Source organism: Psychromonas sp. SR45-3 (assembly GCF_014163575.1).
Classification (GTDB): Bacteria; Pseudomonadota; Gammaproteobacteria; order Enterobacterales; family Psychromonadaceae; genus Psychromonas; species Psychromonas arctica.
This window is the reverse complement of the sequence record NZ_JACJDP010000002.1, coordinates 115343-173013: the sequence shown is the minus strand read 5'-3', so window position 1 is coordinate 173013 and position 57671 is coordinate 115343. Positions and strand designations below refer to the sequence as shown.

Genomic DNA, 57671 nt, shown 5'->3' with positions numbered 1-57671 from the left:
GATATGTTGTTGTTTGCCCGTAGTGGTGAGCAGAAGATTGTAGAGGAAGTCTCCGTTGCAACATTATTAGAAGAAGTGCAAGAAGCCAGTGATGCCATGTTATTAAGTGTTAATGGCCATTTGCAGTGTCGCTTACCCAATCCTGATTTATTTATTCTGGCCAATAAAAGTGCATTAACCAGTGCCATGACCAACCTTATTTCCAATGCCATTGAAGCTACCGGTGAAGGGGCGCAATTATATATTAGTGCTGTGCAACGAGGCCCTTCGCATTTAGAAATCTCAGTGATGGATAATGGGCCAGGTATTGAAAAACAACGTTTAGCACAAGTAATGGAAGCTTTTTATACCACTAAATCTCAAGGTACAGGTCTTGGCCTTGCGGTAGTGCAAAGTGTTGCTCAGGCACATAGTGGCACGGTGGAAGTTAAGTCGGAAGTCGGCAAGGGGAGCTGTTTTACTTTAGTGTTGCCCTTGCATCGTATTGCTGAGTTTAGAGAAGACAACAATACACTGAGTAATGTACAGAGCAATGCACTGAGCAAGGTAATAGGAGCTTAATTATGTCGCATAATCAATCACAGGGTAGGTTATTAGTCGTAGAAGATGATGCTGGATTACGTGAAGCGTTAATTGATACTTTGTTATTAGCAGGTTATGACTGTCAAGAAGTCGACAGTGGCGAAGCGGCGTTGGTTGAACTTAATAAAGCGGCACTTGGAAAATCACGTTACGACTTGGTAATCAGTGATATTCAAATGGGCGGAATGAGTGGTTTAACCTTATTGCAAAATATTAAAAGCCTTCACCCTGAAATACCAGTTTTATTGATGACAGCCTACGCAACGATTGATGATGCGGTTAAAGCTATTCGCGATGGTGCCATTGATTATTTAGCAAAACCCTTTTCACCTGAGGTGTTATTGAATCAAGTAAGTCGCTATGCGCCTGTTCATAAAGTGCCTTCGTGTACGCCTATTTTTGGCGACCCTAATACTGCGGCTTTGTTTAAAATGGCTGAAAAAGTGGCGGCTTCCGATGCGTCGGTGATGATCACTGGTCCAAGTGGTTCAGGTAAAGAAGTGTTATCGCGTTATTTACATGATAAATCATCGCGTAAAGATCAAGCTTTTGTGGCGATTAACTGTGCGGCTATTCCAGATACCATGCTTGAATCGACCTTATTTGGTTATGAGAAAGGGGCCTTTACTGGCGCTGTTCAAGCCTGTCCTGGTAAGTTTGAACAAGCACAAAATGGCACTATTTTATTAGACGAAATTAGCGAAATGCCCTTGGAGTTACAAGTTAAGCTGCTCCGTGTTTTACAAGAAAGAGAAGTGGAACGTTTAGGCTCTCGTAAAACTATTAAATTAAATATTCGTGTATTAGCCACCAGTAATCGTGATATTAAACAAGCTGTAGAAGCAGGGACTTTCCGTGAAGATCTGTATTACCGTTTGAATGTTTTTCCATTACAGTGGTTACCGTTAAAACAGCGTAAAGGCGATATCATCCCACTTGCTGAGCATTTATTAGCGCGTCATGCTAAAGATCAGTCTTCTGCGATCCCTTCATTATCGGAAGCGGCTAAGCAATGTTTATTTGCTTATTCATGGCCAGGCAATGTGCGTGAATTAGACAATGTAATGCAACGCGCCTTGATTTTAGGTAATGATGATGTGATTGACTGTGATGCGCTAATTTTAGAAGATCAACAGTTTGAGCATATGCAACAACCGCTTATTTCTAAGGCCACAGTGCAAGATCAATCACCAGCAATAGAGGCTGGCGATGTTGATTCTCGCTCTGAGGGGCAGTTGTATAGTAATAATCGTATTAATAGTGGCTTTGATAATGATCTACACAAAAATCTTGTTAGTGACTTTGGTAATGCAACTATAAGTAGCACTCCAGCAACGATAGCTGAATCCGATGGAGCATCTGTAACTGAAGAACCTGAAGCTTTGGGGCAAGGTCTCAAACAACAAGAGCAAAAAATTATATTAGAAGCGTTACAAACCTGTCGCGGTAAACGTAAAGATGTAGCAGAGTTGCTTGGTATTAGCCCTCGTACATTGCGTTATAAAATTGCCCGTATGAAAGAGCAAGGCATTGCTTTACCTGCGTAAAAAAAAACGATTTTTGACAGAATATGACACCTTTTACGCATTATTTGTGCAATTACACTTGTAAATAAGAATTGTTATCATTAGAATGCCGTTCTATTGATCATCACGCTTATTTATGGGAAACAATATGTCTATTAAAAAAAGTTTAACAGTTTTGTTAGCAGGTACATCGGCACTTGCGAGTTCAATGTCTTTTGCTGCTGAAGAAGTGAACGTATATTCGTATCGCCAACCGTTTTTAATTGAGCCGATGATGAAAGAATTCACCGCTGAAACGGGCGTTAAAGTGAATATTCTATTTGCTAAAAAAGGCTTGATTGAGCGTATTAAGCGTGAAGGTAAATTATCTACAGCAGATCTTATGTTAACGTCTGATTTTAGCCGCCTAACTATGTTTACGGAAGAAGGTCTAGCACAACCCGTTGATAGCGATATTCTAAATAAAAATATTCCGAGTCAATTTCATGGCGCTGAAAAACAGTGGTATGCATTAACTAGCCGTGCGCGTAATATTTATTCTTCAGTAGAACGTGTAGGTCCTGCTCCTACCATTACTTACCAAGATTTAGCGACACCTGCTTTTAAAGGCAAAGTATGTATGCGCTCTGGTAAACATCCTTACAATGTTTCTTTGTTAGCGTCTATTATTGCTCATGAAGGCGAAGCAAAGGCAAAAACTTGGTTAGAAGGTTTAAAAGCAAACTTAGCACGTAAACCACAGGGTAATGACCGTGCACAAGTTAAAGCAGTTAAAGAAGGTTTATGTGATTACGCTTTAACCAACAGTTACTACTTAGGTAAAATGTTAAACGATCCAAAGCAAGTTGCTTGGGCTGAATCGGTTCATATTAATTTCCCTAATCAAGCAACAACGGGTACACATGTTAACGTGAGTGGTATTGCACTTACTAAATATGCGCCTAATAAAAACAATGCAATTAAATTGATGGAATTCCTATCGGGTGATGTTGCACAACAGATGTATGCTGAAATCAATTACGAATATCCTGTAAAAGAAGATGTACAACCTTCTAAATTGGTTGCATCATGGGGCAAGTTTAAAGCAGACGATATCAAACTATCTGATATTGCTGCACAACATCAAGCCGCCATTAAGTTACTGGATGAAGTGAAATTTGATCTCTAAGTCGTTCAACCTGTACAAGTTACTGCCTTGGGTAGTAACTTGTATTTTGTTATCCCCTGTTCTTGCTATATTTTTAAGCGCTTTCTCTGTCGACGAAAGTGGTAGTTTTCAACACCTTATTGATACCGTTTTATCCACGTATATTAGTAACTCTCTCTTAGTTATTGTGTATGTTGTTTTATTAAGTATTCTGTTTGCTTTGCCCTGCGCTTGGTTTGTAGCCTGTTGCGAGTTTCCTACTCGTGAGAAGTTACAGTGGATGCTGATGTTACCCCTCGCTATGCCGCCCTATATTATCGCGATTGTTTATACCGATTTATTAGACTTTGCTGGCCCCGTACAGTTAACGATACGGGCTTTGTTTGATTGGCAACCGAGTGATTATTATTTCCCTGAAGTGCGCACCTTATTTGGTGCTTCTATTATTTTAGCCTTATCGCTTTTCCCTTATTTATATCTGTTATTACGTGGCGCTTTTTTAACTCAGTCTGCAGGGTTATTTCAGGCGGCAAGAACCTTAGGTGTACCACCTTTACGTGCTTTTTGGCGAGTCAGTATCCCTTTATCTCGTTCTGCTATGGCTGTAGGTGTTTCATTAATCGCCATGGAAACATTAGGTGATTTTGCAACGGTCAACTATTTTGCTGTGCATACGTTAACTACGGCTATCTATGATACTTGGTTAGAATTAGGTAGTTTGACGACCGCTGCCAAAATATCGTCTTTAATGTTGTTAGCGATTGTGATTTTAATATCGTTAGAAAGTTATAGTCGTCGTAAACAACAAGTTTATCAACGTAATGGCAGTGGTAATACCGAGCTGCGTTTTGTATTAACGGGGTGGCAAAAGTGGGGCGTATTAGCGTTCACTTGGTCGTTATTAGCCTTCTCTTTATTTATACCGATTGCGACGCTTTTATATTATGCAGTTAACTATTTTAATGCTTCGTTAAACAATGACTTAATGCAATACACCTTAAATAGTCTGTGGTTAGCCTTTTTAGTCGCTATATTAGCTATCTTGGTTGCGCTATTAGTTAATTTTTATCAACGTTTAAGCCCTGGATTAGGTGCTAAATCTAGCATTCGTTTATCTTCACTTGGTTATGCTGTACCGGGTACTGTGGTTGCGATTGGTGTGCTGATCCCGCTTACTAGTATCGATTTATGGTTAAATGATGTGTTGTTAGGCTTAGACCTTAAGCCTGTTGGCTTGCTGTTATCTGGCTCATTAGTTATTTTGGTATTAGGTTATTTAGTACGTTTTAGTGCTATTGCCGTGGGCAGTATCGATAGTAACTTAGTGCAGGTTTCACCTTCGTTAGATCTCGCGTCTAGAACGCTAGGTAATGGCCCTGTTAAAACACTTTGGCGAGTTAATATTCCGTTAATTAGAAAAGGTATGCTCACGGCATTTATTTTAGTTTTTATTGAATCTATGAAAGAATTACCTGCCGCGCTATTATTGCGACCTTTTAATTTTGAAACATTAGCCACTTACGTTTATCAATTTGTATCCGATGAGATGATAGAGCTAGCTGCATTGCCTGCGCTAATGATTATTGGATTAGGGTTAGTTCCTTTTATTGTGGTAAATCGTTTGTTGGAGAAAAAAACTTAATGAGTGCGTTAAATATCCAAAACTTAAGCTGTTCTTATCAAAAAACAGCGGTATTAGAAAACTTGGATCTGAACTTACATGATAATGAAATTGTGTGCTTATTAGGTGAAAGTGGCTGCGGTAAAACAACCTTATTAAGAGCGGTTGCCGGTTTGCAAACAGAATTAACCGGACAAATTAGTATTCGTCAAAAAGTATTAAATGATCCACAAACCTATATTCCACCCGAGTTGAGAAAAATTGGTCTTATTTTTCAAGATTATGCGCTTTTCCCACATTTAAATGTTTTTGATAATGTCGCTTTTTCACTAACCAAAATGACTAAGCAAGAAAAACAACAACGTGTGCAGGAAGTATTGGCACTAGTGCAATTAAGCGACCTTAGTGCGCGTTTCCCGCATCAATTATCTGGCGGACAACAACAGCGTATTGCTATTGCACGTGCTTTAGCTTATCAGCCAGATTTAATGCTGCTAGATGAACCTTTTTCTAATTTAGACCAACATGTGCGTTTTCAATTGATCCATGAGATCCGTCAATTATTTAAACAACGTCAAATGAGTGCTTTGTTTGTGACTCACTCTAAAGAAGAAGGTTTTGCTTTTGCTGACCGTATTGCATTGATGCAAGCGGGGAAAATTGTACAAATCGATACAGCTCAAAAATTGTATCGTAAACCTAACTCGCCCTATGTTGCTAATTTTATGGGGCAAGCTAACTATATTGATGTACAAGTGGTAGACAAATATAGTTACCAGAGTTGTTTTGGTTTATTAGGCAGTAATAGCGTGATTGAACAAACGATTGGTAAACAGCTACGCTTATTATTGCGCCCTGAACATATTGAGATAACCCCAGACCTAAAAGGTGAAGCGTTGGTCAAACAGGTCGATTTTCAAGGTGCATTACAACAAATTAGTGTGCAGTTTGCTGGGCAAGAGTTCACCGTGAGATACAGTAATAGTAGCAGTGAATGTTTAGCGTTTAGTGTTGGAGATAGGGTTTCTTTGACTATATCGAATCATGAATTTGTAACCTTTGAGAACTGTTAGTCTCCTCTGATGTGAAACTCTGAAACTCTGAAACTCTGAAACTCTGAAGTGCTAAGTTAGTGAATGACTAGGTTGCAGGTTTAGATTAGTGAATTAGTTTAGATTACTAAGTTAATCAATAGTTAGCATCATAAAAAAGCCAGCGCTGTAATGCATCGCTGGCTTTTTGTTTTTAAAGCGAACACTTTTTAAGTGCACTTTTTTTAGTGTGGCATAGGTTGTGAAAACTAAAGCTGCAGGAGTGCTAAGTACTTGGACTTAGTTCATACATTAAACTCGCTTTTAAGCTTTCCTCTTGCTCTTTTGTCAGTGAATCCCCATCAGCAGTGGAGACAATAAACAAATCTTCTGCGCGTTCGCCTATGGTGGAGATTTTAGCGGTATCAAGCATTAAACCATGGTCTACAAATACGGTTCCTATATTAGCCAGAATACCAGGCGCATCGAATGCTACCACTTCAATCTGAGTACGTTTCCGACGTGTTGGTAGAAACGTTATTTTAGGCTCGAATTTAAAGGGACGCTTAACTCGCTCCAGTCTAATGATGTTGGAGTTAACTACGTCTGGTTTTAATAAAGTATCTGTGATCGCTTCTCGTAGACGTTGAATTTTATCGTCATCAATATGTTCACCATCTTCCTCTAATACGGTGAAGGTACTAAGTGAATAATTATCTCGGCTAGAGAGAATTTTTGCATCGTGTACACTTAGTTTCTTATTATCTATTTCAGTCACAACGGAAGAAAATAGCAGTGGCATATCTTTATGATAAACAAATATTTCACTGCCTCCGCGTGCATTATTGGTACTGATCAAGACCAAAGGTTTAGTATGGTCTTGGTGATGCAATAAGTTTTGCGTGTGCCAGCAAATCTGTGCTGAGGTATAACGGAAAAAGTAATTGAGCCTAAAACGTTTCCATAGTGGCTTCACTTTTTCTTCACTAATCCCTAGTTCAGCTAAAATACCCAATGCTTTTAATTGACGATCTCGAATACGATCGCGAATATCCGGTGGATTCTCTAAACCACGACGTAACATGGTCAAGGTTTTGTAATAGAGGTCACGTAATAAAGTACCTTTCCAGCTATTCCATGTTTCCTCATTGGTTGCGCAAATATCAGCCACGGTTAAACAATACAATAAGTTAAGGTACTTTTCATCGCGTACGGTTTTGGCGAAGGTAATAATAACATTAGGATCGCTGATATCACGACGTTGAGCGGTGACAGACATGGTTAAATGTTGTTCTACTAACCAAGCAACTACTTTTCCTTCATGGCGAGTAAGCCCATGCAATTCACAAAACGCTAAGGCATCCACTGCGCCTAATGTAGAGTGATCACCTTGTTGGCCCTTCGCAATATCATGGAAAATAGTGGCTAAGAATAACAGCTCTGGTTTCTCTAACTTTTTATATATTTCGTGGGCAAGTGGATGCTCGGCTTTGCTTTTTGGGTAGTTATAGATGAATTTAGCAAGCTTATGCGTATGTGCGTCCACCGTGTAAGCATGAAACAGATCAAACTGCATTTGTCCGACGATACGGCTCCATTGAGGAATGTAAGCGGCTAACACACCATATTCATACATTAAGGTAAAAGGGATACCCATGCCGCGAGGATGCCTAATAATTTGCATAAATACAGCGCGACATTCTGGAATATTTTGCAACCAATGGGTCAAGCAGCGTCTTGCCTCACGCAGTTCGCGTAGCGTGCTTGAATAAATACCTTTAATACGTGAGTCATCGGCAATATGCACAAACAGTTGTAATATCGCTTCAGGGTTATCCTGAAAGTAACCAGAGGTGGTTAGCTCGATTTTATTACCACGGATTCGAAAATTGTCATCAATATCATGAAATTCGGTGGTCGTTACATTACCTAAAATCGCTTCATCAAAATATTGCAATAACATTTCATTAAGCTCTTTTACACGGCGAATGGTTTGATAGAACATCTTCATCATCTGTTCTACGGCTTCATTGCGCTGACCTGTGTAGCCTAATAGCTTTGCTACTTCACTTTGGAAATCAAATAGTAAGCGGTTATCTGGGCGATTTGTGACAGTATGTAATGCAAAGCGTATGGTCCAAAGCTGCGACTGACAATCACTAACTTCGTGGTATTCACCCTGTGTGATATAACCGTAAGTGGTTAATTCTAATAGACTATGGGCATCAAAGTGACGTTTCGAAACCCAGGCAATAGTCTGAATATCTCGTAAACCACCACAACCATTTTTAATATCTGGCTCTAGGTTATATCCATCACCTCGGCAGTTTTTATGGCGTCCAAACTGTTCTTCTTTTTTAACTGTAAAAAATTCATCCGATGGCCAAAAGTCATCTTTACTAATCAGCTCTTGTAGTTTTTCAAAGGTACTTTCATTGCCTTTAATCAAGCGAGATTCAATCATGCTGGTGGCAACAGTAATATCCGCTTTACCCTGTTCTAAACAATCTTTTAAGGTGCGAACGCTATTACCTACATCCAGCTTTAAATCCCAGAGTAGGGTGATTAATTGGCCTATTTTTTCTTCAGATTGTTTACTAAAACCATGGTCTGACAGTATTAGCAAGTCGATATCAGATTTGGGGTGTAGTTCACCACGGCCATACCCACCTACAGCTAAAAGACTTAAATCATAGCTCTCATCTAACCCGACTAAATCCCATAAACGACTTAAAAGCTCATCAATATAACGTGCACGTAACGACACAATTTTATTAATATTTTTTTTCGCTTTGAATTGTTCAAGTTGCCAGTCAGAAAATTGTTGCAGATGTTTTTTGATGAAAGGAATAGTTAGATCTTGTGGTTGAATTTGTAGCGGGGAATACTGTTCAAAGTCCATTTAATGCCTCGATTTTGTGCCTCAACATGATGCTTCGATATTAACGGCCCAATATTAGCGCCTTGATAATAGCCAGTACCTTATTGACAACGTACTGGCTATTTACGTTCATTTTTTAAATACTACTTACACAGGGTTAATGATTCGGTCGATAGTTTCTTCTGGGCGCAATGTTAAAATTTCAACACCCGTTTCAGTTACCAAGAGCGTGTGTTCCCATTGTGCCGATAGTTTTTTATCTTTAGTCACAACAGTCCATTCATCACGTAATACTTTACAATCACGTTTACCTGCATTAAGCATAGGTTCAATGGTAAAACATTGCCCTGCTTTTAATACTTCACCAGTGCCTTTTTTACCGTAATGCAGTACTTGTGGTTCTTCATGGAAACCTGCACCAATACCGTGGCCGCAATATTCACGAACGATTGAATAGTTGTGGTTTTCTGCGTGTTTTTGAATTGCAGCGCCGATATCACCTAAACGCGCACCGGGTTTAACCATATTAATTCCGATGTATAAACATTCTTGTGTTACACGTGCTAAACGCTCAGCCAAAATAGATGGTTTTCCAACCATGAACATTTTAGATGTGTCACCGTGATAACCATCTTTAATCACTGTGATATCTATATTTAATACATCACCGTCTTTTAGTGGTTTATCGTTAGGAATACCGTGGCATACAACATAGTTTAATGACGTACAGATAGACTTAGGAAAACCATGGTAGTTCAACGGAGCTGGAATGCCCCCTTGTTCATTAACGATAAAATCATGACAAAGCTGATTTAGTTCGTTGGTAGTAACCCCTTTCTTAACATGAGGTTCAATCATGGTTAATACGTCAGCAGCTTGTTGTCCTGCAATGCGCATTTTTTCTATTTCTTGAGCAGTTTTAATGAGTCCAGACATGTTATATCTCTATACTTTGAATAAATTATTATAAGACAACTATAAAGAATTTTAGGCGTTGGTGCTAGATAAAATCCATTTCAGAAAGCCTTACAATGGACAAGGGAATAGGGGTGACAAAAGGAATCAAAAAATACGTTAATTAATACGCTATTTATTGAGCTAATTAGCTAACTGTGGTATAAAGCGCACCGAGATTGATAGATTAATTTTTTAATCGCTTTCTTAAATAATCAATATAATCCATTCAAAACATATAATTTATTGAATAATAAGGATTATTACTTAAACAACACACACGCATCGACACGTCACTCGGGGTGCCTTTTTCTGTATAAGAAATTAATGGTCGAGTGTATGGGATGTGTGGAGGCCTAACCCCCTAAAAGGAAATTCAAATGGCAACAGTATCAATGCGCGATATGCTACAAGCAGGCGTTCACTTCGGTCACCAAACTCGTTACTGGAACCCAAAAATGAAACCATTCATTTTTGGTGCTCGTAATAAAGTTCATATCATCAACCTTGAAAAAACAGTTCCAATGTTTAACCAAGCGCTTAACTTCCTAGAAGCTAAAGCATCTAAAAAAGGTAAAGTCCTTTTTGTTGGTACTAAACGTGCTGCATCAGAAGCGGTTAAAGAAGCAGCGATTGCTTGTGACCAATTCTATGTTGATCACCGTTGGTTAGGTGGTATGTTGACTAACTGGAAAACAGTTCGTCAATCGATCAAACGTTTGAAAGATCTTGAAGTTCAAAGCCAAGACGGTACTTTTGACAAGTTAACTAAGAAAGAAGCGCTTATGCGTACTCGTGAATTAGAGAAGCTTGAAAAAACACTTGGTGGTATCAAAAACATGGGTGGTATCCCAGATGTAATCTTCGTAATCGATGCTGATCACGAGCACATTGCAATTAAAGAAGCGAATAACCTAGGTATTCCAGTTATCGCTGTTGTAGATACTAACTCTTGCCCAGATAACATCGATTACATCGTTCCTGGTAATGATGATGCTATCCGTGCAGTTAAGCTTTACTTAAGTGCAGCTGCTACAGCTGTTAAAGAAGGCCGTACTGCAGAAGTAGTAGTAGCTGAAGGTTTTGTTGAAGAAGAATCAGCTGAGAAATAAGTTCTTCTACTAATAGAAGCTCTTATTAACCAATCATTGGTTGGTTATCAGGGGTCTATATGACCCCTTTTTTATAGAATCAAAATAGGAATTCGAACAATGGCTATTACAGCTCAGCAAGTTAAAGAACTTCGTGACCGCACTGCTGCGGGTATGATGGATTGTAAAAAAGCATTAGTTGAAGCAGATGGCGACATCGAGCTTGCAATTGAAAACATGCGTAAATCAGGTGCAATCAAAGCCGCTAAAAAAGCAGGCCGTATTGCTGCTGAAGGCGCTATCTTTGCAAAAACTAACGGTACTACTGCATTAATCATCGAAGTTAACTGTGAAACAGACTTCGTTGCAATGGATAAAAGCTTCTTAGCATTTGCTGAGAAAGTAGCTGATATCGCGCTTGAAAATAAAGTAGACAGCGTTGAAGCATTAAACGCACTAGCATATGACGATTCTACCGTTGAAGAAGCGCGTGAATTGTTAGTTGCTAAAATCGGCGAAAACATCTCTGTACGTCGTTTACAAATCGTAGAAGGTGAAAACCTTGGCGCTTACGTACACAGCCGTAAAATCGGTGTTATCTCTGTGCTAACTGGCGGTGATGCTGACCTAGCTAAAGATATCGCGATGCACGTTGCTGCAGCCGCTCCTCAGTTTGTTAAACCTGAAGATGTACCTGCTGACGTTGTTGCTAAAGAGAAAGAAATCCAGTTACAAATTGCAATCGAAAGCGGTAAACCTGCTGAAATCGCAGAAAAAATGGTTTCTGGTCGTATGGCTAAATTTACTGGTGAAGTAAGCTTAACTGGTCAAGCATTCATTAAAGATCCATCAATGAGTGTTGCTAAACTTCTTAAAGGTGCAAGTGCAGACGTAGTCTCTTTTGTTCGTTTAGAAGTTGGTGAAGGTATTGAGAAAAAAGTAGAAGATTTCGCTGCTGAAGTTGCTGCAACTATGGCTGCTTCTAAGTAATCTACTTTAAAAACAATAGGTAATGTTTTTTAGCATTGTTCCGTTGTAAAAAAGAACCGCGGCATGCCTGCGGTTCTTTTATATTCAGAAGAAAGTGAATATGCCTGCTTAATAAACGAATTTGAGACCTATTTTTTAAAATATCTTGTATGATTTTTTAAAAAATCGGTATTATTTCAACTTAAGGAATGAAATTATGAGCACTAACCCTAAATCAGCATATCGTCGTATTTTATTAAAACTGAGCGGTGAAGCCCTCGTTGGTGAAGAAGGGTTTGGTATTGATCCTAAGGTATTGGATCGTATGGCCTTAGAGATTAAATCTTTGATTGAGTCTGGTGTACAAGTTGGTTTAGTGATTGGTGGTGGTAATATTTTCCGTGGTGCGGGCCTTGCTCAAGCGGGAATGAATCGTGTGGTAGGCGACCATATGGGAATGTTAGCGACAGTAATGAATGGCTTAGCAATGCGTGATGCATTACACCGTTCACACGTTAATTCTCGTTTAATGTCTGCTATTCCTCTAAATGGCGTATGTGATGATTACAACTGGGCCGAAGCGATTAAATATTTAAAATTAGGCACTGTAGTTATTTTTGCTGCGGGTACAGGTAATCCGTTCTTTACGACTGATTCTGCTGCTTGTTTACGTGGTATCGAAATTGAAGCCGATGCCGTACTTAAAGGTACTAAAGTCGATGGTGTTTATGATGCAGACCCAGTAAAAAATCCAGATGCAAAATTATACAGTGTATTAGATTACCAAACGGTATTAGAGAAAGAGCTACAAGTGATGGATTTAGCTGCATTTACCTTAGCACGAGACCATAGCCTGCCAATTCGTGTTTTCAATATGAATAAACCAGGTGCATTAAGCCGTGTTGTTTTAGGCGGTGATGAAGGTACAACTATCACCCACGCACAGGAAAATATTTAATTGTTTATTTAACGATTACAATGCTGAAAACAGTTGTGATCTTTAAAAAAAGTGACTATTTCTAAAGCGATATTAGTAAAAAATTACATCAGTTAAAAAATAGTTGCCAATATAGATAACAAAATTTGATAATGAACTAATAAGTTAGGAACTAAATATGATTAACGAAATCAAAGATGATGCTCAAACTCGAATGAATAAAAGCATTGAATCGTTTAAAAGCCAATTAGCTAAAGTACGTACAGGTCGTGCACACCCTAGTTTACTTGATGGCATTATGGTGCCTTATTACGGCTCTAACACACCGTTACGTCAAGTGGGTAACGTATCAACTGAAGATTCACGTACATTAACAGTAACTGTATTTGATGCGACTTTAATTGCAGCAGTAGAAAAAGCGATTATGGGCTCTAACTTAGGGTTAAATCCTATGTCTGCAGGTACCGTTATTCGCATTCCTTTACCACCATTAACAGAAGAGCGTCGTAAAGACTTAATTAAAGTGGTTCGTGGTGAAGCTGAAAATACACGTGTTGCTATTCGTAATATTCGCCGTGATGCAAATGGTGACTTTAAAGATCTAGAAAAAGAAAAAGAAATTAGCGAAGATCAACAACGTCAAGGTGAAGAGCTAGTACAAAAAGTAACTAATGAAAGCATCAAAAAAGTAGATGAAGTATTGGCGGTTAAAGAAGCTGAATTGTTAGAAGTATAAAACTAACAAGTGTTCAAAAAAATGCACCCTCTAGTGACTAGTCGGTGCATTTAATTGTTAATAAAGGATTATTGTGAGATCAGAAACACTTAAAAGTAATTTCCCTAAACATGTTGCCATCATAATGGATGGAAATGGCCGCTGGTCAGAACAAAAAGGAAAACACCGAGTTTTTGGTCATAAACACGGCGTAAAAGCGCTGCGTAAGAGCATTGCTTTTGCCGCTGAAAAAAATATTGAAGCATTAACCATTTTTGCTTTTAGTAGTGAGAATTGGAAACGTCCTGAACAGGAAGTGAATATGCTAATGGAGCTGTTTTTTACTGTGCTTGGTAGCGAAGTAAAAAAACTCCATAAAAATAATATTAAACTAACTATTGTTGGTGATATCTCTGGTTTTAGTGATCGCCTGCAAAAAAAAGTACATGCAGCACAGTTATTAACTGCAAATAATACCGGTTTAGCATTAAATGTAGCTGCGAACTATGGCGGTCGTTGGGATATTGTTAGTGCAACCCAAAAAATAGCGCAACAAGTAAAAGAAGGTGTCTTAGAAGTTGATAATATCAATGAGCAATTATTGACTAACACACTGTCTTTAGGTGAATTACCTGATGTTGATTTGATGATCCGAACGGGAGGAGATTACAGAATTAGTAACTTCTTGCTGTGGCAACTTGCTTATGCGGAGTTATATTTTACCGATATATTATGGCCTGATTTTGATGCCAAAGCCTTTCAATTAGCTCTAGATGTGTTCTCAGGTAAAGAGCGACGTTTTGGACAAACCAGTGCACAAGTAAATAACTAATTTTTACCCAACAGATATAACGGGATTTCTCTGTGAAGCAACGAATTATTACCGCGCTTATATTAGCGCCACTAGCCATTGCGGCTATTTTCTTTTTACCTCTTCAATTTTTTATGCTATTTGCTGCTGGTATTTTTTTACTCGCTAGTAAAGAGTGGGCCGGTTTTGTCAGTAAACAACCGTCTTCAGCGACTCTTTATATATTTGGCTTGATACTCGGTATTACGTTGATGTTGATGCCGATCGGCTTGATTTGGGGCCCTGAACTACCTCATCATTATATAATTACTGGATTGACTGTCGCTGCGACTTGGTGGTGTGTAGCTTTAGTCATGGTTATTCGATATCCGACTTCGGCGACACTTTGGCGAAACAGCAAATTCCTAAAAAGTATTTTTGGATTGCTTACTTTGATTCCTTTTTTCTGGGGATTAGTGGTACTACGTTCAGTGAATATGCATCACGACTTCTATTTTGGTGCTGAATTATTAATGTATGTGTTTTTATTGGTGTGGGCTGCAGATTCTGGTGCTTATTTCGCGGGCAGACAATTTGGTAAACATAAATTAGCTCCCAACGTAAGTCCGGGTAAAACCATCGAAGGGTTACTAGGCGGCTTAATGAGTGCTGTTATCGTTGCTTATTTCGCGAGTCATTTCTTTGCTATTCCGGCTGAAAAATTAGGATTGTTTTTTGCTGCTTCAGTGATCACTACCTTAGTTTCTGCTTTAGGTGATTTAACGGAAAGTATTTTTAAACGAGAAGCAGGCTTAAAAGACAGTAGTAATTTATTACCTGGGCATGGTGGCATCTTAGATCGTATTGATAGTTTGACCGCTGCTGTTCCGGTGTTTGCCCTTATTTATATTTATTGGCTCGTTTAATGATGACCAACAATGCAACCAAAAACACTACACTAAAGCAATCAGTGGCTAAAAACTTAGCTGTATTAGGTGCAACGGGGTCTATCGGAGACAGCACTTTGAGTGTCTGTCGTCATAACCCTGAATTGTATAATGTGCAGTTTTTGTATGCGGCAAGTAATGTTGAAAAAATGCTGGCACTTTGTATTGAATTTAAACCTGCTTATGTTGCATTAGCAAACCCACAGGCTGGATTGCAACTAAAAGAATTATTGCAACAAAATAATCTCAACTGTCATATGTTACCTGAATCTGAAGTACTGGCATTATTAGGTAGTGCTGAAATTGACTCTGTGATGGCTGCCATTGTTGGTGCGGCTGGTTTAAAAACAACGCTAGCGGCTGTACATGCGGGGAAAGAAATTTTCTTAGCAAACAAAGAATCGTTAGTCATGTCCGGTGCTTTGTTTATTGATGCAGTAAAAAAATCAGGTGCGACGTTGTGGCCTGTTGATAGTGAACATAACGCTATATTTCAATCAATGTCGCCGAATTTACAACAAACCATCGGCCATTGTGATTTAGCTGCCGCTGGTGTTTCTAAGATTTTATTAACGGGCTCTGGCGGACCTTTTTTAACCAAACAGTTGCACGAATTTTCAAGCATTACGCCTGATGTGGCAATTAAACATCCAAATTGGAGCATGGGCCCTAAAATCTCTATAGATTCGGCAACCATGATGAACAAAGGCCTTGAGTACATTGAAGCAAGGTGGTTATTCAATACTAATAAAGATCAGTTACAGGTGATTATTCACCCGCAATCAGTGATCCATTCTATGGTGCAGTATCAAGATGGTAGTGTCATTTCGCAAATGGGTAATCCAGATATGCGTATACCTATTGCACATGTGATGGGAGGGGATAAACGCATTAAAAGTGGTGCTGAGGAGTTTGATTTTTTTAACTCGGCTAACTTTACCTTCGTAGAACCTGATTATGACCGTTACCCTTGTTTGAAATTAGCGATACAGGCTTGTTATGAAGGACAGCATGCGACGACGTCACTAAATGCGGCGAATGAAATCGCGGTGCAAGCCTTTTTAGATCAACGTATCAAGTTTACGGATATTCCACGTATTGTGGATAGTGTTTTAAATACATTACAGCATCAACATGTCTCGTCAATTGAACAGCTATTAGAAATAGATAAGCAGGCTAGAGACAATGCGAGCAAATTGATTAATCGAGGTGGGGTTTGTTAGATTTTATATGGAATACAGCCGCATTCATTATTGCGTTAAGTATTCTAGTTGCCATTCATGAGTATGGCCATTTTTGGGTTGCTCGTCGCTGCCAAGTAAAGGTACATCGTTTTTCTATTGGTTTTGGTAAAGTTCTTTTTAAAAAACTGGATAAGCACGGTACTGAGTTTGTGATCGCTGCAATTCCATTGGGCGGCTATGTAAAAATGCTTGATGGTCGGGTTGAAGAAGTGCCTGAAGCATTATCTGAATTCTCTTTTGATAAAAAGTCAGTATGGCAACGTATTGCCATTGTTGCAGCTGGGCCTATAGCCAATTTTCTATTGGCTATTATTGCCTTCTTTTTAATGTACATGATTGGAGTAGGAAGTGCTAAACCGGTTGTTAATGGTGTACTTGAGAATTCGCCGGTTAGTGTGATCACAACTCAAGTCCCTTTTCAGGTGAGTGCGGTTAATGGCCGAGTAGTTAATGATTGGGAAGCACTCAATCTTGCTCTAGTTGCACAGATTGGTGAGCCTAGTGTAGAGCTCAGCGTCACGCCTGTTAATTTGTTTGACCTGAGTTCAAACTCTCAATCAACACTGACCGAGAGCAGGGAACCAAGTCAAACTTATACAGTCTCATTAGCTAATTGGAAGTTTGACCCTAAAAAAGAGTCGATTATTAGTAGCTTAGGGCTTATTCCTTATTCTCCAAAAGTACATTTAAGTGCTGCAAGGGTTGCCGAAAATAGTGCTGCACAACGCAGTGGAATAGAAGTTGATGACAAATTAATAGCTATTAATGGCGTCCAGTTAGATAATTGGCAACAATTTGTGAAGTTGATCCAAACAAATGCTAATCAACCGTTACGGCTAGCGATTGAAAGGGGGGCTATCAAGCACTCGCTCACACTCATCCCCGACGCTCGTGAAAGTGCAGATGGTACATTACAAGGTTATATTGGTGTTGCACCAAAGGTTGACCCTTACCCTGAACAGTTTAGAGTAAGCTTGAAATATGGTCCGATTGACTCTTTCTTAAAAGGAGTTGATAAAACTTGGCAGCTCAGTGAGTTAACTTTTTCAACATTAGTTAAATTAGTGACTGGTGACTTATCGGTAAAAAATCTTAGTGGACCTGTTGGTATTGCTAAAGGTGCTGGGATGAGTGCTGATTATGGATTTGCGTATTTTTTAGGATTTATTGCTTTAATTAGCGTTAATTTAGGTATTATGAATTTAATACCTCTACCTGTCTTAGATGGTGGTCATTTGATGTATTACTTTGTCGAAGTGATTACAGGTAAACCGGTCCCTGAAAGAGTCCAAGAATTTGGCTTTAAAATAGGGGCGGCAGTTTTATTCACATTTATGTCAATTGCTGTGCTTAACGACTTTAATTTATTGTAAAAGAAACACTAAAATTTATTATAGAATATAAACAATGAGATAGTGCTACTTTCTAACACGATTTGAAAGTAAGATTCACTTCCCATTGACCTGGATATTTAAATTGTTTTGCACTGAGGTGCAGTAAAGGATTTTGTAGATAATGTTTAAGAAATATTTGTTAGCATTGACATTTACTGTCACCAGCTGTTTTTCTAACCTTGCTTTAGCTGAAAAATTTACCGTCTCTGACCTACAGTTCGAAGGACTTCAACGAGTAACACTGGGTGCGGCACTATTGAGTCTACCAATTCGTGAAGGTGATGTGGTTGATGAATATGATCTATCGCAGGCAATTAAAAAAATGTATAGCAGTAGCTACTTCGAATCGATTCAGTTATTCAAAAATGAGTCTGTGCTTATTTTTAAAGTGAAAGAGCGCCCAACGATCAGTGCTATTGAATTAACAGGTAATGATAAACTCACTGAAGAGCAAATCTTTGATTCATTAAAATCTTCTTCTATCCAAGTTGGTGATGCGCTAGATAGAACCGTTCTGACCAGTATTGAAAAGAGCTTAGAAGATTTCTATCACAGCGTGGGCAAGTACAGCGCACAAGTAGAAACGATTGTGACACCTTTACCTAGAAACCGTGTTTCTATTCAATTTGTATTTCGTGAAGGGTTGACTGCAAAAATTGAACAGATCAACATCGTTGGTAATAATGTTTATTCTGATGAAGACTTGTTAAAGCGATTAACGCTAAGTGACTCTGCAGGTTGGTGGGATCTTTTTGCCGACGATAACTACCAAAAACAAAAATTAGCCGGTGATTTAGAAGTTATCAAAAGTTATTACTTAGATCGTGGTTATATTCGTTTTAAAATTGATGAAACGCAAGTCGCGCTTAGACCTAATAAAAAAGGGGTTTATGTTACGGTTAATGTTAATGAAGGTAATATTTATAAAGTTTCAGATGTAACCTTTATTGGTGACCTATTAGGACATGACGAAGAAGTAAAAAGCTTAGTCGCGTTTGCCAATGGAGATATCTATGCGGCATCGGATGTCGCTGCCTCGGAACAAAGTATTCGCAAATACTTTGGCCGTTTAGGCTACGCATTCCCTGAAATTAATACTTATCCTGAAATTGATGATGCAACTAATACTGTTGTTGTTAATTTCTCTGTTGCCCCAGGACAACGTGGTTATGTGAGACATATTAATATTTCAGGTAATACAACTACCAAAGATGTTGTATTACGTCGAGAAATGCGTCAAATGGAAGGTGGATGGCTATCTAGTGAAGCGATCGAAACATCTCGCGCGCGTTTAAACCGTTTAGGGTTTTTCTCAACCGTTGATATTAATACTGAACGTGTTAGCGATGATTTAGTTGACGTGAGTGTTAACGTGGCGGAACAAGCGTCAGGTAGCTTCAATGCCGGCATTGGTTTTGGTACGGAATCTGGGATCAGCCTAAGTGGTGGTATTCAGCAGAATAACTTCCTAGGTAGTGGTGATAAGATTGGTTTCCAAACTAAGTTTAATGACTACAGTGTGAGTGCTGACATCAGCTACGATACCCCTTACTTAACCAAAGATGGTGTGAGTGGTGGAGCTCGAATTTATTACGATAAATTTGAAGCGGGCGATGCGAATATTGTCGATTACACCAATACGACTTATGGTTTACGTTTCAGTACTGGTTTTCCTGTTAATGAAATAAACCGTTTAGGGTTCAGTGTTGGCTGGGAAAATAACGGTATTTCTCAGCTCAAGAGTTACGAGCAATTAAGTACGTTTTGGGATATCTATGGTTCATTGCAAGATGATGATGGTGGTGCTGACTTTAGAAACTTTGATATTACGACTACTTGGTCACGTAATAGCTTAGACCGAGGTCAACTCGCTACACAAGGGATGTCGCATACTTTACGTGGTAAAATAACCATCCCTGGCTCAGATCTACAATACTTTAAACTTAACTTTGATATTCGTAATTACCAACGTATTACTGAAGATGGTGATTGGACTACCCTGTTACGCGGTAGTTTAGGTTACGGTAATGGTTACGGAAAATTTGAAGGGAACGACCAAATCTTACCGTTCTTTGAAAACTATTACGTGGGTGGTTACCGCACTATTCGTGGATTCTCTAGTAATACGGTAGGGCCACGCGCACTTTATACTGGCGAGCAGAACGGTAATGGCAATGCTACTTATACCAATAGTGCAGTGGGCGGTAATGCAAAATATACGTTAAGTGCGGAACTTATTTTCCCTGTGCCGTTCTTAGATGAAGCCTATGCACGTCAAGTGCGTAGCAGTTTGTTCGTTGATGCGGGTGAAGCGTGGGATACTGAGTTTGATTATGATGCGTACAAAGACAAATGTGCGTTCAATTGTGATTACGCTGGCGACTACTCGAAACCTGGACGTATACGTGCATCGATCGGTACTCAGTTAACTTGGGTTTCACCAATGGGACCGTTAATCTTTACACTGGCTGTTCCATTAAAAGATTATGCGGGCGATAAAACCGAAGTGTTCTCATTTAACATCGGTGATGTTTTCTAAATATAGTTAATGGATGTTTGAATAACACCATTGTATCGACATTAAAATGTGCACGCAGTGCACGATTTCTTTTTTTATTTTATTACAGATTTATTAATACGGAGTTATAGCATGAAAACCATGAAGACCTTTTTTAAAGTAATTACCTTAGCCGCTGCAATGGTATCTGTGTCAGCAGTTCAAGCAGCAGACACATCAAAAATTGGTGTTGTATTCCCATCAAAAGTGATGAAAGAGTCTCCGCAACGTGCGCGTATTATTAAACAGTTGGAAGGTGAGTTTAAAGGTCGTTACGAAGAGTTACAGAGTTTAGAAAAAAGCATTAAAAGTATTGAAACTAAAATTAAGAAAGATGGCGAGTTATTAAATAAAAGTGAAGTCACTTCGTTACAACGTGATATCGAAGGCAAAATTTCTGAGTACAAATTAAAACGTAAAGCCTTTGAAGAAGATAACCGTCGCCGCCAAGGTGAAGAGAATCAAAAAGTATTAAGCATCGTTAGCAAAGTGATTAATGAAGTGGCAAAAGAAGGTGGATACGATTTGATCTTAAACGGCGAACAAATTGTTTTCTCAAAACCTGCTTTAGATATTTCAGACAAAGTTATTCAAAAAATTAGCACTAAGTAGGTTTAGATTATTATGGCTTATTCATTAGCAGATTTAGCACTTCAACTTTCAGCGCAATTAAGTGGTGATGAAAATCTACAAATATTACGTTTAGCGACGTTTGAAGCCGCTGAACAAGGTGATATTACCTTTGTGTCAGACATTAAACTACTGACTCGCTTAGATGAATGTAAGGCGAGTGCGATTGTCTTGCCTTCATCAATGCAGGCGACTTATCAAGGTAATGCGTTATTTATGGATAACCCTTATGTAGGTTATGCATTATTAGCGCGTTTGTTTGATACCACACCCAACTTACCTGTGCTTATTGCTGAGTCAGCTAAAATTCATGAAACTGCGGTGATCGGCAATAATGTAGCTATTGCAGACAATGTGGTGATTGGGGCCGGTGTTACGATTGGAGATAATACGCAGTTATTTGCGAATTCTGTGATTGGAGAAGGCTGTCAATTAGGTGCTGGCTGTAAAGTTTATCCGAATGTGTCTATTTACCATGCTTGTGAAATTGGCAAAAATGTCATTATTCATGCGAATAGCGTTATTGGATCCGATGGGTTTGGTAATGCGCCTTACCAAGGCACTTGGGTTAAGATCCCACAAATTGGTAAAGTCATTATTGGTGATAATGCTGAAATTGGCTCGAATACATCAATTGATAGAGGGGCGTTATCAGATACCATTATTGGTGATGGCGTTAAGATTGATAACCAGTGTCAAATTGCCCATAACGTGCAAATTGGCGAGCATTCTGCTGTGGCTGGTGGTACCAGTATCGCGGGTAGTACCACAATAGGAAAGAACTGTATCGTAGGTGGTAGTGTTGCGATGAATGGCCATATTAGCATTGCTGATAATGTTATTATTACTGGTGACAGTATGGTTATGCGTAGTATTAAAAAAGCAGGTGTTTATTCATCTGGTGTACCCGCTCAAGAAAATAAAGCATGGCGTAAAACAACTGCTTATACATTCAAAATTGAAGAATTATTCAAGCGCGTTAAGCAACTTGAAAAACAAATTGAAGATAAAAACTAAGGAAAATCATCGTGTCTAACGAATTAAACAGTCTTGATATAAAGGAGATCATGGATCTTCTACCGCATCGTTACCCATTTTTATTAATCGATCGTGTAGTTGATTATGTACCTGGAAAAACGCTAACAGGTTACAAAAATGTCTCTTTTAATGAACCACAGTTCACAGGACACTTTCCTGGCACGCCTGTTTTCCCTGGAGTGATGATTTTAGAAGCATTAGCGCAAGCAACAGGTGTATTAGCTTTCGCAACTTACGGCAAACCTGCAGAAAATGAACTATATTTCTTAGCGTCTATTGACCAAGTACGTTTTCGTAAACCGGTTGTACCTGGTGATAAATTAGACTTAGAAGTTATTTATCTTAAAGAGCGTCGCGGTATGGGGAAATTTGAGTGTATCGCTAAAGTTGACGGCGAAGTCGCTTGTCAGGCAATGATTATGTGTGCAAGAAGAGAAATTTAATGATTGATTCTACAGCAAAAATTCATCCAACAGCGATAATTCATGAAAATGCAATTATTGGTAAAAACGTAGAGGTCGGTCCCTATAGCATCATCGGCGACAATGTTGAAATTGGTGATGATTGCTGGGTCGGTCCGCATGTAGTGGTCAAAGGCCACACTAAAATGGGTAAAAACAATAAAATTTTCCAATTTGCTTCGGTCGGCGAAGATTGCCAAGATTTAAAATATAATGGTGAAGTTACCTATCTTGAAATCGGTGATAATAATGTTTTCCGAGAAAGCTGTACTATTCATCGTGGCACAGCACAAGATGAAAGCGTCACTAAGATTGGTAATAATTGTTTATTAATGGCGTATGTACATGTCGCACATGACTGTATACTGGGCAATAATATTATTCTGTCAAATAACGCAACATTAGCAGGGCACAGTAAACTGGCTAATAATGTGATTATCGGTGGTTTAACTGCCTTGCATCAATTCACCCGTGTTGGTGAATACGCAATGATCGGCGGTTGTTCTGCAGTTAATAAAGATATTCCGCCTTACTTTATGGCGTCGGGTAATTACGTTCAAGCGCAAGGGATTAATTCCGTTGGCTTAAAGCGTCATGGTTTTAGTAGTGCGACAATTATGCAAATTAAACGTGCTTATAAATCACTATGTCGTAACGGTAATACATTGGCACAAGCTAGAGCTGAAATAGCAGAAAATGTTGCAGATTGTCCAGAATTAAAAACGCTTTTAGATTTCATTTCAGATGAAAATCGCGGTATTGTTAGATAAGCCATTTTCTTCAAATATCGTAAAAAAAAGGCTCTTTTGGAGCCTTTTTTTTTAACTTCATTATATAAGAGTAGAGCATGACTAAACCATTGCGTATTGGATTGATAGCCGGTGAAACATCTGGCGATATCTTAGGTGAAGGGTTAATTAAAGCCCTAAAAAAACAATACCCGAATGCTATTTTTGAAGGTATTGCCGGTCCTCGAATGATAGCTCAAGGGTGCACTGCTTTGCATCCTTTAGAGGCTTTGTCAGTAATGGGGTTTGTTGAGGTATTAGGTAAATTACGCAGTATTTTACGTATTCGAAAATCAATTATTGAACATTTTATCAATAATCCCCCTGATATATTTATTGGCATTGATGCCCCCGACTTTAATTTAACGGTTGAATTAAAACTGAAGCAACATGGCATTAAAACGATTCATTATGTGAGTCCGTCGGTTTGGGCTTGGAAGCAATGGCGTATCCATAAAATTGCCAAAGCAACGGATCTTGTTTTAGCCTTTCTACCTTTTGAAAAAGCCTTTTATGATAAGTTTAATGTACCATGCCAATTTGTGGGACATACTTTAGCGGATCAATTACCGTTACAGCGCGATAAATCAACTGCGCGCGGCCAATTAAATATTAATCCTGATGAAAAAATATTGGCCTTATTACCGGGTAGCCGTAAGGCTGAAGTAGAGATGCTTGGACCGATCTTTTTACAAGTAGCGCAAGTTATCCATCAAAAATATCCCGACTATCGATTTATTGTGCCGATGGTTAATGACCGTCGCAAACAGCAATTCCAACTGCAAATAGAGGCGCTGCCTGAGACGCTTCCGATTACTTTGATTGATGGTCAATCCAGTGCTGTTTTGCAGTCTGCAGATACTGTGTTGTTAGCATCTGGTACTGCAGCTTTAGAAGCTATGTTAGCTAAAGCACCGATGGTTGTTGCCTATAAAGTTTCACCGATCACTTACCTTATAGCTAAAGCTTTAATAAAAGTTAAATATACTTCACTGCCCAATTTAATTGCAGATAGGGAAGTGGTTAAAGAACTAAGTCAAGATGATTGTATCGTAGACAAAATAGTGGCGGAGTTAGAACGTTTAATCGCACATGACGGGCAAGCTATGGTCGAGACCTTTACCGAGTTACATAAACTGATTCGATGTGATGCGGATACTCAGGCTGCTAATGCGGTGGTTGAGTTATTAAATAGAGATAATAAATAATGGTCGCTAAAAAGATACTATATCCAGAAGTTATTTATCCAGATGTTGCTTTTATTGCAGGGGTCGATGAAGTTGGGCGTGGCCCTTTAGTAGGGGACGTTGTCACTGCTGCTGTTATTTTAGACCCTAAAAAGCCAATAGCAGGGTTAGCGGATTCTAAGAAATTAAGTGAAAAAAAATTAGCTTTATTATTTGAACAGATAAATGCCAATGCTTTGGCTGTGAGTATTGGTAGAGCCTCACCGGCTGAAATCGATGAGCTAAATATATTGCATGCAACTATGTTAGCGATGCAACGTGCGGTACAAGGTTTATCAATAACACCTGAATTTGTTTTTATTGATGGTAACCGTTGTCCTTCATTAGCAATGCCTAGTGAAGCAGTTGTGAAAGGTGATTCCCGTGTTGCTGAAATTAGTGCAGCATCGATCATTGCTAAAGTTACCCGTGATAGAGAAATGGTCGAGTTAGATAAACGCTATCCAGATTATGGTTTTGCTCAGCATAAAGGTTATCCTACTAAAGCACACTTTGCAGCCTTAGAAGCGCACGGTGTGATTGCTGAATATCGACAAAGTTTTAAACCTGTTAAAGCTATTTTAGCTTTAACTTCAAAATAGGTTCTTGAAAGTATAATGTTATGTCTGAAATGAGTACCGAAACATCTGAGTTATTACCTATGGAAGCACCTTTAACAGCCCCTAAGTTTGTGCATTTACGTGTGCACAGTGATTTTTCAATGGTTGATGGTTTAACTAAAATAAAGCCACTAGTTGCTAAGACTGCTGCATTAAAAATGCCAGCGCTAGCGATCACTGATCAAACTAACTTTTGTGGTTTAGTTAAATTTTATACGGCGGCACATGGTGCGGGTGTTAAGCCTATTGTGGGCGCTGATTTTTGGGTTAAAAGTGAGTTATTAGGCGATCAACAGTTTCGTTTAACGGCATTAGCGATGGATGCGGTTGGTTACAAAAATATTACTGAGCTTATTTCAAAAGCATATTTACGAGGTCATGTTAAAGGTCGTGCGGTATTAGAACAATCTTGGTTAGTAGAACATCAACAGGGTGTTATTTTATTATCGGGAGCCAAAGACGGTGACCTAGGTAAAATGCTTTTAAAGGGGAATACTGCGGCGGCTGTTGAGATCACCGAATTCTATAAAAGGTATTTTCCAAACCGATATTATATCGAGCTAATTCGTACCAATCGTGTTGCTGAAGAAGATTATTTACATCTCGCCATTGATTGGGCTGCTCAATACCAACTCCCGGTTGTTGCAACTAATGAAGTGGTGTTTGCAGACCGTTCATTATTTGATGCCCATGACATTCGTGTCTGTATTAACCAAGGGTATGCACTTGGTGATGAAAAACGCCCCAAAGATTATAGTCCTGAGCAGTATTTACGAAGTGAAGAGGAGATGTGTGAACTCTTTTCTGATATTCCCGAAGCGTTACAAAACAGTGTTGAAATAGCAAAACGATGTAATGTGACGTTACGTTTGGGTGAATACTTTCTGCCTGACTTTCCAACCGGTGATTTAGAGATCGATGAGTTTTTTTGTAAAGTATCTCGTGAAGGGTTAGAAGCTCGCTTAGATTTCTTGTTTGATAAAAATAGTAAAGATTTTGCTGAAATAAGAAAACCCTATGATGAACGCTTAGAAATAGAGCTGTCAGTTATTAACAAAATGGGTTTCCCGGGTTACTTCCTGATCGTAATGGAATTTATTCAATGGAGTAAAGATAACAATATTCCAGTTGGACCTGGCCGTGGTTCTGGTGCTGGATCGTTAGTGGCTTATGCCTTAAAAATAACCGATCTCGACCCATTAGAATTAGAGCTACTGTTTGAGCGATTTTTGAATCCTGAACGTGTGTCTATGCCCGATTTTGATATCGACTTTTGTATGGATAGACGTGATGAGGTGATCGACCACGTTGCGCAGTTATATGGGCGTGATGCGGTATCGCAGATCATTACTTTTGGTACCATGGCGGCAAAAGCGGTTATTCGCGATGTGGGCCGAGTATTAGGCCATGCCTATGGCTTTGTTGATGGTATTTCAAAGTTAGTTCCACCGACACCGGGTATGACGCTAAGTAAAGCTTTTGAAGAGGAACCTCGTTTACAAGAACGCTATAATGCGAGTGAAGACGTACGCGCATTAATTGATATGTGCCGTACCTTAGAAGGCACCATTCGTAATGCAGGCAAGCATGCCGGTGGCGTTGTTATCTCACCAACTACTATTACCGATTTTGCACCTTTGTACTGTGATGATGAAGGCCATAACCCAGTAACACAATTCGATAAAAATGACGTAGAAACAGCTGGTTTAGTTAAATTCGACTTTTTAGGATTACGTACTTTAACGATTGTGCAATGGGCTTTGGATATGGCCAATGCACATAAACATGAGCGTGGTGAAGAACCTATTTTTATTGAAAAAATAGATCTAACAGAGCCTGCTTGTTTCGAATTGTTAAAACGTTATGAAACTACCGCGGTATTCCAATTAGAGTCACGCGGTATGAAAGATTTGATCCGCCGATTACAGCCAGACTGTTTTGAAGATATGATCGCCTTAGTGGCATTATTCCGGCCGGGCCCACTGCAATCGGGCATGGTAGATAACTTTATCGAACGTAAGCATGGCCGAGAGGTGGTTTCCTATCCAGATGAAAAGTGGCAGCATGAATCCTTAAAAGAGATCCTTGCACCGACCTACGGTATTATTTTATATCAAGAGCAGGTGATGCAGATTGCACAGGTTTTGTCAGGTTATACGCTTGGTGGTGCCGATATGTTACGTCGCGCAATGGGTAAGAAAAAACCAGAAGAAATGGCTAAACAACGTGCAACTTTTGAATCTGGTGCGATTGAAAATGGGATTGATGGCGAGCTAGCCATGAAGATCTTTGATCTGGTAGAAAAGTTTGCTGGTTATGGATTTAATAAATCCCATTCCGCGGCTTATGCGTTGGTGTCATATCAAACCTTATGGATGAAAACATTTTATCCATCTTACTTCATGGCGGCAGTAATGTCTGCGGATATGGATAACACCGATAAGGTTGTGATCCTAGTGGATGAATGTCAGAACATGGGGTTAACTCTATGCCCTCCGGATGTGAATGAAGGTTTATTTAAGTTTAACGTCGACAAAGACCTGCGTATTATTTATGGAATCGGTGCGATCAAAGGTGTTGGCGAGGGGCCCATTGATGCGATTATCGAAGCGAGAACTGAAGGCGGTAAATTCAAAGATTTATTTGATTTTTGTACACGGGTTGATTTAAAACGTTGTGGTAAACGTATTATTGAGAAGCTAATTTTAGCCGGTGCATTGGATAATTTGGGGCCACATCGTGCGGCGTTGATGGCTAATTTAAGTGATGCATTAACAGCAGCTTCGCAGTATAAGAAAGCGGAGTCATCAGGCCAAGCCGATTTATTTGGTGTATTAACCACTGACCACGATGAAATCGAACATAAGTTTTCCGTGGTTGACAAATGGCCTGAAAAACAATGGCTGAAAGGTGAAAAAGATACCCTAGGATTGTATTTGACTGGGCACCCTATTAACCAATATGAACCACATCTGCGTGCCATTAACTGTGTCAAGCTAGGTGCATTAACGGTTAATGGGCGAGGTCAAAATAGCCGAGTTTGTGGCTTAGTATTAGCAATGCGTGTGATGGTCACCAAGGCGGGTAAACGCATGGGTATTTTGACCTTGGATGATAAAAGTGCGCGTATGGATGTGACGGTTTTTGCTGACTTACTGGATCAGCATGAAGCGTTATTATTCACTGATAATATTGTGGTTTTACAAGGTCAGGTAAGTGAAGATTATTTCAATGGCGGTTTGAAAATGAATGCTCGCGAAATAATGAGCATTGACCATGCGCGTGAACGCTTTGCGAGTAAATTACGCTTAACAATTACTTCTAATGTTCTGCAACAGCAATCATTGCCGCAATTTCAATCTCGTTTAAATGAAATATTAGCGCCCGCTTCAGGTGGTTTATGTCCGGTTTTTATTAACTACCAAAATCACCAAGCACAAGTTGAAATTGAACTTGGCATTGAATGGTCTATTACCCCAAGTGATGATTTGTTATTTGAGTTGGGGCGATGGTTAGGTGAAGACAATGTGACTTTGCATTTTGATCAAGGTTGATGTTAGCAATGCAGGTAGATTTATTTACAAGTTTTGAAAAGCATTTTAGTGAGTTATTAGCTACGCTAACCGTTACTTCAGCTGAAAGTATTAATAATGATACTGAGCACATTAGCTTAGGTTCTCTTAAGCCGCGTATCGTAGTGGCGTTAAGTGGTGGTGTCGATTCCGTTGTGTTATTGCATTTATTATTCCGTTTTCGACAGAGCTGTGTTCAACAAAGCAGTGACTATTTAACGCTGATTGCACACAATGTTAATCATGGTTTGAGTGACAATGCTGATCATTGGGCTGCTTTTTGTACTGCCTATTGTCAGCAGTTGGATGTTAAATTAATTTGCTCTCAAGTTGATATCGAAAGAAAAAGTAGAACTAGCTTAGAAGCACTGGCTAGAGATGCTCGTTATCAATGTTTTCAAGAAAAAATGCAAGAGCATGATGTGGTTGTTACTGGTCATCATCAAGATGATCAACTTGAAACATTATTATTAGCTTTAAAAAGAGGATCCGGTAGTACAGGTTTACAAGGGATCCGCCTTTTTCAAACTTTTTTTAACGGTTATTTATTACGACCTTTATTAAATTTTTCTCGACAGCAATTGATAGATTATGCTCACCATCACCACCTGCAATGGGTTGAGGATGAAAGTAACCTAAATATCGACTTTGATCGTAATTTTATACGTCAACAAATATCTCCTCTATTAACAGCGCGTTGGCCTGCTATTGCACAGTCAGTATCGCGAACTGCTCAGTTATGTCAAGAGCAGCAAAGTTTATTAGATGAAATGGCAGAACAAGACCTAAGCCTTTGTATAGAAGAACGTTTTTCACAGCAAACATTAACTATTGCGGCTCTATCGAAATTTAGTGAAGCAAGACGAAATAATATATTACGCTATTGGCTTAAAAGTAATGGCTTACAATACCCAAGTAGCAAGCAGTTAATGGTTTTATGGGACCAAGTTGCATTGGCTCAGAGTGATAAACAACCAAAATTACAGATGCCGACGGTGGCTATTTGCCGTTATCAAGGCCAGTTATATATTGTACCTAATCAAGCCCTAAGCTTGCCAGTGCAACCTATACTGTGGTCCGGTGAGTCTATATTATGGTTGCAAGTGGGTTATTTGGGGGTCAATTTTTCGCAGGTAGATAGCTCTCTGTCAAAGCGTTACAAAGTGCAGTGCTGCTTAAGATCTCATTTGAATACTCAGTTAACTTGCTTACCTGAAGGGCGAGATAAAAAAAGAAGTATTAAAAAATTATTACACGAATACCATGTGCCGCCTTGGTTACGTGATCAAGTGGTCTTTATTGTTGTCGATGGTCAACTGCTGGAAGCGCTAGGTTTGTGGCGATGCCAAGTGAAAGACATACCACAAATGCAGATATCACAGCGCTTTTGTTGATGCTTTATGCTGGTATAAGTTTTGATCTGCTGACTCAAATAACTGCATTGAACTGGTGCCAATTTCCCAATGGCTATGTCCTAAGCTAAATGTACAGCCTATCTCTTTTAAAATTGTATTGTTAAGTATCGCTTGATTGATACGCCTATGCACTTTAGCAATAGAGCAGTTTTCAGAGGGTTGTAATATGATCGCAAACTCATCCCCACCTAAACGAAATGGCATATCCGAAGCACGCACACTCTGCGTTAATATTCGTGCAAACTCTTTTAATACTTGGTCACCTTTGAGATGGCCGTAAGTGTCATTAATAGGCTTGAAATCATTAATATCCAATATCATTAATGACAGGCCTAGATGAGTTCGGTTACTTTGTTCAATGGCATACTGAATAGAACTATCATAATAGGCTCGGTTACCAATATTGGTTAGATGATCCTGATAAACCATTGTATTTAACTCAGAGAACTTGAGAGCATGTTTTAAACTTGGCAATAATAATTGGTGTAACTCAGTTAATAATTTATCTTCGTCTAAGGTTAATGCAACTTCACTTTGATAAGTGATAGTGCCTAATCGAGTTGATTGTCCCATTGAGCCTAAATTAAAACTTTTGCTATAACTGTTACGTTGCATTTGCACTAAACTAAAGAAACCATGAGCAGATTGAAAACGAATATTAAAAGGGCGGATAAAGTCTGCCACCAAAGCGGCAAAATTGTTCATCATCTCTTTTAAGTCTAAGTTTTGTTGCAGTGACTCTAAACTTACGAGCTTATCTTCAATACTTAGTAAAGGTTCATTGGAAAATACAGTAAACAGCGGCGCAGTATGTTCGAAAGTACTGTGGCTTGTGTTTGGTATGGTTTCCATGCGAGTTTCCTTATCTATGTCACAATTAGTATTTTGCTAAGTGTGTAACGAAACCTTTGTTACTTTTTAGCACCTACTTTTATTTATTACTACTATATGAATAGTATTTAAACGATTCATTGCAGTATCTATGCCAACTTTTAATTGCTCAATGGCGATACAAACAGAGAAAGATCTTTAGTTGATCTTTAATAATTTATAATTAAGACTTATCAATTTTAGGCTAGCATAATAAGTTGTTGTTATTTGTTTTTTAGTAAATTAAAACAGTCTCTTACATCTACATTTTAAGTAGATGATAATTGGTATCTTTTGTGTAATAGCTTCACTGCAGTTATAGAACGAATGCTCTAAAATAGAAGTCATATTTTTTGAGTGTGATAATAAATAACATTTATTTGTTCTCTCTTATTTAATAGTCGTGAAATTGACAGCCTTTAAGTCAAAGTGTGTAAATGGCAAGCTGTAGATGAATAGATGAATAGATGAATAGATGAAATAAATAAACGAAGAAGAACTGAATAAACTTGCCCAGTGGGTCGTTAGCTCGAAAAGCAATTCAGCGTTGCAACATTCGATAAGGACTAGTCATTGTCATCATGTTACGCCTTGCCTTGCTGTCCAAGCTAACGACTGAATAAAGCATTTCGATTGATAACGGGTATATAAAACCAAGTTGTTAAGTCTGAGTAGAATTTACTTATTCGAGATCAGCTTAATGGATCGCACGCTATTAATTGTTGTGTTTTGTCATTGTTGGCAATTTTTAACATGTTATTCTAAGTCACTACATTCGGTTTTATTGGGTGACAAACAGATTACAGTAAGCTTTGTTTGAGTGTGATTAGGGATTATTTTCGTGAACTTTTGCTCTAAACTATTTTCAAATAAGTTGATGCAGCACTATCACTAGCTCGAGATTAAGTTTACTAACTCGTTTATTGAAATATTTTAAACTCCGTTATTTAATGAGAAATTTATGTCTGAGAATTTATCTGAAGTCTTATTTTCTGAAAAGTTTAATGTGCAAGAAACCTCTACCTTGATAGGCAATAGTGGTTCTAAGAAAAATAAAAAATTGTATAACTCAACCATGGACGGTGAGGAAAAGGTGGGGTGGTATCGACTGCTTAAATTGCTGCAATGGGCTTGGCAGGGATTAGATATTATTGACTGCTATGAAGTGCTTGCCAAAATAAGTGCTTCCACTAATAAGCGCAGTGATCCCGATTTATTAGATACTGTGGTTGGATTCCGTTCGGGTAATTGGAGCTATGAGTGGTCAAAAAAAGCCATGCAATTTCAAAAGCAGGCTAATGAACTCGTACAATACGGTCAAAAAGAACAAGCTAAAAATGCTTATTATCTCGCTTCTCAATATTATAGTGTGGCAAGTTATCCGCATCTTAAGGGGGATGAAAGCAGTATTCAGGCGCAAACGTTAGCATTCAGTAATTATCGTAAAGCTTTTGAACAGGATGAGAACGCCTTATTAAAAGAGATTGAGGTTCCCTTTAAAGGTAAAACAGTACGTTGTTATTTACATTTACCGCACGATCAAACTATCCACCCAGTGGTTATTGTGAGCGGTGGTATTGATACCTTGCAGTGTGATTTATTGCCTTTATTCGAAAAGCAGTTAAAACCCGCTGGTATTGCAATGTTAACTGTTGACATGCTAGGAGTTGGTTTTTCCAATCATATTAAATTAGAGCAAGATACTTCTAATTTACACCAAGCAGTGTTGCATCATATGGATAATGTACCATGGGTAGATCAGTCTCGAGTTGCTTTGATGGGAATGCGTATGGGCGGTAATGCACTAAATCGCTTGGCTTATGTCGAGCCGAAACGAGTACGTTCAGTGGTGAGTGTTGGTGCCGCCGTGGGTAGTGTTTTTGATAGCTTTGATAACTTTTCAAAATTACCTCCAATGACCTTAGATTGCCTTGCTAGTCGTATGCAAATGAGCCATTCCGATGTAGCAAGTTTATATCAACTTTGTGTTCCTTTTTCACTAATTAAACAGGGATTGTTAGGGCGTAAACGTATTAATACGCCGATGCTGAGTATTGGCCATTCACAGGATATTATGTGTAATGAGCAGGACTTAAAATTAATTGCGCGGGCAAGCTATGGGAGTGAGTCTAAGATTATTGACAAACCTCCCATTTTTGACTCTTATTTGAGATCTTTAGAGTACTCTGCACAATGGTTAACAAAACATTTACAAGAGTAAGTGATATATTGAAGATATTATTGATAGCTATTAAATTATACAAGGAAGCCTCTTAACATGTCAGATACTCTCATAAAGGGACCATCACGTGGGCGATTATTCAAGTTATTTACTGATTTTGGACCTTATTTTCGTAAATTAAAGTCAGACGAAAAAACGTTCTTTTTTGATTGTTTAGAAATATGTGTTAATGATAAAAAGGAGCCAGAGGAAAGAATATTTTTAGGTTGGTGGGCTGAATTAACACGTAGTGGTAATACATTTACTTATCAGCGCTATAACGGGCTGTATGATATTGAAGGCAATTGGGTTAGCAGTAAAATAACTAAAAAAGAAATGCTACAAATTGATCAGTCATTTAATACCTTTATTGAAAATTTAACTGAAATGATTGATGTCGAAATGGGTTATGAATTAACAGAGCAGAATAGTTAGCTATCTTTATAAGTTTTAAGCTCTCTATATTTTTGCCCCTTTAATGGGTGCAATAATGATATACTGATCAACAGCAGCTATTTAAGTTGCTGTTTTTTTTTGAGCTCAATGACGGTTATTATTGGTAGATCACCTCATGTAAATTGAGCTTTTTTATTTTTCTGAAATGAAGCATAAATAAATGAACGCGAATAAAAAAACAATTGTAGTTAAATTGGGTACCAGCGTATTAACCAGCGGAACCACTAAGCTAGACCGCGCACAAATGGTTGAAATAGTTCGCCAGTGTGCGATATTGCATCAACAAGGCCACCCTATTATTGTGGTCACCTCAGGCGCCATTGCCGCAGGTAAAGAGCATTTAAATATGCCTAATATTGAGCCCACTATTGCGAATAAACAAATGTTAGCCGCAGTAGGTCAAGGGCAACTTGTTCGAGAATGGGAAAACCTTTTTAAAATATACGGGTTACATGTCGGGCAAATGTTGCTAACACGTGCAGATCTAGATGATAAAGGTCGTTTTCTTAATGCACGTGACACACTCAATACATTATTAAAACACCGTATTATTCCATTAGTAAATGAGAATGACGCAGTGGCTACACGTGAAATAAAAGTAGGCGATAACGATAATTTGTCTGCATTAGTTGCTTTATTAGCGGATGCTGATCAGTTGATCTTATTAACCGATCAACAAGGGTTATTTACTGCTGATCCGCGCAGTAATCCCGATGCAAAATTAATTACAGAAGTGACTGAAATAACAGAAGCTATTCATAACCTTGCAGGCGGAAGTGTTGGTGGGTTAGGGACTGGCGGCATGGCCACAAAAATTGAGTCTGCTACTGTTGCTAATCGAGCGGGTATTGAAGTCGTGATAGCATCAGGCCAGCGTAAAAATGTTATTTTAGATGCCGCAAATGGTCTACCAGTGGGCACAAAATTTGTGTCTGCAAATAACCGTTTAGAAGCAAGAAAAAATTGGATCTTTGCGGGCTCACGCCCAGCAGGAAAGATTGTTGTTGACCAAGGTGCAGAGCAAGCCATCGTTCATGGTGGTAGTAGTTTACTAGCAAAAGGTATTCGCTCTGTACAGTCGCATTTTTTACGTGGTTATGTTGTTTCAGTTTGTAACCATAAAGGTAAAGAGATTGCCCGCGGTATCGTGCGTTATAAAAGCGCCGACATAGAGCGGATAAAGGGTCAACACTCAGATCAAATTGAAAAAATATTAGGTTATGAACACGGTCGGGTTGTATTACACCGAGATGATCTAGTTATTTTATAATCAAGGCTCCCTTATTTTGGAGCCTGTAGAAAGGAGTAGAAATGAATTTACAACAAATAGGTCAACAAGCGAAAGAAGCAAGTTACGAGTTGGCAATCACTGATACGACTACAAAAAATGCAGCGCTTGAAGCGATTGCAGTTGAATTAGAGGCAAATGTTGCAGAAATAGTCGCAGCAAATAAAAAAGATATTGAAGCAGGTAAAGCGGCAGGATTAACCGATGCTTTATTAGATCGTTTGTTATTAGATGAAACACGCTTAGCGGGTGTTATTGGTGACTTACGCAGTGTGATTGGACTTTCTGACCCGGTGGGTGAAGAATTTGATAGTAAGTTATTAGAAAATGGTTTGAAGCTTTGTAAACGTCGCGTACCGGTTGGAGTACTAGGGGTTATATATGAAGCGCGTCCAAATGTAACCATTGATATTGCCGCATTGAGCTTAAAAACAGGTAACGCGAGTATTTTACGTGGTGGTAAAGAAACCATTAACTCTAACTTAGTGTTAGTTAAATTTATTCAAAGTGCGTTAGAGAAAGTCGGTTTGCCAAAAACGTCAGTACAATATATAGAAAATACAGACCGTGCATTAGTAGGTGAGTTATTAAAATTAGATAAGTATGTGGATATGATCATTCCACGTGGTAATGCAGGTCTGCAAAAATTCTGTAAAGAAAACAGTACTATTCCAGTGATTATTGGTGGTATTGGTATTTGTCATTTATTTGCAGAAAAAACAGTGAATGTTGAAAAAGCATTAGCGATTATCGAAAATGCTAAAGTGCAACGTCCAAGTGTGTGTAATGCATTAGATACATTATTAGTTGAAGCTGATATTGCTGAGTCTTTCTTACCTAAACTGGCCGCACATTTATTACCGCTAGGCGTCACGTTAGTGGCGGAAGAAAAAGCGAAAGCTATTTTAGGTGATGATGCACTGCTTGCTCAAGAAGGCGACTTTTCACGTGAATGGTTATCTTTAAACTTAGGCGTTAAAGTGGTGGCTAACTTACATGAAGCTTTGATGCATATACGTGAGCATAGTTCAGAGCATTCCGATGGTATATTGACTAATGACTTTACGGTGGCGAATAAATTTATCAATGCGGTTAACTCGGCAGCGGTTTATGTTAATACCAGTACGCGTTTCACCGATGGTAGCCAATTTGGTTTAGGTGCGGAAGTGGCTGTATCAACACAGAAACTACATGCACGTGGTCCAATGGGCTTACCTGAGTTAACTACCTATAAATGGATTGGTATTAGCGATAACTTAATCCGTTCTTAGGGATGTAATACGAAGCTAAATTTTTAGCTGAAATAACTAAAAAGGGCTTGATACAATTTGTATCAAGCCCTTTTTGTTTTTTATTAATTAATACATTTACTTAGACTGTATCAATCAATCAAACAAGCAATCAAACAAACAAGCAATCAAACAACCATACAATTACATGCTTACATCAGGGCAGTTTTAAAATAACTACAACTAAATAACTTGTGCTTTAAACTGCCCTTTATCAAGGGTCACCTCAACTGTTTCACCAACTTTGAGTTTTGCAGGATCAGTGCTTACTTTGCCTTTTTCATCTTTAACTATTGCATAACCACGGGCTAAGGTAGCTAGTGGGCTGAAGGCATTTAGTTGTTGTATTTGATGATGTAAGTGTTGTTCAGCATTATTTAATTTTGCCGCCATCGCTTGTGTTAATTGACGTTTTAATTGTTGTTGCTTTTGCAGTTCAATATTAATGTGGTGCGCAGGGCTAGCTTGCTGTAATCGATTTTTTAACTGTGAATTTAGGTGTTGTTGCTGTTGCATTTTTTGTTGCATAGCATGTTGTAAACGCAGGCTTAATTCATCTAAATTTTGTGTCTGCTGTTGTAATTTATGTTTAGGATCGTGCTGTAATAAGGTTTGTTTTAATACACTTAGCTGGTGGGTCTTATGTTGCATTCTATTCTGCATAGATTGCTTAAGGCGGGCGACTAAGTTATTGAGTTGAGTAGAAACAAATGTTTTATGTTGGCTTACTAACTCCGCTGCTGCCGATGGTGTCGCAGCTCTAAGATCGGCAACAAAATCACTAATGGTGACATCTATTTCATGACCTACGGCACTGATCACTGGGAGCTGGCTATTATAAATAGCGTAAGCAACATCGGGTTCATTAAAACACCATAAATCTTCTAAAGAGCCGCCGCCACGACCGACGATTAACACATCACATTCATTACGAATATTTGCTAACGCAATTTGTGCCGCTACCGAGAACGCACTACCTTGCCCCTGTACTTGAGTTGGATAAATAACCACCTGTAAGCGCGGGTCTCTACGTTGTAATACACTCAGTATGTCATGTAAAGCTGCACCGGTTGATGAGGTAATAATTCCGACACGTTTGATAATCTCAGGTAAAGGCTTTTTTATCGCTTCAGAAAATAAACCCTGAGCTGCTAATTGGCATTTTAATGCTTCAAATTGTTGTTTTAATAATCCATCACCTTCTGGTGCCATGGTTTCTGCAATTAGCTGATAATCACCACGCGCTTCATATAAGCTTAATTTTCCGCGTACGAGTACTTGTTGTCCATGCTTGGGTGTAAAACCGGCACGGCTGTTATTACCTCTAAACATGGCGCATTTTATTTGTGCACTATGGTCTTTCAAGGTGAAATACCAATGCCCTGATACAGCGATCGTAAGATTAGAAATCTCTCCGGATAACCAAATGACCCCTAACCCTGTTTCTAATAAGGATTTAGCGGCTTTATTAAGTGAGCTTACACTGTAGATATTGCTGTTCTTTATCGCCATAACAAAAATTTTTACCAATTAAATCAGGAGCTAAATATTAACACAGTAAAAACTGTGTATAAAAACATAAATTGTATTGTACTTATCATTGTTTACGATTAAAATCCCACCGCAATATCATACCCAAGCAATTTTGGGTATATCTAAAATGCTCCCAACTATAAGTGAGATATTGCAATGCTAAGAATAGCAAAAGACGCGTTAACATTTGACGATGTATTATTAGTGCCAGCCCACTCGACTGTACTGCCAAACACTGCCGATCTAAGAACCCTATTAACTCAAAATATTTCGTTAAATATACCGGTTGTTTCTGCTGCGATGGATACGGTAACAGAGGCACGCTTCGCTATTGCTTTGGCTCAAGAAGGCGGCATGGGTTTTATCCATAAAAATATGTCTATCGAAGTACAAGCTGAGCAAGTTCGTTTAGTAAAAATTCATGAAAGCGGTGTTGTTGCAACGCCTATTACTGTTTCTCCCTCTACAACGTTAGGTGAAATCAAGGAGCTAACTGAAAAACATGGCTTTGCTGGATACCCAGTAGTTGAAGATTCAGGTGAACTAGTCGGTATTATTACTGGCCGTGATGTATTATTTGAAACGGACTTAACAAAACTTGTTTCTGCAGTAATGACCAGAAAAGCAGAGCTAGTGACTGCTAAATCAAATACTCCTCGTGATGAAATTGAAGCATTAATGCATAAACATCGTATCGAAAAAGTATTATTAACTGATGATAACTTTAAACTTAAAGGCATGATCACGGTTAAAGATTTCCGTAAAGCGGAACAAAAACCAAATGCATGTAAAGACGAATTAGGTCGTTTACGTGTAGGTGCGGCTGTTGGCGCTGGCGCAGGTAATGAAGAGCGTGTTGATGCACTAGTAGAAGCGGGTGTTGATGTGTTATTAATTGATTCATCACACGGCCACTCTCAAGGTGTATTAGAGCGTATTAAAGCAACACGTGCTGCTTATCCTAATTTAGAAATAATTGGTGGTAATGTTGCTACTGGTGATGGTGCTAAAGCATTAGTAGCAGCTGGTTGTAGTGCGGTTAAAGTAGGTATCGGCCCAGGCTCAATCTGTACTACACGTATTGTTACAGGCGTAGGTGTACCGCAAATTACTGCTATTTCAGATGCAGTTGATGCATTAGAAGGTACTGGTATTCCTGTGATTGCCGATGGTGGTATCCGTTTTTCTGGTGATATTGCTAAAGCGTTAGCTGCTGGCGCATCATGTGTGATGATGGGGAGTATGTTTGCTGGTACAGAAGAATCGCCAGGTGAAATTATTTTATTCCAAGGTCGTTCGTACAAATCATACCGTGGTATGGGATCTTTAGGGGCAATGTCTCAAGGTTCATCGGATCGTTACTTCCAATCTGATAATGCTGCAGACAAGCTGGTACCAGAAGGTATTGAAGGTCGTGTTGCTTATAAAGGTAAAGTAAAAGAAATTATTCATCAGCAAATGGGTGGCGTACGTTCATCGATGGGGCTGACCGGTTGTGCAACCATCAAAGAAATGAATACAAAAGCAATGTTTGTGAAAATCACAAGTGCAGGTATGGGCGAAAGCCATGTACATGACGTTGCTATTACTAAAGAAGCACCTAACTACCGTAGTGGTAGCTAAGTAAAGAAACGAGTTTAATGTGCAAATAGACATATAACTATTTATTAAAAACAAAAGGTTTTATTGATAAACCTTTTTGTAAATAAGCACTTAGCTCAGCTTCCTTAAGTTATAAATTAAAAGACGATATATATCGTCTTTTATTATTTTTAGAAACTGAATAAAGAAAATTAAAGGACAATATAATGAGTAAGAACATTCATGAACAGCGTATTCTAATATTAGATTTTGGTTCTCAATACACTCAATTAATCGCGCGTCGTATCCGTGAAATTGGTGTTTACTGTGAACTTTGGAGCTGGGATGTTAATGAAGAGGACATCAAAGAGTTTAATCCTAACGGTATTGTTCTTGCTGGTGGCCCTGAAAGCGTTATTGCCGAAGGATCTCCTCGTGCGCCTGAATATGTATTTACAGCTGGTGTGCCAGTATTAGGGATTTGTTACGGTATGCAAACAATGTCTCACCAATTAGGTGGTGCGGTGATTAAAGGTGAAGGCGAAGGCGAGTTTGGTTATGCCAAAGTTGAAGTACAAGCTGAATCGGCATTCCTTAACGGTATTCAAGATGCATTATCTGCAGATGGAAAAGCATTATTAGATGTATGGATGAGCCATGGCGATAAAGTGTCTGCTATCCCTGCTGACTTCACTACGGTTGCTAATACCGCAACGTGTCAATTTGCTGTCATTGCTAATGAAGAAAAACGCTTTTATGGTGTTCAATTCCACCCAGAAGTAACGCATACCGCGCAAGGCGAAGGTATGTTACGCAACTTCGTGGTGGATATTTGTGGTTGTGAAACATTATGGACACCTGCATCAATTATTGATGATGCTGTTGCTCGAATGAAAGAGCAAGTAGGTGATGATGAAGTTATTCTTGGTTTATCTGGCGGTGTAGATTCATCTGTTGTAGCGATGTTATTGCAACGTGCTATTGGTGATAAGTTAACGTGTGTATTTGTTGATAACGGTTTATTGCGTTTGAACGAAGGCGCACAAGTAATGGAAATGTTTGGTGATAAATTTGGATTAAATATCGTCCATGTTAATGCTGAACACCGTTTTCTTGAGCAAATGGCTGGCGAAAATGATCCAGAAACGAAACGTAAAATAATTGGTCGTGTTTTTGTTGAAATCTTCGATGAAGAATCTAAAAAATTAGCTAATGCAAAATGGTTAGCACAGGGCACTATTTATCCTGATGTGATTGAGTCTGCTGCTTCTAAAAATGGTAAAGCACATGTGATTAAATCTCACCATAATGTAGGTGGCTTACCTGATGATATGGAAATGGGATTAGTTGAACCTTTACGTGAACTCTTTAAAGATGAAGTACGTAAAATTGGTTTAGAACTTGGTTTGCCATATAACATGTTATACCGTCACCCGTTTCCTGGACCTGGTTTAGGTGTTCGTGTCTTAGGTGAAGTGAAGAAAGAGTACTGTGATTTATTACGTCGTGCTGATGCTATCTTTATTGAAGAGTTACATAAAGCTGATTTATACCATAAAGTAAGCCAAGCGTTTGTTGTGTTCTTACCTGTACGCTCTGTGGGTGTAATGGGTGATTGTCGCAAATATGATTGGGTTGTTTCACTTCGTTGTGTTGAAACGATTGACTTTATGACGGCTCGTTGGTCTCACTTACCGTACGAGTTAATCGGTCACGTTTCTAACCGTATCATCAATGAAATTGATGGTATCTCACGTGTTGTGTACGATGTGTCGGGTAAACCACCTGCTACTATTGAATGGGAATAATCATCAATAGATAATGACTGTTTAAACTAAAGCAGTGGTTTAATATAAAAAGGTGGCTTATTAGCCGCCTTTTTTGTTTTCAACTTATTAAGCTTTAATAAGGAAATATAATGATCGATACATTTGGTTTGTTATGCAGTGCAACCTTTATTAAAAGTCCCTTTTATAATCAACGGCCTGATCAGGCTGAAATTAGTTTACTGGTGATTCATTGTATTAGCTTGCCGGAAGGGAAGTTTGCAACGGAGCATATTAAAAACTTATTCACTGGGTGCCTAGATTGCTCCGCCGATCCTAGCTTTGTTGACCTTCAAGGTTTAGAGGTCTCTGCTCATTGTGTTATTCGTCGTGATGGTGCAATAGAGCAATATGTCCCTTTTATACAACGTGCGTGGCATGCAGGTGTTTCAAGTTTTGAGGGGATAGCTGGATGTAATGACTTTTCTATTGGTGTTGAATTAGAAGGCACAGATTGCAGTCCTTATACTGAATTACAATATCAAGCCTTAGCGGAAGTGACACGACAGATACAACAACAGTATCCTTTAATTACTAACAAACGTATTGTTGGCCATAGCGACATTGCACCGGGTCGTAAAACCGACCCTGGTAGTGAATTTAATTGGCCATACTTTTTTCAATTATTAGCGTAAATAACTCCTATTAATACTTTTTATTAGTAATCAGTGTTAAGCCCATACGGTCTTTTTTGAATGCTAGAGATCATAGTTAAAGTAACCAGAGCTAAGGGGATATCAAGTACATTAGAGACTTGCGAAAGTAAATTAAGATTGACTAATTCAGTAAAGCATTTGAATTGAAAGTGACTATGCAATGGGGGAGTTCATTAAAACTTCACCAATCAGAAGCAGGTTATTGCGAATTACATCTAGATAAAGACACTAGGACATTATATTTAGACAGAAGCAACACCTTGATGCGTGAAGGTGATAGCGTAAGAGAACTGTCTCTTATGGATTCTGAATCGGTATAAGTGCATATACTTTCAGACAATTCCTCTCTAGAGTTGTACATCAATAATGGTTCTGCTGTAATGTCTGCGCGTATTTTTACACCGATAACAGCCACATTATTGAGCCGCTCAGGTCAGGTTGATATTGACGTTTGTTGGATGTTAAATAAAGCGGCATCTCCTTTTGCTAACTGATTAAACGTCTCTGACAATAACAAGATTACCTTTTTATTGATAATATTTTTTAACGCTGTATTAGTGATGATTTGTCAATATTGAATTTGATTTATTTTTCATTTTTTATGGCGCGAAATATCCCGCTACTATAATACGCTTATCAAAAGCAATAATAATCCCAGATCCCCTTTTTTATTGGTTATTTTTGGCTTATATGATGTAAGTCAATAGGCTGTTTATTACTTTTAATTTAAGCTTGATTGTTTGCCTAATTAAGCGCTAAATGATCTATATTTGATATAGAAAGTGACATCTGTTTAGCACCTAAATTAAGGGAGGGAGTATGTTAAATAACGATCAACGATATATCAGCAATTTGAGTAAAGATACCTATGCCATTATTTTAGCTGGAGGACGCGGTAGTCGTTTATTTGAGCTCACTGATCGCCGTGCTAAACCCGCCGTTTATTTTGGTGGCACATTTCGTATCATCGACTTTCCTCTTTCTAATTGTTTAAATTCAGGTATTGGGCGTGTGGGTGTGGCAACACAATATAAATCACACTCTTTAATTAGTCATATACATCGTGGATGGGGGACTTTCAAGGCTGATTTATCGGAGTTTGTTGAGGTATTACCTGCATCACAACATAAAATGAATGATTGGTACTCAGGTACTGCTGATGCGGTATATCAAAATATAGAGATTATTCGCACTCACAACCCTAAGTACGTCTTAATTTTATCGGGTGACCATGTTTACCGAATGGATTATGGTAAGTTATTGATGCAGCATGTGAATAATAAGGCGGATATGACGGTGTGCTGTATTGAGGCAAGCATTGAAGACGCCGCTGGCAGCTTTGGTGTGATGACTGTCGATGAAACAGGGAAAGTGAGCGCATTTAATGAAAAGCCAAATACGCCAAATGAAATACCCGGTAAACCAGGCTTCTGTTTAGCATCAATGGGAAATTATGTTTTTAATACTGATTTCCTATTTGAGCATTTAAATAAAGATGCGTGTGATCCTAACTCAAGTCACGATTTTGGTTTAGATGTTATTCCTTCTATTATTAAAGATTACGATATATTTGCTTATCCTATTGAAGATCCAGATGCTGACAAGCAAGCTTATTGGCGAGATGTAGGCACAATAGATTCACTTTGGGAAGCCAATATGGAGTTAATAGAGCCAGAGCCGCAATTCGACCTTTATGATAGATCATGGCCTATCTTTACTTATCAAAGTCAGTTGCCTCCAGCTAAATTTATCTTTGACAATGATATTCGTCGAGGTACCGCACTCGACTCTACCGTTGCTAGTGGTTGTATTATTTCTGGCTCAACTATTCGTAAATCAATATTATATTCAAGTGTGCATACTCATTCTCACAGTTTAATCGAACAATCGGTATTAATGCCTGAGTGCGATATTGGCGAGAACTGTAAATTGTTTAGAGTCATTGTTGATGCTAATTGTCATATTCCAGCTGGATTAATTATTGGCTACGACAAAGAGCAAGATATTGCGAGAGGATTTCGTGTATCGGACAAAGGTATTACTTTGGTTACTAGTACGATGATTCACAAACTAGCGGAAGCAGAAACAAAGCATAAAGCAGAAACAAAGCATAAAGTAGAAACAAAGCATAAAGTAGAAACAAAGCATAAAGTAGAGACGACTCGTTTATCAAAGGTTTGATATTCTGCTATAGAATCTTGTTCTGTTATAAGTCATCATCATTGACGACGGTGATGACTGTTTTTTATTGGTGTTGCTTTCGTAAATTAGCTCATACAGAGTTTGTTAATGTTGGATTCATTAATGTCTCTGATCCATCCTAAATTGCTATATTTCTTAATGCTAGATTGCTTGATAGTGAGCTGGTTGTCCTGACAATTATGTATTATCCACTTACCTTTTAATGCGGTAGCTAGAATATTTATATTAGAAACATCTCACGATTCTGAACGTTACTCAATTTTTTTCCTTTATCTAATACTATTTACAATATAATAAGTTACTGTTTTTTTATTAAAATAATCCATTTCTTGATTGTAAGTTTTATAAAATAAGTACTACCTGCGATCTTCGGCGCTTTAATGACGGTGGTCTTAAGCTTTTCTCATTTAATCTCATTTAATCTCATTTAATCTCATTTAAATTTTGATCTAACTTTCTTACAGCGTTAACCATATTATGTTCCTTCGGATTGATTAACGTTGAATATGGGTGAGAGCAGGTGAATAGTAATAAATATTACTTAGGTGGCAGATGTCAAAACTGCTGCGGATATTTTTGCTACGTGGATTAAGTTAATTTTCGCTAATTAAAGTTAACTTAGAAGTAACTTATGTAAATCAATAGGTTTGATAAATCGATCAAGCAAGCTGACCCTCAATATTTTTCTTGTCATATTAATAGCTATTTAAACTGCCACTTCAATGCATATTTAAAGTTGATTTTTTTTATGAAAACTTGCTTTTAAAAGTTGGATTTGCGTAAGTCAATTCAACTGTTCAAGCATTGATTCGTATTTGCGGCATAGCTCTCAAAATGAACCGTGTAACAAGAGCTAACTCACAAAATGAACCGTGGTTTCTTTCGATTATATAATACTACAATAGTATTATATTAAATCTAAACAGAAGGAATTTGACGTGATATCGCATAAGCAGTTAGCAATTGATGCAGTTGAGTTAGTGACTCCTGCAATAGAACGTCTTTTTGATCGAACTAATCGAAAAGAGCTTCATATTGTCATTATGGATCCGACTATAAAACCGTGGGAGTCACGTTTTGAAGATGCCATTCTGTATCAATCTTCTCTGGGTAACCCTGAGCAATGGGCTATTCCATTTGATCAACTGGCTAGAAAAAAAGCACATCAAGCATGGCGAGAGGGTTGTGCAAATATGAATCTTCAAACATTGCATCCAACGTCGTTGCACCATGGTGACGTACTTTTTTATGGGTCCTTTGTATATGGCAACATTGTAGTTGCTTGCAGTGGGGTAGAGCAGTGGTTTGATATGTTAGTAAGTGGTTGGATTGCAGTGGCCATCGAACAGTTAGCAATACATGACTATCAAACTACAAAAGTAAAAAATCCAACTCAAACTTATAGAGATTAATTAATACAATTTATTTAATAGAAAGGGAATATAAAATGAAAAAGTTATTGAAAACAGCCTTGATTAGCGCCGGTTTATTAATGTCAGCAAGTTCTTTTGCTGCTGACTATCCTTCAAAAAATATACGCTTAATTGTGCCATTTGGCGCAGGTGGTGGTACTGATGCGGTAGGGCGTACATTAGCCAATAGCGCTAAAGATATTCTAGGTACAAGTATTTCAGTTATGAATCGTACCGGTGGTGCAGGAGCAGTAGGGATGAGCTTTGGTGCTCGCCAACGTGGGGATGGTTATACGTTAACAGTAGTAACTCGTGAAATAGCATCTTTGCCGCAAATGGGATTGATGCAAAACACTGCCGATGATTTTAAATTAATTCGTATGGTTAACTTAGATCCTGCGGTTATTTTAGTACCTGCCGATAGCCCATTCAACACGGTCAATGACTTAGTGGCTGAAGCTAAAAAAATGCCAGGTAAAGTTAAGTTTGCATCAACCGCTGCACCAAACTTCTACTTAATGGCTTTAGAGCAATCACAAGATATTAAACTTAATGCCGTTCCTTACAATGGTTCGTCGGAAGCAATTCCTTCTGTATTAGGTCACCACACACAAGTCACTATGGTAACGCCAGGTGAAGCGATCGCTCAATTACGCTCTGGTCAGCTTAAAGCATTAGGTGTGATGTCAGAAGAACGTATTTCTTATATTCCTGATGTAGCAACATTAAAAGAGCAAGGTATCGATGCGACCACGGGTACATGGCGCGGTATCGGTGCACCAAAAGATACACCAGATGAAATCATTGAAATCTTAGGTAATGCCTTTGACCAAGCAATGGCGTCGGCTGAATTTAAAGACTTTATGGCAAAAGGTGCAATGACAATTCACCCACTTAAAGCACAAGAGTTTACTGATTTTGTAAAACAAGATGAGAAAGTGTTAAGTCAATTTATTAAATAACCCCTACTACAAAAACCAAGGAATAGGCCTTGGTTTTTGTTTCTCATGACTGAGCGCAATAGCGTTTATTAGCGAGTTTATTATGCTTAATCGTAATATTTTTTTTCCCAGTTTAGTTATTTTATTGAGTCTGATCTTCTTAGTGTTCATCTCTCAATTTCCTGAGCCTCGATACCAAGATGCACCCGTGGGAGCTGGCTTTTTTCCTGCGGTAATAGCTGTCCTTCAAATCATTATTTGCAGTGTGTTAATTTTTCAATATAAGCAAAAACAAAACAATCAAAATAAGCCTAAACAGCAAGAGACAAAAGAGATCCCACTAGTCTCTAAGCATTCTATTTTTGGTTTTACGCTGCTGATTGGTTATGCAGCGCTGATCACCCTAGTTGGCTATCTACCTGCTAGTTTGGTTGGTTTTACTTATTACTTGATCTATTACCGCGTTAAAAAGCCCCTTTATTATGTAATTGCGTGGATATTTGTATTCACTATCTATTTTCTGTTTGGTGAAGTTTTTGTTATTTCACTGCCAGAAGGTTTACTTTTTTTCTAGGTTATTATTATGACAGAATATTTATTAAGCGGGTTTGCTTCTGCGTTTAGTATGGCGGTTTTCCCTGTTTTAGTGTTTGGAGTATTGGGCGGCGTGATATTAGGTGCCTTACCCGGTTTAACTGCAACCATGGGGGTAGCTATATTACTGCCTTTTACTTTTGGTATGGACGCAACACCGGCATTAGTGATGCTGATTGGTGTTTACATCGGCGGTATTTACGGCGGTTCGATTGCTGCTATTTTATTAAAAACCCCTGGTACGCCAGCTTCAGCTGCGACCGTGCTTGATGGCCATACGATGGCGATTAAAGGTTTAGCTGCAAAAGCATTAAGTATTGCCGCTGTGGCTTCTTTTATTGGTGGGTTAATCAGTACCGTAGTATTAATTGCGGTAGCGCCTGTTCTCGCTGACTTTGCGCTACGTTTTAATGCACCTGAATATTTTGCATTAGCCTTATTTGGTTTAACCATTATTGCCAGTGTTTCCGCTAAAAATATTATGAAAGGGTTATTAGCAGGGACCATTGGATTGTTGGTCTCAATGGTGGGATTAGACCCCATTAGTAGTGTGCCTCGCTTCACTTTTGGTGTGATGGATTTATACAGTGGTATTAATATTATTCCGGTGTTAATTGGCTTATTTGCAATCGCAGAAGGGTTAAATCAGCTTGAGAAAATGTCTAGTGATAAACAAGAGATGCCCCCTAAATTTAGTTACAAATTACTTAGCTTTGCTGATTTCAAAAAGATATTACCGACGAGTATTAAAAGTGGCTTAATTGGTACTTCAATTGGTTCAGTTCCTGGAGCCGGTGCAGATATTTCAGCCTTTGCTTGTTATAACGAAGCGAAGCGTGTGGCGAAAAATCCAGAAGAGTTTGGTAATGGGTCAATGCATGGACTAGCGGCTGCAGAGTCAGGCAATAATGGTGTTACTGGTGGTTCTTTAGTACCGCTACTCACTTTAGGTGTGCCAGGTGATGCGGTATCAGCTGTATTATTAGGCGCGCTAATTGTACAAGGGTTAACACCCGGCCCGTTACTGTTTACACAAAATCCTGAAATTGTTTATGGTATTTTTAGCTCGATGATTGTGGCAAATATTGTGATGCTGATTATCGGCTTTCTGGGTATCCGCTTCTTTTGTCGAATCATTGAAGTGCCAAAAATTCTGATGATCCCGATTATTATCTTTTTGTCTGTGATTGGTGCCTACGCTATCAATAACTCTATGTTTGATGTGGGTATTGCTATTACTTTTGGTTTATTAGGCTTCCTATTAAACAAATTAGACATTCCTTCATCGCCTATTCTATTAGCGATTATTTTAGGGCCGATGGCAGAAACAAATTTACGTAAATCATTAATTATGTACGAAGGCAGTTGGTCATTCTTATATGACCGCCCGATTGCTTTAGCGTTTATTTTGTTTGCTATCTTCTCAGTTTATTCAACAATTAAGCTTAAAAAGAAAGAGCGTTTAGCAGAGAAAAAATAAGTGATTCATAAGCTCACTTTTTGATATAAAAAAGGCCCAGTAAAAGATTGCTGGGCCTTTTATTATTAAGGGTAGGCGTTATCTTTGTATTGATTATTTAGCGCATAAAGCTGGCTAAAAAACATGTTAATTTAACGCTTTATTTATTTTATAAACATGATCTTATTTTTTCTTTTTTTTGTTATTTATTTAAATGGTCTTACCAATTGTTTATTTTTGAACAGTTTCTATGTGTAGCTGGCTTCATTCATCATTTAACTTTGATTTGGATCATAAAATTCTAGACATAAATTGTTAATTTTGTTAATTTCTATGTGCAATTATTAATTGGTAATACCATTTTACATTTTGATGTTACCAACGCGTCACAATAACCTGTGCGATTAACTGATTTAGGGCTTTCATGACTTACGCAAAAATTAAACAACCTAAGCTTGCAGATGTGATTGAATCACAACTAGAAAGCATGATTCTAGAGGGGAGTTTAGAGCTAGGTGAGAAGTTACTACCCGAGCGTGAGTTGGCTAAACAGTTTGACGTGTCTCGTCCTTCATTGCGTGAAGCTATTCAACGTTTAGAATCCAAAGGATTGTTAACACGTCGTCAAGGCGGTGGCACTTATGTTAAAGAAGAGCTGCGAGCACAATTAACGGATCCACTATTTGAATTATTAAATACCCACCCTGAATCAAAGTATGACCTATTAGAATTCCGTCATGCAATTGAAGGGTTTTCTGCTTATTATGCTGCTTTACGTGGTACTTCTGATGACTTTAATAAAATAAAAACAAGTTTCACTGCTATTGATATAGCTAATGCTGCTGGTAACATCGAACAAGAAATTGCTTCGGTTGCGCAGTTTTATCTTGCGGTTATTGAAGCATCACATAATGTGGTATTTTTACATCTAGCGCGTGGCATCAATCCATTATTACATCGTAATATCTCGGATAATGTTAAACAGTTGTATTTATACCCTGAAGTGGCTAAAAAAATTCATCAGCATCGTTTACAGTTAGTGGATGCTATTTTATCAAAGCAACCGATGAAAGCGAAAGAAGCATCAGATCAACATCTGAATTATATTGAAGAAACACGTTTAGTTATGTTACGTGAAGAGAGTGCTTTTAAACGCGAGTTAGGCGGCTTTTGAAACAAACTGCCGTTTTATAGTATGACGGGCACAGTTTTACTGTGAAAATATACTTATATAAATAACTATTTAGATTACTTATTGCCGAAATGGCATACAAACGTGCTGTGAAGCAGGTAGTGGTTAATGTAAATAATTATAAAACAACGCTTGGCTTTCGGGCTGAGATTATCTAGTGATATAGAAGGAAAGTGTCATGACTGACATCCTAAAAGATATTGATGCGCAAGAAACTTCTGAATGGCTTGAAGCATTAGCAACCATTCTTGAAGATGAGGGCTCAGAACGTGCTCAATTTATTCTTGAGCAAGTGATGGATAAAGCACGTAAAGAAGGTGTTAATTTGCCACACGGCATCAACACTAATTATGTGAATACTATCCCATCTGACCAACAACCTGCTTACCCAGGAGATCTAAAAATAGAACAACGTATTCGTTCAATCATTCGCTGGAACGCGATCATGATTGTTATGCGTGCTTCTAAAAAAGACTTAGATCTTGGTGGACACATGGCTTCTTATCAGTCAGCTGCTGCATTTTACGAAGTATGTTTTAACCACTTTTTCCGTGCACCAAATGAAACAGATGGCGGTGATTTAGTTTATTACCAAGGTCATATTTCTCCTGGTATTTATGCACGTGCATTTCTTGAAGGTCGTCTAACTGCTGAACAGTTAGATAACTTCCGTCAAGAAGTAGATGGTAAAGGTTTACCTTCTTACCCGCACCCAAAACTACTTCCTGAATTTTGGCAGTTCCCAACGGTATCGATGGGTCTTGGTCCGATTGCAGCTATCTACCAAGCGCGTTTCTTAAAATACCTTGACGGTCGTGGTTTAAAACCAACGTCTGCACAACGTGTTTATGCGTTCTTAGGTGATGGTGAAATGGATGAGCCAGAATCTCGTGGTTCACTATCATTTGCTTCTCGTGAAAAATTAGATAACTTATGTTTCTTAATTAACTGTAACTTACAACGTTTAGATGGCCCTGTAATGGGTAACGGTAGTATCATTCAAGAGCTAGAAGGCCTATTTACAGGTGCTGGTTGGAATGTTGTTAAAGTAATTTGGGGCGGTAACTGGGATGCCTTAATTGCTAAGGATACGTCTGGTAAATTATTACAATTAATGGAAGAAACTGTTGATGGTGATTACCAAACATTTAAATCTAAAGATGGTGCTTATGTTCGTGAGCATTTCTTCGGTAAATACCCTGAAACGGCTGCACTAGTTGCAGATATGACTGACAAAGAAATCTTCGCACTTAAACGTGGTGGTCATGATTCATCTAAACTGTACGCTGCATTTAAAAACGCAGAAGATACAGCGGGTAAACCAACAGTAATTTTAGCTAAAACAGTTAAAGGTTACGGTATGGGCGCAGCGGCTGAGGGCAAAAATATTGCTCACGGCGTGAAGAAAATGACTGAAGAGCACATCGAAACGTTACGTGACCGTTTAGGTCTACAAGACTTATTAAGTGATGAGCAAGCGGCAACACTACCTTACTTAACACTTGAAGAAGGCTCTGAAGAGTACAACTACTTACACGGTAAACGTGAAGCATTATTAGGTTACACACCTAAGCGTCTTCCTAAGTTTACTGAAAAACTAGCTGTGCCTGAATTAGATAAATTCTCTGCATTATTAGGTGAGCAAAAACGTGAAATTTCAACAACAATGGCTTACGTACGTATCCTAAATGTGTTGTTGAAAGATAAAGGTATTGGTAAAAACATCGTACCAATCATTGCCGATGAAGCACGTACATTTGGTATGGAAGGTCTATTCCGTCAAGTTGGTATTTACAACCCACACGGTCAAGAATACACACCAGAAGATCGTGGCGTCGTTTCTTACTACAAAGAAGCAACATCTGGTCAAGTATTACAAGAAGGTATCAATGAACTTGGTTCTATGTCTTCTTGGGTTGCTGCTGCAACGTCATACAGTACTAATGACTTACCAATGATTCCATTCTACATCTACTACTCTATGTTTGGTTTCCAACGTATTGGTGATATGGCATGGATGGCAGGTGATCAACAAGCACGTGGTTTCTTATTAGGTGCTACTGCTGGTCGTACTACGCTAAATGGTGAAGGTCTACAGCATGAAGATGGCCACAGTCACATTCAAGCAAATACTATCCCTAACTGTATCTCATATGACCCAACATTTGCTTACGAGCTAGCAGTTATCGTTCAAGACGGTATTGAGCGTATGTACGGTGAGAAACAAGAAAATGTTTTCTATTACTTAACAGTAATGAATGAAAACTATGCAATGCCAGCAATGCCTGAAGGGGCTGAAGAAGGTATCCGTAAAGGTATTTACAAGTTTGCTTCATTGCCTGGTAAGAGCAAAGTACAACTACTAAGTTCAGGTACCATCATGAACGAAGTACGTGCTGCTGCAACTATTCTAAGTGAAGAGTATGGCGTTGCTTCTGATATCTTCTCTGTGACTTCATTCAATGAATTAACACGTGACGGTCAAGACGTTGAACGTTTTAACATGTTAAATCCTGAAGCTGAGCAAAAAGTACCTTACATCACATCTGTATTAGGTGATGAACCAACGATTGCTGCAACGGATTACATGAAGAACTATGCAGAGCAAGTACGTGCATTTATCCCTGCTGATTCATACAAAGTACTAGGTACTGATGGTTTCGGCCGTAGTGATAGCCGTGAAAACTTACGTCGTCACTTTGAAGTTAATGCCGGTTACGTTGTTGTAGCTGCGTTAACTGAGTTAGCAAAACGTGGTGATGTTGAGCGTAAAGTCGTTACTGAAGCGATTGCTAAGTTTGATATCGATGTAAACAAAATCAACCCATTATTTGCATAAATCAGTCTCGGTGTTAGTCAAACCTAACACCGACTTTTATTGATTAGGAAAATTATTATGTCTGAATTAAAAGAATTTTTACTACCTGATATTGGTGCTGACGCGGCTGATATTACTGATATCTTAGTTGCAGTTGGCGACACCATTGCTGAAGACCAAGATGTATTAACGATTGAAGGCGATAAAGCGTCAATGGACGTACCTTCATCAGTTGCTGGTGTAGTTAAAGAAATTAAAGTAAACGTTGGTGACAGCGTTTCTGAAGGTAACCTAGTGTTAATCGTTGAAGTTGCTGGTTCTGCAGCTGCTGAAGCACCTGCGGCCGCTGAAACTCCAGCACCCGCGGAAGAAGCTGCACCTGCAGCAGCTACTGCTGTTAAAGAATTATGTGTTCCTGATATCGGTGGTGATGAAGTTGAGGTGACTGATATCCTTGTTGCTGTTGGCGATACGATCACTGAAGACCAAGATGTTATTACTGTTGAAGGTGATAAAGCATCAATGGACGTTCCTGCGCCATTTGGTGGTGTAGTAAAAGAAATTAAAATCGCAACGGGTGATAAAGTATCTGAAGGATCTTTAATTCTATTAATTGAAGCTGAAGGCGATGCACCTGCTGCGACACCAGCTACTGCCTCTGCACCAGTTGAAGCGCCTAAAGCTGCACCTGCTGCGGCTCCAGCTGCTCCTGCAAAAGTTGAAGTTGCACCTGTTAGTGCTGCGATCAAGGCTTCTCCATCGGTACGCCGTATTGCACGTGAGTTCGATTTAGACTTAAATGCAATCGCTGCTTCTGGCCCTAAAGGCCGTACAACTAAAGAAGACGTACAAAAATTCGTTAAAGCACAATTACAAGCTGCTAAAAACGGTGGCGGTGCTGGCGCTGGTGGTTTAGCTGTTGCTGCTTCACCTAAAGTAGATTTTGCTAAATTTGGTGAAGTGGAAGTTAAAGAACTTTCTCGTATCCAAAAAATATCTGGTCCTGCTCTACATCGTAACTGGGTAACTATTCCACATGTTACACAGTTTGATGAAGCTGATATCACAGATTTAGAAGTGTTCCGTAAAGAGCAAAATGCAATTGCTGCAAAACAAGATCTTGGCGTTAAAATTAGCCCATTAGTATTCATGATGAAAGCAGTCGCTAAAGCGTTAGCGTTATACCCTAACTTTAACTCTTCTTTATCTGAAGATGGTCAAAGCTTGATCCTTAAAAAATATTACAACATTGGTATTGCAGTAGACACGCCAAATGGTCTAGTTGTACCGGTTGTTAAAGATGTATTAAACAAAGGTATTTACGACATTTGTCGTGAAATTGGTGAGATTTCTAAGAAAGCACGTGCAGGTAAATTAACATCTAAAGATATGCAAGGTGGTAGCATGACTATCTCTAGCCTTGGCGGTATCGGTGGTACGCAATTTACACCTATTGTTAATGCACCTGAAGTGGCTATTTTAGGTGTTTCTAAATCTGCTATGAAACCACTGTGGAATGGTAAAGAGTTTGAACCTCGTTTAATGGTTCCACTTGCGCTTTCTTATGACCATCGTGTAATTGATGGTGCTGACGGTGCACGCTTTATTACTGCTGTTAACAACTACTTATCTGATCTACGTACCCTGATCTTATAATCTTTGTTAACTAGGTCGGCATTTGTGCCGACCATTCATTTTACATTCATATAACATTTGAATAGACTATAAACCCTATTTTGAGTGTTCGTTTATTGAGGTCAACATGAGTAAAGAAATTAAAGCACAAGTTGTTGTATTAGGTTCTGGCCCTGCGGGATACTCTGCAGCATTCCGTGCCGCAGATCTAGGTCTAGAAACTGTATTAATAGAAAAATATGAAACGCTTGGCGGTGTTTGTTTAAACGTTGGTTGTATTCCTTCTAAAGCATTACTACATGTGTCTAAAGTAATTGAAGAAGCAAAAGCATTATCTGAACATGGTGTACTATTTGGTGAACCATCAACAGATATCGATAAAATTCGAATTTGGAAAGAAAAAGTAGTTTCACAGCTAACTGGCGGCCTACAAGGCATGGCTAAAATGCGTAAAGTAACCACGGTTAACGGTTGGGGACGCTTTACTGGCGCGAATACTATCGAAGCTACAAACCGTGAAGGTGAAGTAACAACAATCACTTTTGATAACGCAATTATTGCTGCTGGTTCTCGCCCTGTTAAACTTCCGTTTATTCCACATGATGACCCACGTGTTTGGGATTCTACTGATGCATTAGAGCTTAAATCAGTACCAAAACGTTTACTTATTTTAGGCGGTGGTATCATCGGTCTTGAAATGGGGACTGTTTACAAATCATTAGGTTCAGACGTTGATGTTGTTGAATTTGCAGACCAATTAGTACCTGCTGCCGATAAAGATATCGTGCAAGTTTATACTAAGAAAGTTAAAAATAAATTCAATATCATGCTTTCAACTAAAGTGACTGCTGTTGATGCAAAAGAAGATGCGTTATACGTTTCTTTTGAAGGTAAGAATGCACCTGCTGAAGCAAAACCTTACGATGCTGTATTAGTTGCTGTTGGCCGTGTACCTAACGGTCTTACTGTTGATGCTGAAAAAGCTGGTATTAAAGTAACAGAGCGTGGTTTTATTGAAGTTGATAAGCAAATGCATACTAATGTACCGCATATCCATGCTATCGGTGATATTGTTGGTCAACCAATGTTGGCTCATAAAGGTGTGCATGAAGGTCATGTTGCTGCTGAAGTTATTGCTGGCAAAAAACATTACTTTGATCCTAAAACAATTCCTTCAATTGCCTACACAGAGCCTGAAATGGCTTGGGTTGGTGTAACTGAAAAAGAAGCAAAAGAGCAAGGTCTTAACTACGAAAAATCAGTATTTCCTTGGGCGGCTTCAGGTCGTGCAATCGCATCTGATTGTTCAGATGGTATGACTAAGCTTATCTTTGATAAAGATACGCACCGTATTATTGGTGGTTCTGTTGTTGGTACTAATGCTGGTGAATTACTAGGTGAAATTGGCCTAGCAATTGAAATGGGTTGTGATGCTGAAGATATTGCATTAACAATTCATGCACATCCAACATTACATGAATCAGTTGGTTTAGCAGCAGAAATTTATGAAGGTTCAATTACTGACCTTCCAAATGCTAAAGCAGTAAAACGTAAATAATACTCGTTTTATTTCTAGCATATTAAAAAGCTTGTTGCCTTAGGGTCGCAAGCTTTTTTTATGGGAGAAGGTTTTTCAGCGCTTTATATCATATGGTTTATGCATTCCTGTTTTCATTGATACTGCTTTCATTGATACTGCTTTCATTGGTACAGATCGATATTGTAATGGCTGATAGAGCCTTGAACGAAATATTTCAATAAGTTAGTAAAATCGATTGCTAGAATCAGAAGCTAATAGGCGCAATATAAGCAACCTTCGTAACGGTTTAATACAATGTGGTTAGCAAGCTTATGATACGGGCTTGGCTTGCATTAACGGGGCTTGAACTGGTGTGGTGATATGGCGGTGGGAAAATATGAGCTAAAGCGGAGAGAGTGTTATTACTGTTACAAAAAAGGGCTACTTATTATAGTTGATTATAAGATTTCTCTTACTCAACCAAAATAAATAACCCATATCTACTTTAAGTATCTAAGTGACTATTCAAGTTACTATTCAGTTACTCTATAACACTTAATCTTAATACGTTACAACATTCTAACTGCGACAGGTTTACCTGTGTATTTAGTGCTCATCTCTTGAGTCGGAGGAACAAAGTCAGTCAGGTTAATACCTTCTACTGCTGCTTTGTACTCTTCGATTGAAGGGAAGCGGCCAAGTACAGCTGAAAGCACAACTAAAGGTGTTGAACCAAGTAATGATTCACCTTTCTTCTCTGCTGAGTCCGCTACTACACGACCTTGGAATAAACGCGTTGAAGTGGCGATAACCGTATCACCAGGTTCTGCTTTCTCTTGGTTACCCATACATAAGTTACAACCTGGGCGTTCTAAATACATAATATTTTCGTATTTAGTACGTGCCACACCTTTAGGGTTTACATCATCAAACTCGAAACCAGAGTATTTTTGTAAAATTTCCCAGTCACCTTCAGCTTTAAGCTCATCAACAATATTGTACGTTGGTGGTGCAATCACTAAAGGTGCTTTAAATGATACGCTGCCATTTTGTTTTTCAATATTACGTAACATTTGAGCAATAATTTGCATATCACCTTTATGTACCATGCAAGAACCAACAAATGCTAGGTCAACAGGTTTAGACTTGTAGAACGAAACAGGACGAATAACATCATGCGTATAACGTTTAGAAACGTCTTCATTATTTACATCAGGGTCGGCAACCATCGGCTCGTCGATAGCATCTAAATCAACAATCACTTCAGCGTAGTATTTAGCGTTATCATCTGGTGATAAAGCAGGATTAGTACCTGATTTTATTTCTTCGATACGTTTGTCAGCTAAAGCAATTAAACCTTGTAGTGTCTTCGCTTTATTATCCATTCCCTTGTTGATCATTATCTGGATACGGCTTTTAGACAATTCAAGAGACCCAACTAATGTATCATCCTGAGAAATACAGATAGAAGCTTTCGCTTTCATTTCTGCTGTCCAGTCAGTGAATGTAAATGCTTGGTCAGCTAATAACGTACCAATATGCACTTCAATTACACGACCTTGGAAAACGTTATCGCCAAATTGCTTAAGCATTTGTGCTTGTGTTGCATGCACAACATCACGGAAATCCATATAAGGTTTCATATCACCTTTAAAGGTAACCTTAACTGATTCTGGAATTGGCATTGTTGCTTCACCTGTTGCAAGTGCTAATGCAACTGTTCCTGAATCGGCACCGAATGCGACACCTTTAGACATACGGGTATGTGAGTCACCACCAATAATGATTGCTTGATCATCAACAGTAATATCATTCAATACCTTATGAATAACGTCTGTCATCGCTGGGTATAAACCTTCAGGATCTCGTGCAGTGATCAGACCAAACTTGTTCATGAAACTCATCAACTTGGGAATATTAGCTTGCGCTTTACTATCCCATACCGATGCAGTGTGACAACCGGATTGGTAAGCGCCGTCAACCGTTGGGGATATAACCATCGCAGCCATAGACTCTAATTCTTGAGAAGTCATTAAACCCGTT

Annotated in this window: 45 protein-coding genes (2 of these 45 running past the window's edge); 40 read left to right on the top strand and 5 right to left on the bottom strand. The window is 38.6% G+C overall.

Going from position 1 to position 57671, the window contains the following annotated elements:
- The 5 genes from H5084_RS02085 to H5084_RS02065 form a co-directional block, all read left to right on the top strand.
- On the top strand, positions 1-561 hold the final stretch of the coding sequence (locus tag H5084_RS02085) for a PAS domain-containing sensor histidine kinase (RefSeq protein ID WP_182689379.1). The gene continues 570 nt to the left of window position 1, outside the view; the window shows 561 of its 1131 coding nt (coding positions 571-1131); its start codon lies off the left edge, out of view; its stop codon occupies positions 559-561.
- Between the two features lie 2 nt (positions 562-563).
- The gene (locus H5084_RS02080) at positions 564-2129 is read left to right on the top strand and encodes a sigma-54 dependent transcriptional regulator (protein WP_182689378.1); all 1566 of its coding nucleotides are present in this window, start codon (positions 564-566) and stop codon (positions 2127-2129) included.
- A gap of 133 nt (positions 2130-2262) precedes the next feature.
- Positions 2263-3276, top strand: a complete 1014-nt coding sequence (locus tag H5084_RS02075; protein ID WP_028867451.1) for an extracellular solute-binding protein — start codon at positions 2263-2265, stop codon at positions 3274-3276.
- Entirely contained in the window at positions 3266-4897 is a 1632-nt protein-coding gene (locus H5084_RS02070) for an iron ABC transporter permease (protein WP_182689377.1), read from the top strand. The genes H5084_RS02075 and H5084_RS02070 overlap by 11 nt, the downstream gene beginning before the upstream one ends.
- On the top strand, positions 4897-5949 hold the full coding sequence (locus tag H5084_RS02065) for an ABC transporter ATP-binding protein (protein WP_182689376.1): 1053 nt from the start codon (positions 4897-4899) through the stop codon (positions 5947-5949). Before H5084_RS02070 ends, H5084_RS02065 begins: the two co-directional genes overlap by 1 nt.
- Before the next feature lie 244 nt (positions 5950-6193).
- On the opposite strand, the gene glnD is transcribed toward H5084_RS02065, so the two are convergent.
- Entirely contained in the window at positions 6194-8809 is a 2616-nt protein-coding gene (glnD, locus tag H5084_RS02060) for a [protein-PII] uridylyltransferase (protein ID WP_028867454.1), read from the bottom strand.
- 126 nt (positions 8810-8935) lie between these two features.
- Positions 8936-9724, bottom strand: coding sequence for a type I methionyl aminopeptidase (gene map / locus H5084_RS02055; RefSeq protein ID WP_182689375.1), 789 nt, complete (start codon positions 9722-9724; stop codon positions 8936-8938).
- A gap of 398 nt (positions 9725-10122) precedes the next feature.
- On the opposite strand from map, the gene rpsB reads away from it, so the two are divergent.
- From rpsB to tilS, 17 genes are all read left to right on the top strand, one after another.
- Entirely contained in the window at positions 10123-10854 is a 732-nt protein-coding gene (rpsB, locus tag H5084_RS02050) for a 30S ribosomal protein S2 (RefSeq protein ID WP_028867456.1), read from the top strand.
- Between the two features lie 99 nt (positions 10855-10953).
- Positions 10954-11823 (top strand): translation elongation factor Ts, encoded by an 870-nt coding sequence (gene tsf, locus H5084_RS02045; protein ID WP_028867457.1) that lies wholly within the window; start codon positions 10954-10956, stop codon positions 11821-11823.
- A 196-nt stretch (positions 11824-12019) separates the two neighbouring features.
- Positions 12020-12760 carry a UMP kinase gene (pyrH, locus tag H5084_RS02040; RefSeq protein ID WP_028867458.1) on the top strand — a complete coding sequence of 247 codons (741 nt, stop codon included), beginning with the start codon at positions 12020-12022 and terminating at the stop codon, positions 12758-12760.
- Between the two features lie 157 nt (positions 12761-12917).
- Positions 12918-13475, top strand: a complete 558-nt coding sequence (gene frr, locus H5084_RS02035; protein ID WP_028867459.1) for a ribosome recycling factor — start codon at positions 12918-12920, stop codon at positions 13473-13475.
- Between the two features lie 67 nt (positions 13476-13542).
- Complete coding sequence (gene uppS, locus H5084_RS02030) at positions 13543-14286, top strand: polyprenyl diphosphate synthase (RefSeq protein ID WP_028867460.1); 744 nt, start codon at positions 13543-13545, stop codon at positions 14284-14286.
- Between the two features lie 32 nt (positions 14287-14318).
- The gene (locus H5084_RS02025; protein ID WP_182689374.1) at positions 14319-15170 is read left to right on the top strand and encodes a phosphatidate cytidylyltransferase; all 852 of its coding nucleotides are present in this window, start codon (positions 14319-14321) and stop codon (positions 15168-15170) included.
- Between the two features lie 2 nt (positions 15171-15172).
- The gene (gene ispC / locus H5084_RS02020; RefSeq protein WP_182689436.1) at positions 15173-16414 is read left to right on the top strand and encodes a 1-deoxy-D-xylulose-5-phosphate reductoisomerase; all 1242 of its coding nucleotides are present in this window, start codon (positions 15173-15175) and stop codon (positions 16412-16414) included.
- Positions 16408-17808, top strand: a complete 1401-nt coding sequence (gene rseP / locus H5084_RS02015; protein WP_182689373.1) for a sigma E protease regulator RseP — start codon at positions 16408-16410, stop codon at positions 17806-17808. Before ispC ends, rseP begins: the two co-directional genes overlap by 7 nt.
- A 142-nt stretch (positions 17809-17950) precedes the next feature.
- Complete coding sequence (gene bamA, locus H5084_RS02010) at positions 17951-20368, top strand: outer membrane protein assembly factor BamA (RefSeq protein ID WP_182689372.1); 2418 nt, start codon at positions 17951-17953, stop codon at positions 20366-20368.
- Between the two features lie 111 nt (positions 20369-20479).
- The gene (locus tag H5084_RS02005) at positions 20480-20998 is read left to right on the top strand and encodes an OmpH family outer membrane protein (protein ID WP_245600355.1); all 519 of its coding nucleotides are present in this window, start codon (positions 20480-20482) and stop codon (positions 20996-20998) included.
- A gap of 12 nt (positions 20999-21010) precedes the next feature.
- Positions 21011-22033, top strand: coding sequence for a UDP-3-O-(3-hydroxymyristoyl)glucosamine N-acyltransferase (gene lpxD / locus H5084_RS02000; RefSeq protein WP_211235609.1), 1023 nt, complete (start codon positions 21011-21013; stop codon positions 22031-22033).
- Between the two features lie 11 nt (positions 22034-22044).
- The gene (gene fabZ, locus H5084_RS01995) at positions 22045-22497 is read left to right on the top strand and encodes a 3-hydroxyacyl-ACP dehydratase FabZ (protein ID WP_028867467.1); all 453 of its coding nucleotides are present in this window, start codon (positions 22045-22047) and stop codon (positions 22495-22497) included.
- Entirely contained in the window at positions 22497-23285 is a 789-nt protein-coding gene (gene lpxA, locus H5084_RS01990) for an acyl-ACP--UDP-N-acetylglucosamine O-acyltransferase (protein WP_028867468.1), read from the top strand. Before fabZ ends, lpxA begins: the two co-directional genes overlap by 1 nt.
- A gap of 77 nt (positions 23286-23362) precedes the next feature.
- On the top strand, positions 23363-24511 hold the full coding sequence (lpxB, locus tag H5084_RS01985) for a lipid-A-disaccharide synthase (RefSeq protein ID WP_182689371.1): 1149 nt from the start codon (positions 23363-23365) through the stop codon (positions 24509-24511).
- Positions 24511-25131, top strand: a complete 621-nt coding sequence (rnhB, locus tag H5084_RS01980; RefSeq protein WP_182689370.1) for a ribonuclease HII — start codon at positions 24511-24513, stop codon at positions 25129-25131. The genes lpxB and rnhB overlap by 1 nt, the downstream gene beginning before the upstream one ends.
- A gap of 20 nt (positions 25132-25151) precedes the next feature.
- Complete coding sequence (gene dnaE / locus H5084_RS01975; RefSeq protein ID WP_409077622.1) at positions 25152-28703, top strand: DNA polymerase III subunit alpha; 3552 nt, start codon at positions 25152-25154, stop codon at positions 28701-28703.
- Positions 28704-28711: 8 nt separating this feature from the next.
- The gene (tilS, locus tag H5084_RS01970) at positions 28712-30115 is read left to right on the top strand and encodes a tRNA lysidine(34) synthetase TilS (protein WP_182689369.1); all 1404 of its coding nucleotides are present in this window, start codon (positions 28712-28714) and stop codon (positions 30113-30115) included.
- Here the strand turns inward: tilS and H5084_RS01965 are convergent.
- Positions 30098-30988, bottom strand: a complete 891-nt coding sequence (locus tag H5084_RS01965) for a GGDEF domain-containing protein (RefSeq protein WP_182689368.1) — start codon at positions 30986-30988, stop codon at positions 30098-30100. The genes tilS and H5084_RS01965 overlap by 18 nt on opposite strands.
- A 979-nt stretch (positions 30989-31967) precedes the next feature.
- Here H5084_RS01965 and frsA point away from each other — a divergent pair.
- The 4 genes from frsA to H5084_RS01945 all read left to right on the top strand — a co-directional run bounded on the left by frsA (position 31968) and on the right by H5084_RS01945 (position 36242).
- Positions 31968-33227, top strand: coding sequence for an esterase FrsA (gene frsA / locus H5084_RS01960; RefSeq protein WP_182689367.1), 1260 nt, complete (start codon positions 31968-31970; stop codon positions 33225-33227).
- Between the two features lie 57 nt (positions 33228-33284).
- Positions 33285-33662: a sigma factor-binding protein Crl gene (gene crl, locus H5084_RS01955; protein ID WP_182689366.1), complete on the top strand. Its 378-nt coding sequence runs from the start codon at positions 33285-33287 to the stop codon at positions 33660-33662.
- A 181-nt stretch (positions 33663-33843) separates the two neighbouring features.
- Complete coding sequence (proB, locus tag H5084_RS01950) at positions 33844-34953, top strand: glutamate 5-kinase (RefSeq protein WP_028867475.1); 1110 nt, start codon at positions 33844-33846, stop codon at positions 34951-34953.
- A gap of 41 nt (positions 34954-34994) precedes the next feature.
- On the top strand, positions 34995-36242 hold the full coding sequence (locus H5084_RS01945) for a glutamate-5-semialdehyde dehydrogenase (protein WP_182689365.1): 1248 nt from the start codon (positions 34995-34997) through the stop codon (positions 36240-36242).
- Positions 36243-36443: 201 nt separating this feature from the next.
- Here the strand turns inward: H5084_RS01945 and xseA are convergent, their stop codons facing one another.
- Positions 36444-37772: an exodeoxyribonuclease VII large subunit gene (gene xseA / locus H5084_RS01940; protein WP_028867477.1), complete on the bottom strand. Its 1329-nt coding sequence runs from the start codon at positions 37770-37772 to the stop codon at positions 36444-36446.
- A 177-nt stretch (positions 37773-37949) separates the two neighbouring features.
- On the opposite strand from xseA, the gene guaB reads away from it, so the two are divergent.
- The 14 genes from guaB to lpdA all read left to right on the top strand — a co-directional run bounded on the left by guaB (position 37950) and on the right by lpdA (position 55667).
- Positions 37950-39416 (top strand): IMP dehydrogenase, encoded by a 1467-nt coding sequence (gene guaB, locus H5084_RS01935; RefSeq protein WP_182689364.1) that lies wholly within the window; start codon positions 37950-37952, stop codon positions 39414-39416.
- Between the two features lie 185 nt (positions 39417-39601).
- A complete protein-coding gene (gene guaA / locus H5084_RS01930) occupies positions 39602-41182 on the top strand; it encodes a glutamine-hydrolyzing GMP synthase (RefSeq protein ID WP_028867479.1) in 1581 nt (526 codons plus the stop codon).
- 110 nt (positions 41183-41292) lie between these two features.
- Entirely contained in the window at positions 41293-41835 is a 543-nt protein-coding gene (gene ampD, locus H5084_RS01925) for a 1,6-anhydro-N-acetylmuramyl-L-alanine amidase AmpD (RefSeq protein WP_182689363.1), read from the top strand.
- Positions 41836-41999: 164 nt separating this feature from the next.
- Positions 42000-42176 carry a hypothetical protein gene (locus tag H5084_RS19625; protein WP_259396663.1) on the top strand — a complete coding sequence of 59 codons (177 nt, stop codon included), beginning with the start codon at positions 42000-42002 and terminating at the stop codon, positions 42174-42176.
- Complete coding sequence (locus H5084_RS19620) at positions 42177-42350, top strand: GH32 C-terminal domain-containing protein (RefSeq protein ID WP_245600356.1); 174 nt, start codon at positions 42177-42179, stop codon at positions 42348-42350.
- Positions 42351-42675: 325 nt separating this feature from the next.
- Entirely contained in the window at positions 42676-44037 is a 1362-nt protein-coding gene (gene glgC, locus H5084_RS01915) for a glucose-1-phosphate adenylyltransferase (RefSeq protein WP_182689362.1), read from the top strand.
- A 959-nt stretch (positions 44038-44996) separates the two neighbouring features.
- Positions 44997-45470, top strand: a complete 474-nt coding sequence (locus H5084_RS01910) for a hypothetical protein (RefSeq protein WP_028867481.1) — start codon at positions 44997-44999, stop codon at positions 45468-45470.
- 35 nt (positions 45471-45505) lie between these two features.
- The gene (locus H5084_RS01905) at positions 45506-46432 is read left to right on the top strand and encodes a tripartite tricarboxylate transporter substrate binding protein (RefSeq protein WP_028867482.1); all 927 of its coding nucleotides are present in this window, start codon (positions 45506-45508) and stop codon (positions 46430-46432) included.
- Between the two features lie 82 nt (positions 46433-46514).
- A complete protein-coding gene (locus H5084_RS01900) occupies positions 46515-46985 on the top strand; it encodes a tripartite tricarboxylate transporter TctB family protein (RefSeq protein ID WP_028867483.1) in 471 nt (156 codons plus the stop codon).
- A gap of 9 nt (positions 46986-46994) precedes the next feature.
- Complete coding sequence (locus H5084_RS01895) at positions 46995-48485, top strand: tripartite tricarboxylate transporter permease (RefSeq protein ID WP_182689361.1); 1491 nt, start codon at positions 46995-46997, stop codon at positions 48483-48485.
- 403 nt (positions 48486-48888) lie between these two features.
- Positions 48889-49638 (top strand): pyruvate dehydrogenase complex transcriptional repressor PdhR, encoded by a 750-nt coding sequence (pdhR, locus tag H5084_RS01890; protein ID WP_028867485.1) that lies wholly within the window; start codon positions 48889-48891, stop codon positions 49636-49638.
- 196 nt (positions 49639-49834) lie between these two features.
- Positions 49835-52495, top strand: coding sequence for a pyruvate dehydrogenase (acetyl-transferring), homodimeric type (gene aceE / locus H5084_RS01885; protein ID WP_182689360.1), 2661 nt, complete (start codon positions 49835-49837; stop codon positions 52493-52495).
- A gap of 57 nt (positions 52496-52552) precedes the next feature.
- Entirely contained in the window at positions 52553-54130 is a 1578-nt protein-coding gene (gene aceF / locus H5084_RS01880; protein WP_182689359.1) for a dihydrolipoyllysine-residue acetyltransferase, read from the top strand.
- Positions 54131-54236: 106 nt separating this feature from the next.
- The gene (gene lpdA, locus H5084_RS01875; protein WP_182689358.1) at positions 54237-55667 is read left to right on the top strand and encodes a dihydrolipoyl dehydrogenase; all 1431 of its coding nucleotides are present in this window, start codon (positions 54237-54239) and stop codon (positions 55665-55667) included.
- 530 nt (positions 55668-56197) lie between these two features.
- Here lpdA and H5084_RS01870 read toward each other — a convergent pair.
- Positions 56198-57671, bottom strand: the 3' portion of a protein-coding gene (locus H5084_RS01870) for a bifunctional aconitate hydratase 2/2-methylisocitrate dehydratase (RefSeq protein WP_182689357.1). 1331 nt of this gene lie beyond the right edge of the window; 1474 of the gene's 2805 nt are visible here — the last part of the coding sequence; the start codon falls outside the window, past its right edge; its stop codon occupies positions 56198-56200.

Coding starts and splice junctions, on each gene's coding strand:
- H5084_RS01945 (WP_182689365.1), top strand. CDS start 34,995: ATGAATTTACAACAAATAGGTCAACAAGCGAAAGAAGCAAGTTACGAG.
- map (WP_182689375.1), bottom strand. CDS start 9,724: ATGTCTGGACTCATTAAAACTGCTCAAGAAATAGAAAAAATGCGCATT.
- aceF (WP_182689359.1), top strand. CDS start 52,553: ATGTCTGAATTAAAAGAATTTTTACTACCTGATATTGGTGCTGACGCG.
- crl (WP_182689366.1), top strand. CDS start 33,285: ATGTCAGATACTCTCATAAAGGGACCATCACGTGGGCGATTATTCAAG.
- pdhR (WP_028867485.1), top strand. CDS start 48,889: ATGACTTACGCAAAAATTAAACAACCTAAGCTTGCAGATGTGATTGAA.
- frr (WP_028867459.1), top strand. CDS start 12,918: ATGATTAACGAAATCAAAGATGATGCTCAAACTCGAATGAATAAAAGC.
- glnD (WP_028867454.1), bottom strand. CDS start 8,809: ATGGACTTTGAACAGTATTCCCCGCTACAAATTCAACCACAAGATCTA.
- H5084_RS02005 (WP_245600355.1), top strand. CDS start 20,480: ATGAAAACCATGAAGACCTTTTTTAAAGTAATTACCTTAGCCGCTGCA.
- H5084_RS01905 (WP_028867482.1), top strand. CDS start 45,506: ATGAAAAAGTTATTGAAAACAGCCTTGATTAGCGCCGGTTTATTAATG.
- pyrH (WP_028867458.1), top strand. CDS start 12,020: ATGAGCACTAACCCTAAATCAGCATATCGTCGTATTTTATTAAAACTG.
- proB (WP_028867475.1), top strand. CDS start 33,844: ATGAACGCGAATAAAAAAACAATTGTAGTTAAATTGGGTACCAGCGTA.
- H5084_RS02065 (WP_182689376.1), top strand. CDS start 4,897: ATGAGTGCGTTAAATATCCAAAACTTAAGCTGTTCTTATCAAAAAACA.
- rnhB (WP_182689370.1), top strand. CDS start 24,511: ATGGTCGCTAAAAAGATACTATATCCAGAAGTTATTTATCCAGATGTT.
- lpdA (WP_182689358.1), top strand. CDS start 54,237: ATGAGTAAAGAAATTAAAGCACAAGTTGTTGTATTAGGTTCTGGCCCT.
- tilS (WP_182689369.1), top strand. CDS start 28,712: ATGCAGGTAGATTTATTTACAAGTTTTGAAAAGCATTTTAGTGAGTTA.
- glgC (WP_182689362.1), top strand. CDS start 42,676: ATGTTAAATAACGATCAACGATATATCAGCAATTTGAGTAAAGATACC.
- H5084_RS01900 (WP_028867483.1), top strand. CDS start 46,515: ATGCTTAATCGTAATATTTTTTTTCCCAGTTTAGTTATTTTATTGAGT.
- guaB (WP_182689364.1), top strand. CDS start 37,950: ATGCTAAGAATAGCAAAAGACGCGTTAACATTTGACGATGTATTATTA.
- xseA (WP_028867477.1), bottom strand. CDS start 37,772: ATGGCGATAAAGAACAGCAATATCTACAGTGTAAGCTCACTTAATAAA.
- aceE (WP_182689360.1), top strand. CDS start 49,835: ATGACTGACATCCTAAAAGATATTGATGCGCAAGAAACTTCTGAATGG.
- lpxD (WP_211235609.1), top strand. CDS start 21,011: ATGGCTTATTCATTAGCAGATTTAGCACTTCAACTTTCAGCGCAATTA.
- H5084_RS02080 (WP_182689378.1), top strand. CDS start 564: ATGTCGCATAATCAATCACAGGGTAGGTTATTAGTCGTAGAAGATGAT.
- lpxB (WP_182689371.1), top strand. CDS start 23,363: ATGACTAAACCATTGCGTATTGGATTGATAGCCGGTGAAACATCTGGC.
- rpsB (WP_028867456.1), top strand. CDS start 10,123: ATGGCAACAGTATCAATGCGCGATATGCTACAAGCAGGCGTTCACTTC.
- ampD (WP_182689363.1), top strand. CDS start 41,293: ATGATCGATACATTTGGTTTGTTATGCAGTGCAACCTTTATTAAAAGT.
- guaA (WP_028867479.1), top strand. CDS start 39,602: ATGAGTAAGAACATTCATGAACAGCGTATTCTAATATTAGATTTTGGT.
- lpxA (WP_028867468.1), top strand. CDS start 22,497: ATGATTGATTCTACAGCAAAAATTCATCCAACAGCGATAATTCATGAA.
- H5084_RS01895 (WP_182689361.1), top strand. CDS start 46,995: ATGACAGAATATTTATTAAGCGGGTTTGCTTCTGCGTTTAGTATGGCG.
- dnaE (WP_409077622.1), top strand. CDS start 25,152: ATGTCTGAAATGAGTACCGAAACATCTGAGTTATTACCTATGGAAGCA.
- tsf (WP_028867457.1), top strand. CDS start 10,954: ATGGCTATTACAGCTCAGCAAGTTAAAGAACTTCGTGACCGCACTGCT.
- ispC (WP_182689436.1), top strand. CDS start 15,173: ATGACCAACAATGCAACCAAAAACACTACACTAAAGCAATCAGTGGCT.
- bamA (WP_182689372.1), top strand. CDS start 17,951: ATGTTTAAGAAATATTTGTTAGCATTGACATTTACTGTCACCAGCTGT.
- frsA (WP_182689367.1), top strand. CDS start 31,968: ATGTCTGAGAATTTATCTGAAGTCTTATTTTCTGAAAAGTTTAATGTG.
- H5084_RS01965 (WP_182689368.1), bottom strand. CDS start 30,988: ATGGAAACCATACCAAACACAAGCCACAGTACTTTCGAACATACTGCG.